This window comes from Frankiales bacterium (assembly GCA_016125335.1).
GTDB lineage: Bacteria > Actinomycetota > Actinomycetes > S36-B12 > CAIYMF01 > Longivirga.
The window spans coordinates 114315-170485 of the sequence record WGLY01000003.1; the positions used below are offsets into that span (position 1 = coordinate 114315).

The following is a 56171-nucleotide window of genomic DNA, read 5'->3' on the forward strand; positions in this document are numbered from 1 at the left end:
CGAGCCGGTGGACGTTCCCCAGCACGAGGCCCGACATCCCGCACTGGTACGTGGTGCGGCAGCCAGCCCGCGCGGCCGGGCTAGGCGACGGCCACGAGGCGCTGTACGTGCTGATCGTGGACCACGGGTTCGATCGGTAGTGGCGGTTCCGCTACTGGCGCTCGATCGACACTCGACGGGGTCCTCTACTGGTGGCACACGAACGGCATGGTCATCAACCGCCGTCGAAGGACTGGGACGTTTGGGGTCGGACGCGCAAACCCGGCGCTGGGCTTCCCTCACGCACGCGGGGCTGCCTCTCAGTCGGACGGCATCGGAGCTGTGTGTTCAGTCCAGCCGGAGCCGTCCCAGTAACGCTGCACCTCGGCGGCAGAGTCGAGGTACCAGCCAGCGGGAACACCGGGGGGCGGAGGTGGTGATGCCGATGCAGCCGACTGCGGAGGTGTTGCAGGGCCGGCCGGTGCGGAGCCAGCTGCCATCTGTCGGCGGATGGCCGTGACGATCCGCTCCCCCTCCTTACCGAAGATGCCCTCTGCGTTCAATGCACCGCCTGCAGTGCCGATCAGGAGAGCCCCGCTTCGCGTAGCCCCCCACTTGCTCTCGAAGTTGACGGCGGTGATCTGGGAAAGTTGCACCTCGGTCTGAGACTTGTTCCCGACGTGATGCCAGGACAGCAGGACTCGCCGGTCGGTGACGACCAGAATCGCCGGGCCGCCACGATTGGCCACCGTCATTGCCGTGACGGTTTCCCCCGGGGCGAGCAGAGACTCCAGGTTGTCGACGGCCTTGCTGATTCCGACGGTTCCCTTGTTAGTGATCGCAGCGCGGGCCGCTGCAATGTCTGGACGCAGGCCACCGCTGTCGCCCTTGCTTCCGAAAAGCGGCATCACGTCTCCGGGTGTGCGTCGTCGACGACTGTCGATCGAAAAGGTACTGCTATCGCCGAAAGTGGGACCGGTCGAGGATCAGAGCGGGCCGCGGAGAGGCGAACGCCCGAAGTCGACCATCTCCTGCGCCTCGTCCTCTTCCAGCCGCACGACACCCGACCCGTCGCAGTCCTCGCAGTCCTCGGGAAGAACCCGACCGTCAACCTGGATGACGTCCACGATCCCCTTCCCATCGCAGTCCATGCAGGTGAACTCATACTCACCGGGGGCCAGCGCCATGCTGAGCTCTCCTCGTGCTTCGGTCTGGGCGTGGCGCATCTCGGACATGCCGCGTCGAGGTGCCCGGCGAGAACGCGACGCGATTACATCAGTCGTCGTCGCCGTCCCACATCGTGTTCTCCGTGCCGCAGTGAGGGCACCGAACGTAGGCGTGAGGGTTGTTGCCGTCTGCCCATGCCTCAGTTCTGTCGCCGCCCCGGAGCGGTAGTTGGCAGTTGATGCAGTCCATCGTTCTCCATCTCGCGCACGTCGCGGGTATTCACTCAACCACACGACGAGCCGGGATGGGCACCGACACCACCACGCCGGACGAGTGATGGGTTCGCGCCCTCTCCTTACCCCGCACCGTGACCAACTGGCACGGAGCGGGCTTCGTCACCGCGTACCGACCTGCTCGACTCGGAGTCCCTCGACCTCGGCACCGGCGCGTGACGACCGGCCGGCGCCGGATGAGGCCGGGCCCCCGGCACCGGGGGGTCGTGTGCCGGGGACCCGACGTCGCGGGTGCCGCGTCAGCAGAGCCGGCGCAGCAGCGGGGCGGGGTCCACGGCGGCGGACTCGCCGCCGCTGGCCCAGTACTCGAAGTGCAGGTGCACGGCACCGGGGCTGCCGGTGTCGCCCATGAGCCCGATGACCTGGCCGCGGCGCACGTGGGCGCCGGCGTGCACGAGGTCGGTGTCCATGTGGCCGTAGTAGAACTTCGACCCGCTCACGCCCTGGAGCACGATGCGCAGCGCGCCGTTGGACTAGCGGCCCTCACGGATGACGACGGCGTCCTCGATGGCCAGGATCGGCGAGCCGCGGCGGCCCATGAGGTCCTGGCCCTGGTGGCTGTGGCCGGCACGCGGTGCCCCCCAGCCCTGGCCGAACGCGGCACCAGGGGCGGGGCAGATGCGGCCCGCGACGACCGGCGAGGCGGGTGCCGCGGGGCGCGGTGCGGTCGTCCGGGTCGCCGGCGCGCGCCTCGCGCTCGGGGCCCGGGTGGCCAGCAGCGCCTTCCAGGTGAGCGGGCCCACCTGGCCGACCCGCGGCAGGCCGTGCGCCGCCTGGAAGCGGCTGACCGCCGCCCTCGTGAGCGGCCCGAAGTAGCCGGTGCGCGACACCCCGAGCTTGCGCTGCACCGCGGTGACCCAGGTGCCGGTGGAGCCCACGCGCAGCACCGGCAGGCGGGCGTAGAACGGCCGCGGACCGGACCTGCTGCGCGTGGCGCCGGCTGCCTGCGCGCTGCGGGCCGTGGCAGGTGCGGCGGCGGGCCGGGCCGCCGGCGTCGCACCGGGTCGCGACCGTGCGGACGAGACGAGGCGCGCCGCGGTCACGCTGGTGAGCACGGGGCGGAACGTCGCGGCGAGCACGAGGTCGTCGCCGACGCGCAACGGGTCGGGCTGGGCGGCGTCCGACTCCTCGAGCATGCCGCTCGCGGGCAGGGCGCTCGCGCCGTCGGTGGGCGCGGCCACGAGGTGGCCGGCGAGCAGCACGGCGCCGAGGGCGCCGAGCGCCACCGCGCTGCGCCCCGGCAGGCGTGACGGGAGCCGGCGCATCAGGCGCACAGGCCGAGCACGCATGACAGAACCTCCGGCGACGTCTGCGGGGTCAGCTGTCGGGTTCGGCCCGGAGTCGGCCGGCCGAGACGTGCTCGGCTTCACCCCGAGGACGCAGTGGCTCTGCGCCCAGAATGGGTCCCCCGCTGCTGCCCGGAGCGGATGCTCGGGGGTGCGCCGGCCGGGGCAGCACTCGACGTCGGCCGGTGCGGGCGCCCGGGACCCCGGACGACCGGGCCCGACGCTACCAGGGCAGGATCGGGCCCGTGCCCGCCTCCGCCTCCTCCCCCGTCCCACCTGCGCCCGGCGGCCCGGGGCACGGCAGCGGCCTCGAGATCCGCCCGGCGCGCCCGGAGGAGTACGCCGAGGCCGGCGCCCTCGTGGAGACGGCGTACGCCACCGGCGGCCTGCTCGACAACGACCGCGGCTACGGCGAGCACCTGCGCGACGTCGCCGGGCGCGCGGACGACCACGAGGTGCTCGTCGCCGTGCGCGACGGCCGGATCGTGGGCTCCGTGACGGTGACGCCCTACGGCACGCCGCAGTCGGAGATGGCCCGCGAGGGCGAGTCGGAGTTCCGCTACCTCGGCGTCGCGCCCGACGCCCGGGGCACGGGGGTGGGCGAGGCGCTCGTGGCCGCGTGCGAGGAGCGGGCCGCAGCCGATGGGGCGACCCGCATCGTCATCTGCGTGATCTCGGACAACACCCGGGCGCACCGGTTCTACGACCGGCTGGGGTTCGCCCGCGCCCCCGAGCGCGACTGGGTCCCCGTCCCGGAGGTCACCCTGTGGGCCTTCACGCGCGAGGTGGGGTCGGCTCCGGCGGGCTGAGCCGGGCCAGGAAGCGCGCGCGGTCCACGACCACCCGCGTCACCGTCCCGGCGGCGACGACCGCGCCGTCTCCGTGGGTGGCCGCCACCTCGAGGCGCACCAGCCGCCCGTCCACGTGGGACACCGACGCCGCCAGCCGCACCCGCGCGCCCACCGGCGACGCCGTGCGGTGCTCGACGTCGACCCGCGTGCCCACGCTGGTCGACCCCTCCGGCAGGGCGCCGGCCAGCGCCGCCACCGTCGCCGCCTCGAGCCAGGCGACCAGCCGTGGCGTCGCCAGCACGGGCACGTCACCGCTGCCGAGCGACGTCGCGGTGTCGGCGTCGCCGACGGTGCGCTCGAGCTCTGCCGACAGCCCGGGGACGAGGGAGGAGTCGCTCACCCGGCGGAGCCTAGGCGAGCGTCGGGCCCGCGGTCAGGCGACGAGACCGAGCCGCTGGAGCTCGACCATGAGGTCGTGCGGGCTGGTCGAGGCGTCCATCGCCGCCTCGAGGGTGATGACTCCGTCACGGAACAGCGCGACCAGGTGCTGGTCGAACGTCTGCATGCCGTAGAAGCCGCCCTCGGTGATGAGCTGGTGGATCGTGGCGGTCTTGTCCGGGTCGACGATCGCGTCCGCGACGCGGCCGGTGTTGACGCAGACCTCCATGGCGACGCAGCGTCCGAGCCCGTCGGCCCGGGGCACCAGGCGCTGGCAGATCACGCCACGCAGCGCACCGGCGAGCGCGATGCGGATCTGCATCTGCTCGTGCGGGGCGAAGAAGTCGATGATCCGGCTCACGGTCTCCTGCGCGTCGGTGGTGTGCAGGGTCGACATGACGAAGTGGCCGGTCTCCGCGGCGCTGAGCGCGGCCTTGACGGTCTCCTGGTCGCGCATCTCGCCGACGAGGATGACGTCGGGGTCCTGCCGCATCGCGGCGCGCAGCGCGGTGGAGAAGTCCTTGGTGTCGACGCGGACCTCACGCTGGTTGATCATCGCGCGCTTGTCGTGGTGGAGGATCTCGATCGGGTCCTCGATCGTCACGACGTGGACGTCGCGGTGCTGGTTGATGTTGTCCACCATGCCCGCGAGGGTCGTGGTCTTGCCCGACCCGGTCGGGCCGGTCACCAGCACCAGGCCGCGCGGCTCGAGCGAGAGCGGCCCGATGACGGCGGGAAGCCCGAGGTCGCTGAGCGGGATGGCGCCGACGGCGACCCGGCGGAACACCAGGCCCGCGCTGCCGCGCTGGCGGAAGACGTTGACGCGGAAGCGGCCGACGCCGTCGATCCCGTAGGCGAAGTCGGCCTCGTTGGTGCGCGCGAACTCCTCGATGAGGTCGCCGCGCAGCACCTCGCGGACGAAGTGCTCGGTGTCGTCGGGGCGCAGGTCGGGCACCTGGAGCCGGCGCAGCTGGCCGTCCACCCGCACGCGCGGGGCCGACCCGACCTTGCAGTGCAGGTCCGAGCCGCCGCTCTCGACGAGCGCGCGCAGCAGCGGGATGACGGAGACGGGCGGCGGCGCGGCGGCGGGCGCCGGGGCGGCGACGGGGTCGCTGTCCGGCGGCGGCGCGAGGACGGGTTCGAAGGTCTGCGTCACCCCCATGGCATCGGCCGTACGGGGGCCCCTCTTGAGCCCGAGGAGGGCCGGTGCGTCAGTCGACGACGACGAGGACGTCGCCCTCCTGGACGACGTCACCCTCCGTGACCCGCACCTCCCGGACCCGGCCGCCGACCTCGGCCACGACGGGGATCTCCATCTTCATGGACTCGAGCACGAGCAGGGTGTCGCCCGACGCGATCTCGCCGCCGGCGGCCACCACCACCTGCACGACGTTCGCCACCATCTCGGCGCAGACCTCGGTGGCCATCGATGCTCCTGACGTGCGGTTCCACGGGACGGCCCATCCTGGCACGGCGCCGCCGCCCCGGGACCGGTGCCCGCGCAACCCGCGCGTCGCGCCGTCGCCGCGACGGTACGGTCGCCGCCGTGGGTGCCGCGGTGGTCCGGCGCGCCGACGCCTCCGACGCCGAGGCGGTGGCGCTGGTCTCGGCCCGCTCCCGCGCCGCCGCGATGCCGTGGCTGCCGGTGCTGCACACGCCCGAGGAGGACGTCGCGTTCTTCCGGCGCGAGCTGGCCGCAGGCACCGGGTGGGTCGTCGTCGACGGCGACCGGGTGCTCGGGTTCGCAGTGGTCGACGACGCCGCCGGCGAGCTCGGCCACCTCTACCTCGAGCCGGACGCGCGCCGACGGGGACTGGGCACCGCGCTGGTGGCGGTGGCTCGCGCGCACCACCCCGGTCCGTTGCGGCTGTGGTGCTTCCGCGACAACACCGGTGCCCGGGCGTTCTACGCCGCGCTCGGCGCGGTGCAGGTGGGGCAGACCGACGGCAGCGGCAACGAGGAGGGTCTGCCGGACGTGCTGCTCGAGCTGCCCGCGACCACTACGGCCTGAGGGTCAGTAGGCGTACTCGGTCTGGCGCTCGATGATGCGCGAGAGCGTGTCGACGACGGCGGGGTCGTACTCGCGGTCGATGCCCAGCTGGAGGCGCTCGATGGCGCGCAGCTTGCGGTCGCTCTCGAGCGAGGCGCCCACGAGGTCGTCGTAGGCGTTGACAGCCTTGATGATCCGGCTCTCCAGCGGCAGCGTGGTGTCGAGGTGGCCGCGGTGCGGGCGGTACGGATCGGCCTGCCGCTCGACGATGAGCGCGGCGCGGTCGAGCACGCCGGCCTGCCGGATGACCTCGGCGCCGAGCTCGGCGATGCGCCGCTGGTCGACCGGGGCGACCATCGTGGTGGCGCCGCCGGGGATCGGCTCGGGCAGCGAGAGCTGGCCGATGTCGTGCATGAGCGCGGCGTACTCGAGGTCGGTGAGGTCGCGCTCGCTCACGCCCATCTCGCGGCCGATCGTCACCGCGAGGCGCGAGACGCGGCGCGAGTGGCCCGTCTCGGTGTAGCCGCCCACCTCGGTGACCTTCGACAGCGAGCGGATCGTCTGGAGGTAGGTCGCGTCGATGGTCGCGTAGCGACGGAACGAGAACTGCGTGAGCAGCAGCGGGACGGCGAACACGGGCAGCGCCCACAGGTCCATGCGCGGCGTGGCGAGGGCGATCAGGACGCCGGTGGCCGCGATCGCGGAGGCGATCCCGAGCAGGGCTCGGAACTCGTCGACGACGGCCGTGCCGAACGGGGCGTGCGACTGCGCGGCGCGGGTGCCGGCGGCGAGGATCGCGTCGGCAGCCCCGCCGATGGCCGCGGTGACGGTCATCGCGAGCGCGAGCTTCCAGGCGGTCTCGTCCGGCGCCGGCTGCACGTGCGGGTAGACCAGGCCGAACAGCGTCGCCGCGAGCAGGGTGGTGAGCACGCGCCGGGCCAGCTCGTCGATGTGGATGCCGCGGCCCACGAGCGCGCTGGGGAACGCCCCCACGATCGAGCCGATGGTGACGACGGTGACCGCGAGCGCCACGCTGTACGCGACGTCGTCGACGCGGTGCAGGCTGGGCAGCAGGGCGAACGCGAGCGCACCCGCCGCGGCCAGGGGCGCCGCCTGGCGGCCGCCGGGCAGGGTGATGCGCAGCACCTCGCCGATGGCGATGAAGGCCGTGAACGCCAGCGCGATCGCGAGGTTCGCGATGCCGGCCTGCGCCGTCTTGGCGATCGAGGCGACGACGACGAGCCCCGCCGCCACGAGAAGGGGCCCGCTGGAGCGCAGCTCGCGGTCGCCGGTCACGACGCGTCCTCGCCGGGGCCGCCGACCGAGGCGTCGTCGACCAGCTCGGAGGCGTCGTCGGGGGCCGCGGAGGGCAGCCCGAGCTGGCCGGCCGCGGTCGGGTCGTCGTCGTCGCTGGCGAAGGAGGGCAGGGCGTCGATGGGCACCGGCGGCACCGCGGGCAGCGTGTCGGCGACGTCCCAGCCCTCGGCGTCGACGGCCTCGACGAGCGCCTCGACCATCACCGGGTCGAACTGCGAGCCCTTGCAGTTCCGAAGCTCGACGACGGCGTCCTCGATGCTGCGCGCGCCGCGGTAGGAGCGCGTGGTGGTCATCGAGTCGAAGGCGTCGGCCACCGCGATGATCCGGGCGAACTCGGGGATCTCGGCGCCCTTGAGGCCCAGCGGGTAGCCGCGGCCGTCGATGCGCTCGTGGTGCAGGTGGATGCCCTCGATGGCCTCGCCGAGGAACTCGAGGTCCTTGGTGATCTCGCGGCCGCGCACGGTGTGCTGCTGGATCGCCTCGTACTCCTCCTCGGTGAGGCGCCCGGCCTTCTGCAGCACGGTGGTGGGCACGCCGAGCTTGCCGACGTCGTGCAGCATCCCGGCGTAGCGCAGGCTCGCCACCCGGTCCTCGCGCATCCCGGCGCGGCGGCCGATGAGCACCGACGCGCGCGACACCCGCTCGGAGTGGCCGCGGGTGTACAGGTCCTTGGTCTCGACGGACTTGATGAGCGAGCGCATCGTGGCCTCGTAGGCCTCCTGGCGCGCGGCGAACTCCGCGAACACCCAGCGCGCCACCATGAGGGGCGCGAGCACCAGCAGCGCCGAGATGGGGCCGGCGTAGCTCCACACCACGGCGAGCATGAGGCCGAAGATCGAGTAGATGAACATCGGCAGGGCCGACTCGGCCAACGTGCCGTACCAGACCCGCAGCGGCGAGACGTGCTCGGAGAGGGCGATCATCGCGACCAGCAGCAGGCCGTTGGTCACCTCGAGGACGGCGGCGGCCACCAGGCTGGGGACGACCACCTGCCACACGGTGAGGCTCGCGGGCGGTCCGAGCAGCGTCGTGCCCAGGTGCTCGTAGACGAGGCCGGACACCGTGGCGGTGATGGCGAACATGGCGGCGTTGAACAGCCGGGTGGAGAAGCGCGCGGCCGCCGGCGCGAACACCACGGCGGCCATGACGAGGGTGGCGCCCTCGGCGCCGAGGAGGATCACCGACGCGATGGCGATCGGCATGCCCACGCTGATGTTGACGTGGGCCCTCAGGTCGCTGGCGAACCACTTGGCCAGGATCACCAGTGCGGCCAGCGGCAGCACGGCCAGCCACTCCTCGCGCGAGAGCCGCAGCGAGCTGAAGACGACGAGGCCGGCGCCGACGGCGACCACCAGGATCAGGTAGAGCCGTGCGGGCACGGGAAGATCACGCACGATCGTCCCCTCCCCACTCACGCGCCTGGTGCGCCGATAGATGTCGGCAGGATCGGGATCGGCAGCAGAGGCCCAAACTTGAACTCCCAGGGGCCTGTCAACCACCGGCTAGCGGCGGTTCCAGTCCCACATGGGCTCGGTCGAGAGCAGACGCTCCACGACCTTGACGATCTTGCTCATTGTTGGGATCAACTCCTCGCGATGCATGTCACAGGCACCGCTGGTCGCCTGCGCGCTCTCCGCTCCGCTCGCGAAGGACACCGCAGGCCGGATCTCGCCGGACCTGCGGGGTGGGAAGATCGAGTTTCACCGCGTCACCGAGCACGCCGAGGTGCACCCGGAGGCCGCGGCAGTCCCTCTCCTCGGCTGCCGATCCCGTTCCTGCCGCTGTTGAGTTGTGCCGCCGGCTCGCGCCGACCGTGCCGCGGGCCCGCCCCCGGGCCCGACCGGGACGTGCGCCCACGCCCAGTGTGGACCCTCCCGACGGGTCGGTGACGCACCGTCACCCGAACGTCACCGTCAGGACCAGCCCGTGCGGACTCACTGTGGCAGGCGTGAACGGTGTTCCGTCAAGTCCCTCGTGTCCGTTTCCTCCCCCGGCTGCCCGCCGGTCACCGGTGCGTCGAGCGCCGGTCACCGCGGGCGGCGTCCGTGGACCGGACGAGTGATCACCTGTCGTCACCGTGTCCCCCGTTCGGAGCAGCGCCGGGTGCCGCTGCTGACGCCGTGTGACCTCTTCCCTAGTCTTCACCCACACCGGGCCGCCACGCCCGGCCGGCATCGGCGCGCCGCGAGGGGGTGCGGGACAGTGGACGGCTCTGCGCGGGCGTCGGCGTACGCCGACCTGCTCTCTGCGCTGCTCGCGCTGCGCACCGACCCCGCCACGGCCCGGTTCGACGCCGAGCTGGCGGCGGCCGAGGCCGCCGGCCTGGTCGACGGGCAGGTGGCCCGCACGCTGCGCTGGTGGCAGCGCGAGTCGATGCGCGGGCTGGCCGACCACCTCGCGGCCGTGCTCCCCGACCTGCTCACCGAGCTGCGCGACGCCGACCGCGCCGCCGTCGACACCGTCGAGGCCGCGCGGGCCTCCTGGGCGGAGGCGACCGCCCCCGTCACCGGGCACCTGCCGCCGTCCCCCGGCACGGAGCCCGGCCCGGGGCCGACGACGCCGCCCTCGGCACCGGCTCCCGGCGGCTCGCCGTTCACGCCCGGTCCGCACCTGCGCCCGGTCGACGACCTCGGCACCGCCCGCCCCGCCGACGACCCCCGCGACACCCGGCCCTCCCTGCGCAAGGCAGGGCCGGACCTCGGGCCGCCCCCGGTCGACCGCCCGATCGTGCCCGGACCCGGCACCGGGAGCGCCGGCGACGACCGCCCCGGCCCGGCCGCACCGGTCCTGCGCGCCGGCTTCGCCCCCGGCCCGGACTCCCCCGGCCCGGAATCCCCCGCCGGGGGGACGCCGGTCGTGCCCGTGCGTCCCGGGCAGCCGGGCAGCTGGGCGCCCCCGCCCCGCCCGCGCACCGGGATGTACGGCCCCGACCCCGTACCGGCCGGTGGGGACGACGCCCCGGCCGACCCGGCCGCGAGCGAGCCCTCCCGGTCCGGCGCGCCCCGGCGCCGATTGCTCGTCGCGGGGCTTACCGTCCTGACCGGAGGCGTCGAGGACCCTCCGCCGCCGGCCGGCCCGGGCGCCACCGGGGCCGACGGCGGCGAGCACGACGCCCGCCCGGGCGATCCCGACCCGGACGAGCACGACCGATGACCCGAGCAGCGACGACTCGCAGCGAGCGGCGGGGGGACGGCGTCCGCCCCGCCCTGGACCCGGAGGACACATGACCGCCCTGCGCCTGCTCCCCGAGTTCGAGGCCGCGCTGCGCGCGGTGCCGGGGATCCGCGAGGCGAGCGTGCGCACCAGCCCGGACGCCCTGCCGATCGAGGTGCACGTCGTCTCGCGCGGCACCAAGCCGGCCAAGCAGGTGGTGCGCGACGTCCAGTCGGTCGCGATGGCTCAGTTCGACCTCGACATCGACCACCGCATCGTCAGCGTCGTCCAGATCCCCGACGAGCCCGCCGCCGCGGGGTCCGCGGAGGGCGAGGAGCAGGCGCAGCAGGAGGCCGCGGCCGAGGCCGACGACCAGCAGCCCCGCCCTGCGCTCACCAGCATCACCGTGCGCAACTCCGACGGCGAGAGCCAGGTCGACGTCACGCTCGCCATCGCCGGCTCGGTGTTCTCCGGCCAGGCCGGCGGCCCGGCGTCGCCGCTGCACCGTCCGCGCATCGTCGCCACCGCCACCCTCGCCGCGCTGGGCGAGCTGCTCGGGATCCAGGCCCAGGTGGAGAGCTCGCAGGTGCTCGAGGTGGGCAACCGCGAGGTCGCGCTCACCACGCTCAGCCTGGTCATCCCGCGCCTCGGCGAGCAGACCCTGTGCGGGAGCGCCCTCGTGCGCGGCGACGAGGAGGACGCGGTCGCGCGCTCCGTGCTCGCCGCGGTGAACCGCCGCCTCGCAGGCTGACCCCGGCGAGGGGCCGGCGGCGATTCGGCCCGCCCGGCCGCGTGTGGGAGACTGCTCGGCGGACGCGACCGTGCCGGCGGCCCGGTCCGCAGCACCCGTCAGCACCCGAGGAGTCCCCATGAGCAAGCGCGCCCGCAAGCGCCGCAGCCGCAAGAAGAGCAACGCGAACGGCGGCAACCGTCCGAACGCCTGAGACGCAGCACGCACGAAGGCCCGCCCCCTCGGGGGCGGGCCTTCGGTGTGTCCGGGGGGCGGCGCGTCAGGCGTCCGGGGTCTCCGCCCGCAGCGACACGGTGACCGACCGGATCCGTGTCACCACACGCTCGCGCACGGCGTCGGGCATCCGCTCGTCGCCGCAGCAGCGGTGCACCAGGAGCTTGACCTCCTGGTAGATGCCGAACTCCTGGAGGCACGGAGCGCACTCGTCGAAGTGCTGGGCGATGTGCAGCGCGTCGTCGGCCGGGACCTCGCCGTCGAGGTAGGCCGACACCGCGTCGAGGACCTCGCTGCACGGCGTGTCGTGGTGGTTGCCGCAGCTCATGACCCCTCCGCCTCCTCGGACGGCGCGGCGGGCAGCAGCCCGCGCTCGCGAGCGTAGTCCTCGAGCAGCTCGCGCAGCTGCCGCCGCCCGCGGTGCAGCCGCGACATCACCGTACCGATCGGAGTGCCCATGATCTCGGCGATCTCCTTGTACGCGAAGCCCTCGACGTCGGCGAGGTAGACCGCGATGCGGAAGTCCTCGGGGATGGCCTGCAGGGCCTCCTTGACGTCGGAGTCGGGCAGGTGGTCGAGCGCCTCGGCCTCCGCCGAGCGCAGTCCCGAGGAGGTGTGCGCCTCCGCGCGCGCCATCTGCCAGTCCTCGACGTCGTCGGTGTTGGACTGCAGGGGCTCCCGCTGCTTCTTGCGGTAGCCGTTGATGAACGTGTTGGTCAGGATCCGGTACAGCCAGGCCTTGAGGTTGGTGCCGTCCTGGTACTGGTGGAACGCGGCGAACGCCCGCACGAAGGTCTCCTGGAGGAGGTCCTCCGCGTCGGCCGGGTTGCGCGTCATGCGCAGGGCGCCGGCGTAGAGCTGGTCGAGGAAGGGCAGCGCGTCGCGCTCGAAGCGCGCAGCCCGCTGCTCCTCGGTCTCGACGGGGGTGTCCCCCGTGGGCTCGAGGTCGTCGGCGGTGGTGTCGGGGCTCATCACGACGGAGCGTAGTGGGGCCCTCGACGCCCCCACGTGCTCGGGCAGGTCGACGCCCGGCTCAGCGGTCACCAGGACGAGCACCGAGGGGCTCCTTCCGAGGGGCGGACGGGACGACGTGAGCATGAACACGGCCCCGCGCCGGGTTCATTCCCCGGCGTCGCCGGTGTCCGGTGCCGGCTCCCCGCGCGCCGCGGCCACCGCGCGCAGACCGGCCGAGACGACCACGGGCAGCGGGTCCGGCCCGCCGCGCGCGACGCCCATCCCGTGGTCGGCCCCGGGGACAGGGACGACGTCGAGGCCGGCCGGGTCCACCAGCGCGGCGAGGTCGGCCGGGGTCCCGAAGGTGTCGCGCTCCCCCTGGGCCACCACGACCGGGATCCCCGCGCCGACCGGGAGCGCGAGCTCGTCCCGGCGCGTGGCCAGGGCCGCGGTCCGGGCCTCGTCGCTGCGGCGGGCACCCGGGGGCAGCAGCGGGAACGCGAGCAGCAGCACGGCGGCGGCACCCGTCTCGGCGGCCGTGCGCGCCGCGACCCGTGCCCCGGCGCTGCGCCCGCCCACCACCACCGGGGTGCGTCGCGTGGCCCGCGTGATGGCGCGCAGCGGCGGCTCGGCCAGTGCGGCCAGCACGGCGCGCCACGCGGTGTCGAGCGTGGGCGGCGGCGACGCCACCCGGCGCCCGGCGAGCACCCAGGGCTGGTCCACGAGCACCACGCCGGCGCCGGCGCGGGGCAGGGCCTCGGCGAGCGCCAGCAGGTCGGCCGTGTCGCTGCCCCGGCCGGCCCCGTGGCCGAGCACCACGAGGGCCCGCGGCGAGGCCACCGCGCTCACGTGCAGCCGGGCCGGCCCGACAGGGGTCTCGACCGTGACCACGTCGTGGTGCACCGCCCGCCGGGCGGCCATCAGAACAGCGCCTCGTCGGCGCCCTCGGCGGGCAGCGGCTCGAGCAGGCCCGGCCCGTTGTTGCGCACGTTGTTGACGTCGGTGGACACCGGGTAGGCGTCGAGCCGGCCGGGCGCCGCCGGCACGAGCAGCGCGGTGAGGTCGGTCGTGGACCCGTCCAGCGCCGGGTCGAGCCACTCGGCCCACCGCTCGCGCTCCACGGTGAGCGGCATCCGGTCGTGGATCATGCCGACGGCGTCCTCGGCCGTGGTGGTGAGCACCGTGGTGGTCATGAGCCAGGCCAGCGGGTCGCCGTCCTCGCGCGAGGGGTCGCGCCACAGCTCGTAGAGCCCGGCCATCGCGAGCACGCCGCCGTCGGCGGGGTGGATGAAGAACGGCTGCTTGAGCGGCTTGCCGCCGCGCCCCCGGGGGCCGTCCTGCGGGGTGTACCACTCGTAGTAGCCGTCCGCCGGCAGCAGGCACCGGCGGCGGGCGAAGGCCTTGCGGAAGGCCGGCTTCTCGGCCACGGTCTCCATCCGCGCGTTGATCAGCCGGCTGCCGATGGAGCGGTCCTTGGCCCACGAGGGCACCAGGCCCCAAGTGACCACGGCCAGCTCGCGGCGCACCGCGCCCTCCGGCTCGCCGCGGGGCCGCCGGTCGAGCACGGCGTAGACCTTCTTGGTGGGCGCCACGTTGTAGTCCGGCTCGAGGACCTCCTCGGGCCGGGCGACCACCTCGAACTCCTCGACGAGGTCGTCAGGGTCGCGGCTCGCGGCGTACCTCCCGCACATGGCCACGATCCTGCCGCACCGGGCCGACGCCGTCCCGCGCGCCGCCGGTGGCGGCAAGCCGCGGGACCCGGCGGCCGCGCTCCACTAGGCTGCGCCCGTGCCGCCGGACCACCATCCCTGGCCGGCACCTGTCGCGACCCGGCCCGTCGAGGCCGTCGTGACGGTGCCGGGCTCCAAGTCGCTGACCAACCGCGCGCTGCTCCTCGCGGCGCTCGCCGACGGCCCGTCGACCGTCCGCGGCGCCCTGCGCGCGCGCGACACCCGCCTCATGGCCGGCGCGGTCGCCGCGCTCGGCGCGGAGGTGACGGGCATGGACCCGGGGTCCGACGGCGACGTCACGGTGGTCCCCGGCCCCGTCGCGGGCGGCGTCCACGTCGACTGCGGCCTCGCCGGCACCGTGATGCGGTTCGTGCCGCCCATGGCCGCGCTCGCGGACGGCGACGTGCGCTTCGACGGCGACCCGCGCGCCCGCGTGCGGCCCATGGGCGCGGTGGTCGAGGCGCTCGCCGCCCTCGGCGTCGAGGTCGACGACGACGGCCGGCGCACGCTGCCGTTCACGGTCAAGGGCACCGGCGCGGTGCGCGGCGGCGAGGTGGTGCTCGACGCCTCGGCCAGCAGCCAGTTCGTCAGCGGGCTCCTGCTGTCCGGCGCCCGCTACGACGAGGGCGTGGCGGTGCGCCACCGCGGGGGCGCGCTGCCCTCGATGCCGCACGTCGACATGAGCGTCGCGCTGCTGCGCGAGCACGGCGTCGTCGTCGACGTCGAGGCCCACGACCCCACCGACGCCGCCTGGCGCGTGCACCCGGGCCCGCTGCGCGCGGTCGACCGCGTGGTGGAGCCTGACCTGTCCAACGCTGCGCCGTTCCTCGCGGCCGCGGTCGTCACCGGCGGTTGCGTCACGGTCCCGGGCTGGCCCACCCGCACCACGCAGGCCGGCGACGCGCTGCGCTCGCTGCTCGTGCAGATGGGCGCCGACGTCGTGCTCGACGAGTCGGGTCTCACCGTGCGCGGCGGCCCGGAGGTGCTCGGCCTCGACGCGGACCTGCGCGACGTCGGCGAGCTCACCCCGGTGCTCGCGGCGGTGTGCGCGCTGGCCTCGACCCCGTCGCACCTGCGCGGCATCGGGCACCTGCGCGGCCACGAGACCGACCGCCTCGCGGCGCTCGCGGCCGAGATCACCCGGCTCGGCGGCTCGGTCGAGGAGCTGCCCGACGGCCTGGAGATCCGGCCGCGCGCGTTGCACGGCGGCGTGGTCGAGACCTACGACGACCACCGCATGGCCACGGCGGCCGCGGTGCTCGGGCTCGTCGTCCCCGGCGTCGAGGTGCTCGACGTCGCCACGACGAGCAAGACCCTGCCCCGCTTCGTGGACATGTGGGCGGACATGGTGCAGGGCAGCCGCGCCGCGTGAGCAGGCGCCGCGACCTCGACGAGGACGACGTCCGGGTGCGTCCCGGTCGCGGCAAGTCGCGACCGCGCAGCAAGGAGCGGCCCAGCCACGACGACGCCGGCGCCGGGTTCGTGGTCGCGGTCGACCGCGGCCGGTTCACGGTGGTGCTCGGCTCGCCGGACGACCCCGGCACGGAGGTGTTCGCCGTCAAGGCGCGCGAGCTCGGCCGCAAGGGCGTCGTCGTGGGCGACCGCGTCGCGCTCGTCGGCGACCTCACCGGGACGCCGGACACCCTCGCCCGGGTCGTGCGCGTGGAGCCGCGCGCCACGTCGCTGCGGCGCAGCGCGGACGACGACGACCCGGTCGAGCGGGTGGTGGTCGCCAACGCCGACCAGCTCGTGCTCGTGACGGCGCTCGCGGACCCCGAGCCGCGCCCCCGCATGATCGACCGCGTGCTCGTCGCCGCCTACGACGCCGGGCTCGAGCCGCTGCTCGTGCTCACCAAGAGCGACCTGCGCCCGCCGGACGACCTGCTGGCCTCCTACTCCGCCCTCGACGTGCCGTTCGTGGTGACCGGGCGGGAGGAGCACGGCCCGCTCGCCCTCGCCGGCCTCGCCGGCCGGCTGCGCGGGCACGTCTCCGTGCTCGTCGGGCACTCCGGCGTCGGCAAGTCCACCCTCGTCAACGCCCTCGTCCCGGACGCCGACCGCAGCGTGGGGCACGTCAACGACGTCACCGGCCGCGGCCGGCACACGTCCACCTCCGCGGTCGCGCTCGCCCTCCCCGGCGGCGGCTGGGTGGTGGACACCCCCGGCGTGCGCTCGTTCGGGCTCGCGCACGTGGACCCGGAGCGCGTCATCCACGCCTTCCCCGACCTCGAGGCGGGCACCGCCGAGTGCCCGCGCGGCTGCACGCACGACGAGCCCGAGTGCGCGCTCGACGCCTGGGTCGCCGAGGGCCACGCCGGCCCGGGCGGCGCCGACCGGCTGGAGTCCCTGCGCCGGCTGCTGCGCAGCCGCGCAGGGGCGGACGATCCCGTGCCGCCCGACGACGACGGGGCCTGAGCCGCACCGGCTCCGGGGTGCGGCAGGATCGGCCCGTGCCCGACACCGTCTCGCTGCTCGCCGACCCCGGTGAGGAGGACGTCGCCGCGCTCGCGGCCCTGCTCGTCGACGTCGTCGAGGGCGGGGCCAGCGTCGGCTTCCTCCTGCCGCTCCCGCACGCGGAGGCCGCGGCCTGGTGGCGCGAGACCCTGGCCGACCCGCTCACCCGCACCTGGGTGGCGCGCGACGACGACGGCGCGCTGGTGGGCACGGTGCGGCTCACGCTGGCGTGGAAGCCCAACTCGCGCCACCGCGGCGAGGTCTCCAAGCTCATGGTGGCCCGGCACGCGCGCCGGCGCGGTCTCGCCGGCCGCCTCATGGACGTCGCCGAGCGCACCGCCTGGGACGAGGGGCTGCGCCTGCTGCTGCTGGACACCGAGACCGACAGCCCGGCGCAGCCGTTCTACGCGGCCCGCGGGTGGCGCGTGGTCGGCGTCATCGAGGACTACGCCGCCACGCCGTACGGCGACCCGGCGGCCACCACCGTCATGGAGCTGCGCCGCCCCTCGTGAGAGCGCGCCGCCGGCTCAGCGCCCGAGCGTGTAGCGGGAGCGGACGACGCCGCCGGCGAACCGGTGCACGTCGACGAGCACGAGGGACGTCGCGAGGCCGGAAGGCAGCCACGACGTGCCGCCGCCCACTACATGCGGCACGGCGTACAGGCACAGGTCGTCGACGATGCCGGCGCGCAGCGCTGCGCCCGCCAGCCCGGGCCCGCCGACGCTCACGTCGCGCTCGCTGCGGTCCACCATGGCGCGCACCGCGGCGGCGTCGAACGACCGGGCCAGCGAGGTGCGCGGCCCGTCGACGGCGTCGAGCGTCGTCGAGTGCACCACCTTGTCCGCGTCACGCCAGACGTTCGCGTAGTCGTGCATCACCGCGGGCGCGTCGGGCGGCAGCGGATCGTCCCAGAACCGGAGCACCTCGTACATGCGGCGACCCAGCAGCAGCGTGCCGATCCCGCGCTGCTCGTCGTTGACCGCCGCGTGCACCTCCTCGTCCGGGGCGGCCCAGGCGAAGGAGCCCTCGGCGTCGACGACGTAGCCGTCGAGCGAGGCGATGACGCTGTAGCGCAGGCGGGCCACGTCAGGGCACCGGGAAGGTGCCGGGCTGCGTGTGCTGCACGATCGGGCCCCACACCGCCGTCGCGCCCGTGTGCCCGGCCGCCACGACCCAGCCGAACGCCACGACCGCCAGCACCACGGTCGCGACCGCGACGAGCTTCGTGCGGGTGCTCCTCGGCTCCCCCTCGCTGCGGTCCCACCACCAGAGCAGGGCCGCGGCGAGGAACAGCAGGCCGGCGAAGACCGGGGTCCAGCGCGCGATCATCGCGTGGGTCTGCGGGTAGCCCACCCGCGAGGCGAGCCGCTCGCCGCTCTCCTTCGCCACGAACGCGGCACCGGTGGAGACGAGCGCGCACAGCACCACGAGCCAGCCGTAGCGGCGGTCCCACGCGGCGCGGTAGGCCACCAGGACCGCGCCGAGGCACGCCAGCGGGAGCAGCACGATGACCGCGTGCACCACCAGCGCGTGCAGCGGGAGCCCGGCGATCGTGTCGAACATCGGCGTCCTCTCGGATCGGGGTGTCCTGGGGCGACCGTACGTGGTGGCGGCCCCTCACCGGCAGATCCCGGGCCGGTAGGTTCGCGCGCGTGACCGCGACGCCGTACGCCGACGAGCTCGCCCTGGCCCACGAGCTGGCCGACCGGGCCGACGCCATCACCATGGCCCGGTTCAACGCCCGCGACCTCGTGGTGGAGACCAAGCCCGACCTCACGCCGGTCAGCGACGCCGACCGCGCCGTGGAGCTGATGGTGCGCGAGGTCGTGGCGGCCACGGGGTCCGGCGACGGCGTGCTGGGCGAGGAGTACCCGGAGCAGGTGGGGACGTCCGGGCGGCGCTGGGTGGTGGACCCGGTCGACGGCACCAAGAACTTCGTGCGCGGCGTGCCGGTGTGGGCCACCGTGCTCGCCCTCCAGGACGCCGACTCCTCGCTGCTCGCCGCCGCGGTGTCCGCCCCGGCCCTCGGCCGGCGCTGGTGGGCCACGTCCGGCGGCGGCGCCTGGGTGCGCGAGCCCGGCTCGCCGCAGCCGCGGCGGCTCGCCGTGTCGCAGGTGTCGCGGCTGGAGGACGCGTCGCTGTCGTACTCCGACCACTTCTCGTGGGGCGCGCGCCAGCCCGGCTGGGACGAGCTCATGCGGCGCGTGTGGCGCACCCGGGCCTACGGCGACTTCTGGAGCCACCTGCTCGTCGCGGAGGGGGCCGTCGACGTCGCCGCCGAGCCGGAGCTCAACCTCTACGACGTGGCCGGGGTGGCGCTGGTGGTCACCGAGGCCGGCGGCCGGTTCACCGGCACCGACGGCGTCGACGGGCCGGCCCGGGGCAGCGGCGTGTCGACGAACGGCATGCTCCACCGGGCCGTGCTGGACCTGCTGGGCTGAGGGCCGCGGGTGGGCGCGGCGCCGGCTCAGGCCGCGCCGCGGACGGCGTCGGCCTCCGGCTCGGGCAGCCGGCCGCCCGCAGCGACGGCGCGGCGTCGGCGCCACGCGGCCAGCAGCACCGGAGCGAGCAGCACGGCGTAGAGGTCGAACCAGCCGTACCCCCCGGCGGCGACGCTCGGCGGGTTCCCCATGGGCACCCAGCCCAGGATGGTGTCGCGCGGCATCCACTCCCACACCCCCCACGAGGTGCCGAGCACCTCGAGGTAGCTGACGACGGCGAAGGCGCCGACGTACAGCAGGGTGGAGCGGCCCCAGCGCAGGAAACCCAGCAGGCAGAGGTACCACGCGAAGCCGAGCACGTCGTGGCGCGGCGAGAGCACGAGCCCCCACAGGGCCCACGCACCGGCCAGCACGACGGTGAGCCGCACGGCGGCGCGCGCGTTCTCGCGCACGAGCGGCTGGCGGCCGAGGGTGAGCGCGGCCAGGTAGACCAGGCCGTGGCCCGGGAAGACGTACGCCGGCACGTGCTCGAGCCGGTAGACGTACACGCCCAGCCAGCCGGAGAACACCAGCTCGACCACGGCAGCGACGGCGACCACCACGAGGGTCTGCACGCGCACCAGCGGCGTCTCGTGCACGAGCCACACGGCGAGCAGCGCCACGGTGACCGCGCCCAGGGCGAGCTGGCCGGCCAGCGAGGCGGTGCGGTCGAGCCAGAGGGTGGAGGGGATCCACGCCAGCGCGAGCAGCAGCGCGCGTCGGTCCGTCCAGCGCCAGCTCACCGGACCAGTGTCCCCGACGCCGTCCGCGGGCGCCCGGCGCGGCCCCGGCGGACGGAATCTTCTCGGTTGTGCACTTGTGATTGACCTCGGCGCGACACGCTGCCAGGGTCTCCCCCACGATCAGGCCTCGCGAGGCCACGGACGGGAGGAGCCGCCATGCACGACGACACCACCCTCGTCGACGTCGCGATGATCCGCGACGTGCTCACGGTCGGCCCGGCGCACACGCTGCGCCAGGTGGCCTCGGCGATGGCCGCGCGCAACGTGGGCGCCGCCGTGGTGAGCGACAGCGACGGCGCCGGCATCGGCATCATCACCGAGCGGGACATCCTCGTGTCGGTCGGCAAGGGCGAGGACCCGGACGCCGAGCTCACGGCGGACCACCGCACCACGTCCGTGGTCTTCGCGACGCCTCAGTGGACCATCGAGCAGGCCGCGCAGGCCATGCTGCGCGGCGGGTTCCGCCACCTCATCGTCATCAGCGACAACGACGTGGCCGGCATGCTCTCCGTGCGCGACGTCGTCCGCGTCTGGGCGCACAGCGACTGACGGGCGCTCAGCGCCGGCGCACGCGCATGGGCAGGCCGGACTCCGGCCGCAGCGTCACCTGGGCGATCGCCCGCGGTGGCGGCCCGACGGGCTCGAGCTCCACCTCGGCGGCGACCGAGGCCAGCACCAGCACCCCCTCGAGCAGGGCGAGGTCGCGCCCCACGCACAGGCGCGGGCCGGCGCCGAACGGCAGGTACGCCGGCATCGCGGCCACGTCGCGGCGCCGGGCACCCGCGGGGTCGAGGAACCGCGACGGGTCGAAGCGCTCCGGGTCCGGCCAGTGCGCCGGGTCGCGGTGCACGAGCCACGGGCTGACCACCACCAGCGCGCCGGCCGGCACCTCGACGCCGCCGAGCACGTCGGGCGCGGTCGAGCGCCGCGTCACCAGCCAGGCGGGCGGATAGAGGCGCAGCGCCTCGTCGAGCACTGCCGCCGTCCACGGCAGACGGGCGAGGTCGGCGTACGCCGGTCCGCCCGCCGCGCGCACCGCGACGGCCTCCTCGCGCAGCCGGTCCCGGGCGGCCGGGTCGGCGCCCAGGAGTTGCCAGGCCCAGGTGAGGGCGCTGGCCACGGTCTCGTGCCCGGCGACGATGAACGTCACCACCTGGTCGCGCACCTCCGTGCGCGACAGGCGCGAGCCGTCCGGGCGAGTGGCGGACAGCAGCAGGTCGAGCAGGTCGTGCGGCCCCGCACCGTCCGCGGGTCCGCGCCGGGCGCGCTCGGCGAGGATCGCGTCCACCGCGGCGTCGAGGCGGCCCACGGCGCGGCGCAGCACCACGTTCGACGGTGTCGGCACGCCCAGCGGCACCGGCAGCGGCATCCGCGCCTTGCGCACCACGACGTCCAGGGCCTCGAGCGTGGCCGTCGCGAGCCGGTCGGCGTCGGCGGACAGGTCCGAGCCGAACAGGGCCGCGCCGACGACCTCGAGCGCGACGCGCATCATGGCGGCGTCGACGTCGACGACCTCGCCGTCCTTCTGCGCCCACTCCGCCAGCAGGCGGCGGGTGGCGGTGCGCACGTGCCCGGCCACGAGCTCGAGCGACCCGTGGTGGAAGGCCGGCTGCACCACGGGGCGCTGGCCGCGCCACACGTCGGTGTCGGCGGTGAGCAGACCCTCGCCGGTGACCAGCGAGAGCGTCGTGTACTGCAGGGTGCGCTTGCCGTAGGCCCGCGAGTTGGTCACGAGCACGCGGCGCACGGCGTCGGGATCGGACACCAGGTACGTCGCCGGGCGCGGGACGGGGAACTGGAGCACGTCGCCGTGCTCCTGCCGCATCCGCGCCAGGAAGGTCAGCGGGTCGCGCCGGATCGCCCCGATCGACCGGAGCATCTCGCCGCCCTCGGGTCCCGGCGCCGTCAAGGGCACGGGCCGGGGGATGCGCACCGGCCGATCATCCCAGGGCGCGGTGCGGCCCTCAGAGCCGGGCGAGCTCCTCGACGTCGCGGTCGAAGCCCGCGCGCACGGCGTCGGTGACCGACGGCTTGGCGTCCGCGATCGCGTCGAGGTAGTCGGCGGTGGTCGGGCCCTCGCCCGGCTCGCCGGCGAACACGCACCGCTCGAACGAGCGCTGCGAGGCCACCCGGGCGGCGTGCTCGATCTCGGCCGGGGTGAACGACTCGCTGCGCTCCACGAGGGCGCCGATGTCCACCGTGGCGGGATCGGCGTAGCGCGACCAGATCGCCGCGCGGGCGGCGTCGTCCGGCGTGCCGATCGGGATCACGTAGTCGAACCGGCCGGGACGGGTGAACGCGGTGTCGAGGGCCCGGAGGTCGTTGGTGGCGCACACCAGCAGCCGCTCGTCGTGCTGGCGGAACGCCGGCACCACCTTGAGCAGCTCGTTGGTGAGGGCGTGCGCGGGGCTCGTCGGCCGGTCGCCGCGCGCCGAGGCGATCTCCTCCACCTCGTCGATGAACACCAGCACCCGCTCGAGCCGGCGGATGCGCTCGAACGTGGCCCGCAGCGCCGCGGCCGGGCCGGCCGGGTCGGCCAGCAGGGCGCTGGGCAGCACCTCGACGAACGGCCACGACAGGCGGCTCGCGATCGCCCGGGCGAACGAGGTCTTGCCGGTGCCGGGCGGCCCGAACAACACGACGGCGCGCGGCGGCATCACGCCGTGCCGCGCCGCCACCTCGGGCCGGTCCAGCGGCGCGACGATGCGCCGCTCGATGAGGTCCTTCTCCCGGTGCATGCCGGCGAGCTCGTCCCACAGCCGGGCCGGCAGCACCTGCCCCCCGAGCTCGACGAGCACGTCCACCTGGGTGGGGTCGACCGAGACGACCTTCTCGAAGAACGCCACCGCGGGACGGCGGGCGAACCCCGCGTTGGACAGCCCCTCGGCCAGCTGCTCCTCCTCGGGCAGCACGTACGACAGCACCCGCACGCGCTGGTCGACCAGGGCGCGCTCGAGGCCGAGCAGGAGCGAGGAGGCCATGCCCTGGCCGCGCCACTCCTCCGCGATGGCCAGGCGGACCACCCAGGCCCGGTCCCCCGAGACGGCCGACACCACGGCCCCCACGATCTCGTCGTGCAGGACGGCGACGGCCGCGGGCTGGTCGTCGCGCAGCGCGGCGATCACCTCGGCGAGGCCGAACACGCTGCGCTGCGCGGCCGCCGTGACGTCGAGCAGCCGCACCACGGCCTCGAGGTCGTGGTCCTGGTAGTCCCGCACGAACCAGCGCACGGGCCGAGCATGACCGATCGCCCGCGCGCGTCGCTCCCCGAGCCGGACGGTCCCGCGCGCGCGGCTGTCCGTCCCGGCCCTGGCGCACGACCCGCCGTCACCGCCCGACGGCGCGGAGCCCGGCCGGCGCTGCGGTCATCCGGGCAGCGACGCCGCGGGGGTCGTGACGCGGTCGGGCGCGGAGTAGAGGTTGAAGCGGCCGTCGCGCACGAAGGCGGCCAGGGTGAGGCCGCACGCGCGGGCGACGTCCACGGACAGCGAGGTGGGCGCGGACACCGCCGCCACCACCGGGATCCCGGCCATCGCCGCCTTCTGCACGATCTCGAAGCCCGCCCGGCCGCTCACCACGAGCACGTCGGCCTCGAGGCCGGCCATGAGGGCGTGCCCCACCACCTTGTCGACGGCGTTGTGCCGCCCGACGTCCTCACGCACGGCGAGCAGCTCGCCGTCGGCCGTCGCGAGTGCGGCGGCGTGCAGTCCGCCCGTGCGGTCGAAGGCCCCCTGGCGCGAGCGCATGGCCTCGGGCAGCCCGGCCAGCACCTCCGCCGCGACCGACACCCGGCGGTCGACCCGCGGCGCCGAGGCGACCACGGCGTCGATCTCGTCGCGCCCGCACAGCCCGCACGCGCTCGACGGCGTGGAGACCCGGCCGAAGCGCGTCGCGTCGAGCTCGACGTGGTCGCGCAGCACGACCGCGACGTCGCCGGCCTGCGGGCCGCCCTCGCCGTCGCGGCAGGGCCGGACGCCGGCCAGGTCGTCGCGCCCGCGCACGACGCCCTCGCCCACGGCGAGACCGGCCGCGAGCTCGAGGTCGTGCCCCGGGGTGCGCATCGTGGAGCCGAGCAGGTGCAGCAGCCCCCGGTGCTCGACGTGGACGTGCAGCGGCTCCTCCACCACGAGCAGGTCGCCGCGCTCGTCGGTGCCCCCGGGCCCCACCCGCTCGACGTGCACACGGGCGACCGTCGTCGTCGGAGCCGTCCGCGGGCCGTCCACAGGGCGACGCTACCTCCGCAGCGCCGCGCCGGCGGCGTCCGCGACCGCGATCTGGTCGGATGTGCGCATGACACGCGTGGCGGTGGTGGGGGCCGGGTTCGCCGGACTGGCGGCGGCGGTGACCCTGGCCGACGCCGGCGTCGAGGTGACCGTGCTCGAGGCCCGCGACCGGGTCGGCGGGCGCGTGTGGTCCGAGAGGCTGGGGGGCGCCGAGGGCCCCGTCGTCGAGCGCGGGGCCGAGTTCGTGCTCGCCGGCTACGACGAGATGCGCCGGTGGCTCGACCGCGTGGGGCTGCCCCTCGTCGACACCGGCATGAGCTACTACGTCCGCGAGCCGCGCTGGCCGGGCCGCGAGGACGACCCGCGGGTCACCGTGGCCGAGATGGCCGACGCCGGCGCCGCGCTGGCCGCCCTCGCCGCCACCGCGGCGGACTCGGCCAGTGCCGGCGACCTGCTGCGGGCGCTGGACCTCCCGCCCCACCTCGCCGACGCCGTGCGGTCGCGGATCGAGGTCTCGTGCGCGTGGCCGGCCGACGACCTCGCCGCCCGCGTCGTCGAGCACGTGGCGTCGTTCTCCGCGGCGCCCAGCCACCGGGTGCAGGGCGGCAACCAGGGCCTGGCCCTGCGGATGGCGGACCGGCTCGGCGACCGGGTGCGCACCGGCGTCGCCGTCCGCCGGGTCGAGCACTCCCCGCGCGGCGTGCTGGTCACGTCGACGTCGGGCCTCGAGGCGGCCGACGCGTGCGTGCTCACGGTGCCGCTGCCCGCGCTGCGGGAGCTCGACGTCGTGCCCCCGCTGCCGTTCGACCTCCGCGAGGCCCTGGTGCGGATGCCCATGGGGGTCGCGGCCAAGGCGCACGTCGCGCTGGCCGACTCCCCGGCCACCAGCGCCGTCCTCGGCGTTCCGGGCCGGTTCTGGTGCTGGACGGCGCTCGACGGCGGGCCGGCGGCTCCCGCCGTGCTCAACTCCTTCGCCGGCTCGCCGCAGGCCGTGCAGTCGCTGCTCGACCTCGACGGGGACGCACCGCGCGGCTCCGGCTGGCGCGACGCGCTGGCGCGCCTGCGCCCGGACCTCGAGCTCGTGGGCCCGGCCCTCGTCACGACGTGGCACGACGACGCGTGGGCCGGCGGCGCCTACTCCGCCGACGGACGCGCCCGGCTGCCCGCCGACGACGCGAGCCTCACCGAGCCGGTCGGGCGCCTCGTGCTGGCCGGCGAGCACACCGCGGGCGAGTGGGGCGGCCTCATGGAGGGCGCGCTGCGCAGCGGGGTCCGAGCGGCGGAGCAGGTGCTCTCGCTGGTGGGGCGCCGCTGAGCGCCGGACGTCCGCGGCGTCAGCAGTAGGGCAGGTCCTGGTGAGCCATGCCGCCGTCGAAGGTCAAGTTCCAGCGCTCCCCCGTCGCCGAGAGGGCGGCCGTGGCCACGGTGGGGTCGGCCCAGAGGATGACGTTGCCGGAGAACGGCTTGCCGTTCGTCTCGGGCTTCACCCAGCCCGTGACGCGGATGGTGGCCGTCCGGCTGGTGGCGCCGGCCCAGCAGTAGGACGCGTAGTTGTCGGTGGGGTGGCCGCCGCGGGTCGCGGCCGAGCCGCCGGGGGCGTCGCCCTTGTACTGCAGCACCACGACGGGCACGGCGTCGATGAAGGGCCAGGTCTTGCAGGTGACGTCGATCGCCAGGCCGCGGGTCTTGCGCCCGGGCACCGTGAACGTCGCGCTGCCCGTGGAGTCGGCGACGGCGTACCGCCCGAAGATGGGGGTGACGGTCGTGTTGTGGACGCCGATGCGCGCCCCTGCGCAGCGGGCGTCGTCCTCCAGCCGCACGGTCAGCCGCACGGTGCCGGTCGTCACCTTCACGGGCGGGCTGCTCGTGGGTCCGCCCGGCGACGCGCTGCCCGACGCCGTCCCGGAGCCGCTCGGGCCGGACGACGACGACCCCGAGGTGGGTCCGCCCGCGCTCGTGGAGCCGCCGGACGAGCTCGGCGAGGCTCCCGACGACGACTCCGAGGGCGGGCCGGACGACGTCGCCCCCGCCGAGCCGCTGGGACCGGCCTCTCCCGGCCCCGCGGCGTCCTGGCCGCCCGAGCAGGCCGCGAGGCCCCCTGCCAGCAGCAGCAGCGCAGCGGCGCGCACCGTCCCCCCGTGGGCCATGTCTCCCCTTCCCGAGCCTGTCCGTCGCGTCCGTCCAGGGTAGGTGCCGCTGACGCCACCACCGCGGCGCCGGCGCTCATGGAGACGAAAACAGGACGGACCCCGAAGGGTCCGTCCTGTTTGTGCGGAGCGTCTCAGCCCTGGGGCGTCGTCGGCGCCTCGCCGCGCTTGGCCTTGCCGCGCCGGAACAGCGACGCGACCGAGAACAGCGGGTCGTACTTCTTGTCCGCGATCCGCTCCTTGAGCGGGATCAGGGCGTTGTCGGTGATGTGGATGTGCTCGGGGCACACCTCGGTGCAGCACTTCGTGATGTTGCAGTAGCCGATGCCGTGGTCCTCGACGGCGACGTCACGCCGGTCGACGGTGTCGAGCGGGTGCATGTCCAGCTCGGCGATGCGCATGAGGAAGCGCGGGCCGGAGAAGGTGGACTTGTTGTCCTCGTGGTCGCGCACCGCGTGGCAGGTGTTGTTGCACAGGAAGCACTCGATGCACTTGCGGAACTCCTGCGAGCGCTCGACGTCCACCTGGGCCATGCGGTAGTCGCCGGGCTCGAGGTCCGCCGGAGGCGCGAACGAGGGCACCATGCGGGCCTTCGCGTAGTTGTACGAGACGTCGGTCACGAGGTCGCGGATCACCGGGAAGGTCCGCATCGGCGTGATGGTGATGGTCTCGTCCTCGGCGAACGTGTTCATGCGCGTCATGCACATGAGCCGCGGCCGGCCGTTGACCTCGGCGCTGCACGAGCCGCACTTGCCGGCCTTGCAGTTCCACCGCACGGCGAGGTCGGGCGCCTGCGTCGCCTGGAGCCGGTGGACGATGTCGAGCACGACCTCGCCCTCGTTGACCTCCACGCTGAAGTCGTGCAGCGCGCCGCCCTCGTCGTCGCCGCGCCAGACCCGGAGCTTGGCCGTGTAACCCATCAGTGCGCCACCTTCGGGAGCTCGTCCTCGGTCATGTACTTCTTCAGCTCGTCGACGTCGAACAGCGCGAGCAGGTCCTCGCGCATCGGCGGGATCGGCTGGCGCCGGATGGCGACGCCGTCGTCCGTGGCCTCGCAGACGATGTTGATCTGGCGCCACTCGGCGCTCATCGCCGGGTAGTCGTCGCGGGTGTGCCCGCCCCTGCTCTCGGTGCGCTCGATCGCCGACCGCGCCACCGCCTCGGCCACCAGCAGCATGTTGCGCAGGTCGAGGCACAGGTGCCAGCCGGGGTTGTAGGCCCGGCCGCCGGTGACCCCGGCCCGCGCCACGCGGGTCTTGAACTCCTGGAGCCGCTCGAGCGCCTGGGTCATCTCCGCCTCGGTGCGGATGATGCCGACCAGGTCGTTCATGGTCTGCTGGAGCTCGGCGTGGATCGTGTAGGGGTTCTCCCCGCCCTCGACCGCGAAGGGCGCGAGCGCCTCGGCCTCGGCGTCGGCCAGCATCTCGTCGGTGACCGCCGGCGCGCCGCCGGTGAGGGCGTCGACGTACATCGCGGCGCCGAGCCCGGCACGGCGGCCGAACACCAGCAGGTCGGACAGCGAGTTGCCGCCGAGGCGGTTCGACCCGTGCATGCCGCCGGACACCTCGCCGGCCGCGAACAGGCCGGGCAGCCGGGTCTCCTCGGTGTCCGGGTCGACCTCGACGCCGCCCATCACGTAGTGGCAGGTGGGGCCGACCTCCATCGGCTCCTTGGTGATGTCGACGTCGGCCAGCTCCTTGAACTGGTGCCACATCGACGGGAGCTTCTTGCGGATCGTTTCGGCCGGCAGGCGGGTGGAGACGTCGAGGTAGACGCCGCCGTGCGGCGTGCCGCGCCCGGCCTTGACCTCCGCGTTGATCGCGCGGGCGACCTCGTCGCGGGGCAGCAGCTCCGGCGGGCGCTTGTTGTTGTCCGGGTCGGTGTACCAGCGGTCGCCCTCCTCGGGCGTGGTGGCGTACTGCGCCTTGAACACGTCCGGGATGTAGTCGAACATGAACCGCTTGCCCTCGGAGTTGGTGAGGATGCCGCCGTCGCCGCGGACCGACTCCGTCACCAGGATCCCCTTGACCGACGGCGGCCAGACCATGCCGGTGGGGTGGAACTGGATGAACTCCATGTTGAGGGCGGTCGCGCCGGCGCGCATCGCCAGCGCGTGGCCGTCGCCGGTGTACTCCCACGAGCCGCTGGTGACCTTGAAGGTCTTGCCGATGCCGCCGGTGGCGAGGACGACGGCGGGCGCCTCGAAGGCCACCAGGTCGCCGGTCTCGCGGTAGTAGCCGAACGCGCCGGCCATGCGGCCGTCGTTGACGAGCAGGCGGGTGATCGTGACCTCGGCGAAGACCTTGATCATCGACTCGTAGTCGCCGGTCTCGCGGAAGTCCTCCTGCTGGAGCGACACGATCTTCTGCTGCAGGGTGCGGATGAGCTCGAGGCCGGACCGGTCGCCCACGTGGGCGAGGCGCGGGTACTCGTGACCGCCGAAGTTGCGCTGGCTGATCTTGCCCTCGGGCGTGCGGTCGAACAGCGCGCCGTAGGTCTCGAGCTCCCACACCCGCGAGGGCGCCTCCTTGGCGTGCAGCTCGGCCATCCGCCAGGAGTTGAGGAACTTGCCGCCGCGCATGGTGTCGCGGAAGTGGACCATCCAGTTGTCGTGGTCGTTGACGTTGCCCATCGCCGCGGCGATGCCGCCCTCGGCCATGACCGTGTGCGCCTTGCCGAACAGCGACTTGCAGATGATCGCCGTCTTCTTGCCCTGGCTGCGCGCCTCGATCGCGGCGCGGAGGCCGGCGCCGCCGGCGCCGATCACCACGACGTCGTAGGAGTGCCGCTCGAGGTCGGTCATGGGTGCCCTTTCGGCGAGACGAGCGGGTCGGTCAGACCCAGGAACCGGTGATGGTGCCGGAGGCCAGCAGGTAGACCCAGAAGTCGGCCAGCACGACCGTGCAGAGCGACACCCAGGCCCACAGCATGTGCCGCGAGTTCAGCTTCGAGATCAGGGTCCACATCTGGTAGCGCACCGGGTGGCGGGAGAAGTGGGTGATCCGGCCGCCCACCGCGTTGCGGCAGGAGTGGCACGACAGGCTGTAGAGCCACAGGCAGGCGGCGTTCACGGTGAGGATCAGCGTGCCGACGCCGACGTGGCCCCAGTTCCCCTCGTGGTCGCGGAAGGCGAGGATCGCGTCCCACGTGAGGATGACGTTGAGCACCAGGCCGAGGTAGAAGGCGTACCGGTGCACGTTGTTGAGGATCAGCGGCAGCCGGCGCTCGCCCGAGTACCCGCCGTGCGGCTCGGCCACGGCGCAGGCCGGCGGCGAGAGCCAGAACGAGCGGTAGTAGGCCTTGCGGTAGTAGTAGCAGGTGAAGCGGAAGGCCAGCGGGATCCACGCGGTGAGCAGCGCGGGCGACATCTTCCAGAAGGAGATGGGCGTGTTGGCGAAGCCGGCGTCGGGCACGCAGTTGGTCGACAGGCAGGGCGAGTAGTACACGGAGATGTACGGCTCGTAGAAGTAGTACTTGTTGCTGAAGACGCGCCAGGCGGAGTAGACGACGAACGCCGTGAGCGCGAGGAAGGTGACCAGCGGCTGGACCCACCAGCGGTCCGTGCGCAGGGTCTTGGCGCTGATCTGCGCGCGGCCTGGTGCCTCGATGCCGGTGGTGGCCATACAGCGCCCGCCCGTCCTGTGTCGGTCCCGTTGACGATTGCTGAGTGTGCCACTGCACCCTCCCGGCCGCTCCCCCCGGTCCGCGGGGTTCCGGGTGACATGGGCCACAGGCCCCGGCAGGCTCCGGGGAGCCTCCCCGGGGCGCCGCGGCCCGCGTGCGGCGGCCCGTCGCTACGGTGCTCCGGTGACCGCAGGCACGCACGCCGGGCAGCCGGCCTCCCCCGATCCGGCCCCCGAGACCGACCCCGACGCCGGGCGGCGGGGCGAGGAGGCGGTCGCCCTGGCCGTCGACCTCATCCGGGTCGACTCCACGAACGGGAACGAGACCGCGGTGGCCGAGGTGCTCGCCGCCTACCTCGAGGGCGACGGCGTCGAGGTGGAGCTGGTGGCCCGCGACCCGCGCCGGGCCAACCTCGTGGCGCGCCTGCGCGGCACCGGCGGGGGCCCGTCCCTGGCGTTCGTGGGGCACAGCGACGTCGTGCCGGCCGACCCGCGCGACTGGACCCACCCGCCGTTCGCCGCCGTGGTCGACGACGCCGGCTACCTCTGGGGGCGCGGCGCGGTCGACATGAAGGGCGAGGTGACGGCCCGGGCCGCCGCCCTGCGCTCGCTGGCCCGCTCGGGGTGGCGCGGCCGAGGCGACCTGCTGCTCGTGGTGGTGGCCGACGAGGAGGACGGCGCAGCCGCCGTCGGCATGAACTGGCTCGTGGACGAGCGCCCCGACATCGCCGCCGACTACGCGCTCAACGAGGGCGGGGGCATGCGCTTCTCGCTGGCCGACGGCCGCCACCTCGTCGAGGTGTCCGTGGGCGAGAAGGGCACCTGCCCGGTGCGGGTCGAGGCGCTGGGCGAGGCCGGCCACGCCTCCACCCCCACCCTCGGCGACAACGCCGTCCCCCTCCTCGCGCAGCTGCTCGTGCGGATCGGGCGGGGCGAGGCGCAGCCGGCCGACCACCCCGCCGTCCGGGCGATGCTCGACGCCCTGCTCGGCCCCGGTGCCGTGGACCGGCTCGGCCTGGCCGAGGCGCTCCGCCGGGCCGGCGCGCTGCACCCCACGCTCGCCGACAGCCTCCCGGCGGTCGCCGGCACGACGATGGCGCCGACCGTGCTGCACGGGTCGGCGGCGCGCAACGTGATGCCGGCCCGCGCCGCGGTGGAGCTCGACTGCCGGATCCTGCCGGGCACCACCGAGGACGAGGTGCTCGCCGCCGTGCGCGCCCGGCTCGGCGACGACCTCGCCTACGAGCTCTCGCTGGCGGAGCCCGCGGTGCACGGCAACGCGTCCGCGCCCGAGGGGCCGCTGTGGGACGTCGTGCGCCGCTGGAGCGCCGAGCACGTGGGGGCCGAGCCGTTCCCCACCCTGTGCTCGGGCTTCACCGACTCCGTCTACCTGCGCCGGGCGTTCGGGACTGTCGCCTACGGGTTCAGCCCCTTCCGGACGACGCCCACCGAGGTGCTCGAGGCCGGCTACCACAACGCCGACGAGCGCGTGCACGTCGACGACGTCGCGCTCTCGGCGCACTTCCACGCCGACGCGGCCCGGTCGCTGCTGGGCTGACCGGCCCGCCGCGCGGTCAGTCCGCGCAGAGGTCGCCGATCCGGTCGAGGGCGGCGAGGGCCGCGCCGCGCTCGCGGCGGCCGAGGCCGCACGAGGTCGAGATGTCCACCCGCGACCCGACGGTGTCCTCCACCACCGTGCGCAGCCGCAGCTGCTCGGCCAGCGACTGCCCCTCGTGCGCGATCCCGGCGACGAACCGGGTCGAGGGCCCGAGCCGCAGCCCGGACAGCGGCGCGTAGAACGCGGGGTCGAGCGGCGGGGGGTCGTCCGCCGCGGCGAAGGGGGCGTGGACGAACTCCAGCGGCCGCCCGGCCGGCCACGCCCTCGCGACCGCGTTGGCCAGCTGCACGAGCGGTCCGGCGTCGCCCATCCGACCGAGCGCCTTGTGGTTCATGTCGCCCAGGCACAGGTGGACGCCGAACCTCGTGCCGGGGGCGGCGCCCCCGGCCAGCGCCGCGATGCGCCCGCCGAGCACCCGCGCGAGGGCCGCCTGCGCCGGGCCCGGAGCCTGGGCCACCAGCACCAGCTCGGCCGGCACCTCGATCTGGAACACCGCCTTGCCGCCGGTGATCCGCTGCACGGCGCGGACCTCGTGGAGCGTCGCCTCCGTGAACGCGCGCCGCTGGCGCAGCCCGGCGACCGGTCCGAGCGTGAACAGGGCCATGTCGGTGTCGCCCGGCGTGCCGACCTGGAACACGACGTCGTCGCGGCCGAGCTCGGCGGTCACCTCGTCGAAGACCGGGAGGCTGGCGGTGACGGCGGCGACGTGGCCGAAGTCGAGCGAGGCCCCGTAGAGCCGGTGGCCCTTGCGCACCTTGAACCGCGGGATGTCGTCGTAGTCCGACCACGTGCCGTTGCGCACCAGCTCGAGGTCCGGGTGCGCGCGCAGCGACCCGATGATGTGGATGATCCAGTTGCGCCGGGGCCCGGTCTCGCCGTCGGGGAGGCTCACGACGTGCGGCCCGAGCTTCTCCAGGGCCGTGGTCATCGCCTCGCGCGCCGAGTCCCCCGGCAGGCTCCCCACCAGGTGGGCCCGCCGTCCGCTCACGTCCGCCTCCTCGCCGTCGGGCCTCCATCCTGTCGAGCCGGGGCCCGTGGCGGAAGAAGCACGACGGCGCGGGCCGCGCGGCGGTCGGCCGCTCAGCCGTCGCCGTCGAGCGGGTGCACCACGAGCCCGCTGGCCAGCTTGGGCTCGAACCACGTGGACTTGGGCGGCATCACGTGCCCGGCGTCGGCCACCGCGACCAGCTCCTCGATCGACGTCGGGTGGAGCGTGAAGCCCACGGCCGCACCCTCGGCCACCAGCCGCTCGATCTCCGCGGAGCCCCGGATCCCGCCCACGAACGCGATGCGGGTGTCGGTGCGCGGGTCGGCGATGCCCAGCAGCGGGGCCAGCACGCGGTCCTGGAGCACCGAGACGTCGAGCCGGGCGAGGACGTCGTCCTCCGCGACGTCGCGCGCGCGTGCCAGGTACCAGCGGCCGTCGAGGTGCACGCCGAGCTCGTGCCGCGACGCCGGGGACACCGCGCCGGGGGCCGGCTCGACGTCGACCACCTCGGCCAGCGCGGCCAGGAACTGCTCCGGTGTGCGCCCGCCGAGGTCGCGCACGACGCGGTTGTAGGCCATCACGTGGACGTCGTCGAGCGGGAACACCACCGCGAGGAACGCGTCGTGCTCCCCCGGCCGGCCCGCGCGCAGGGCGTGCACCCGCGACGCCGCGGCGCTGCGGTGGTGGCCGTCGGCCACGTAGAGGTCGCCTACTCCGCCGAGCGCCCGGTGCAGGGCCGCCACCTCGGCGGGGTCGTCGACCACCCACAGCGTGTGCCGGACGCCGTCGCGGGTCTCGACGTCGGTGCGCGGCTCGCGCCCGGTCACCCGCGCGACGATCTCCGCGACGTCGGAGGACCGCCGGCCCACCAGGAACACCGGCTCGTCCTGCGCGTCGAGCGCGTCGACGTGGCGGACCCGGTCGAGCTCCTTGTCCGGGCGGGTGTGCTCGTGGATCCGCACGCGGCCCGCGTCGTAGTCCTCCACCGAGACCGCCGCGACGACCCCGGTCTGGACGACCTCGCCCATGCGCAGGCGGTAGACCGAGTAGGTCGGGCCGGTGTCGCGCTCCAGGACGCCGCGAGCCACCAGCTCGTCGAGGTGGCGCCGCCCCAGCGCGTAGACGTCGTCGGCATGCGGGTCGGCGTCGTCGGGCAGCTCGATCTCGGGACGGGTGACGCGGAAGAACGAGTCCGGGTCGCCGTCGGCCCAGGCACGGGCCTCGGCCGTGTCGACCACGTCGTACGGGGGGCACAGCACGCGGGCCTCGAGCCCCGGCGCCGGGCGCAGCGCGCGGAACGGGCGTACGTCGACCACGCCGGCCTCCTCCGTGTCCTGGCCCCTGCGGCACGGGAGAACCTAGCCGGTCGCGCGGCAGGGGCTCAGTCGCGGCCCGGACCGTGCCCGAGCTCCCAGGCCCGCACGCCGCCGACGATCCCCGCGGTGTTGGGCACGATGACGACGTCGTCGCCCAGCTCGGCCACCACCTCGGGCCGGATCACGCGCGCGTTGCCGCCGCCGATGTAGAGCCGGTCCCACACGAAGACCGGGCGCAGCGCGTCCACCACGCGACGGACCCGGCGCGACCAGAACGCCGGCCCGAGGCGGCGGCGCTCCTTGTCGCCGATGTAGGTGTCGTAGGACAGCCCCCAGCGCACCGGCGCCTGGGAGAGCTCGAGGTGGGGCGCCAGGCGCCCGCCGTCGAAGAGGGCGCAGCCCAGGCCGGTGCCGAGCGTGAGCACGAGCTCGAGCCCGGCCCCGGTGACCACCCCGGCGCCGTGCACCTCCGCGTCGTTGAGCACGAGCGTGGGGACGGCGAGCCGCTGCTCGAGCGCGGCCCGCACGTCGAACCCGGACCACTCCTCCACCAGGCGCGCCACGGGCCGCGAGCGCGGTCCGCTCTCGGTCACGTAGTGCGGCGTGGTGATCACGACGCCGTGGCGGATCATCCCCGGCACCCCCACGGTGGCGCGGTCCGCCCGCGGCAGGCGCTCGGCCAGCTCGGCCAGGGTGTCGAGGAAGCGGGCGACCGGCAGCGGGTACGGCGTGGGCACGCGCACCGGCCGGGCGTGCAGCGTGCCGGCGGGGTCGAGCACCGAGGCCTTGATCCCGGTGCCGCCGCAGTCGACCGCGAGCGTCATGGTCACGCCGGCCAGTCTGGCCCGCGCGACCGGCCGGGGGCCGGGGACACGCGCGGACGGTCAGACGAACACGTGTACGACTCCGTGCTAGCGTCGCCCCATGGCGCTCGCGGTCCAGGCCTCGCTGCTCGACCAGCAGGACGCGCCGCTCCTGGGCCCGCTCGCCGGCCGGGTGCGGCGCACCCCGCTCGCCCATGGCGCCTGGGTCGACCACCTGCCGGGCTGGGTCGCCGGGTCCGACGCCGTCCTCGAGACGCTCCTGCACACCGTGCCGTGGCGCCACGAGCGCCGCCGGATGTACGAGCGCGTGGTCGACGTCCCGCGGCTCGTCGCCTGGTACGACGAGGGCGTCGCGCTGCCCCACCCGCTGCTCGAGGAGGCGCGGGAGGCGCTCTCGCGCCACTACCGCCCCGAGCTCGGCGAGCCCTTCGTCACGGCCGGCTGCTGCCTCTACCGCGACGGGCGCGACTCCGTGGCCTGGCACGGCGACACGATCGGGCGGTCCGCCCACGAGGACACGCTGGTGGCCATCGTGTCGTTCGGCTCGCCGCGCTCGCTGCTGCTGCGCCCGCGCGCCGGAGGTGCGAGCACGGCCTTCCGCCTCGGCCACGGCGACCTGGTGGTCATGGGCGGCTCGTGCCAGCGCACCTGGGAGCACGCGGTGCCCAAGACCGCCCGGGCCGTGGGTCCGCGGGTGAGCGTGCAGCTGCGGCCCCGCGGCGTCGCCTGAGCAGGGCCACGCAGGGGCCGGTCCCGGCCGGCGTCAGCCGACCGGGACGGAGGCCACCTCGTCGTCCTCGTTCACCGCGTCGCGCCCGACGGTGAACATCACGAAGGCCACGATCGCGGCGGTGACGAGGAAGCCCGAGCCCACGAGGAAGGCCCGCGAGTAGCCCGCCGTGAGCGCGGGGTTGATGCCGGCGGCACCGATCCCGTTGGCTGCGATGTAGGCCGTCGTGGCCGCGACCGCCACGGTGTTGAGCAGGCCGGTGCCGACCGCGCCGCCGATCTGCTGGCTCGTGTTGAGCATGGCCGACCCGATACCGGCGTCGGCGCGGTCGATGCCGTGCAGCGCCGCGGTGGAGACCGGGATGAAGATGAAGGCCATCCCGAGGCTCATCACCAGCATGGGCGGCAGCACGTGGGCGAAGTACGACGAGTCGTACTCCAGGCGCGAGAGCCAGAACAGGCCGGCCGCGGCGGCGAGCAGCCCGGGGACGATGAGCGGCTTGGGCCCCACCCGCGGCAGCAGCTGCGAGGCGATCCCGGCGCCGATGATGATGCCGACGCTGAAGGGCAGGAACGCGAAGCCCGCCGTCACCGGCGAGTAGCCGAGCACCACCTGGAGGTAGAGCCCGAGGAAGAGGAACATCGCGAACATCCCGATGCCGACGATGAGCGACACGAGGTAGGCCGCCCCGCGGTTGCGGTCGAGCAGCACGCGCATGGGGAGCAGCGGGTTGGCCACCCGGTTCTCGATCACGAAGAAGGCGACGAGGAGCACGGCCGCGAGGCCGAACCAGACCAGCGTGGCCGGCTCGGTCCAGTGCGAGGACTCCTGGAACGAGTGCGGTGCGGCCTTGGTGAACCCGTAGACCAGCGAGACGAGGCCCACCGAGACGGTGATGGCGCCCAGCACGTCGTAGGAGCCGCTGCCGCCGGCCCGGCTCTCGCGCACGAACGGGACGGCCAGGGCGACGGCGAGGATCGCGATCGGCACGTTGACCAGCAGGCACCAGCGCCACGAGAGGTACTCGGTGAGGACGCCGCCGAGCAGCAGGCCGATGGCGGCGCCGCCGCCGGAGATCGCGCCGTAGACGCCGAAGGCCCGGGCGCGCTCCTTGGGCACGTGGAAGGTGACGGTGATCAGCGAGAGCGCCGCGGGCGCGAGGAGCGCCGCGAACGCGCCCTGCAGGCCGCGGGCCGCGAACAGCGCCACGGCCGTCGGGGCGGCGCCGCCGATCGCCGAGGCGGTCGCGAAGCCGATCAGCCCGATGATGAACGCGCGCTTGCGGCCGATGAAGTCGGCGATGCGCCCGCCGAGCAGCAGGAGGCCGCCGAAGGCCAGGGCGTAGCCGGTGACCACCCACTGCTGGTCGGCGTCGGCGATGCCGAGGTCGGCCTTGGCGCGGGGCAGGGCCAGGTTCACGATCGAGGCGTCCAGGATGATCATCAGCTGGGCCATGGCGATCACGAACAGCGCGCGCCAGCGCTGCGGGTCGAGCGGCACTCCGGCCTCGGACAGCTCCCAGCCGGCGTGGTCGTCCACGACCTCGGGTGCGTCGGTGCGGGTGTCGGGGGTCTCGGGCGTGGGGGGCATGCGTGTCTCCATCGCGTCGGCGTCGGACGGGGGGCGCGGGGGTCTGCGCCGGGGGGTCGGCCCACGACCGTGCGAGGACGCTCGTGCGGGGGCTGGGCTGATGTGGTGCCGGGCTGCTGTCGTGCGGGGCTGCTGTGGTGCGGGACTGCTGCGGTGCGGGCGCGGCCGGGGCAGGTGCCCGCGACCGGCGTCCGCCAGTGTGCCGGGGACAACCGACAGTGCTCGACCGCGTATTCCGCGGCCCGGCGCCCGGGTCTCGCCCGGGTGAACGAGCGGTGAACGGCCGGGGCCTGCACGGAGGGGCGCCGCCGGCGCGGCTGCCCGACGGGCCGGCGGCGCCCCGCCGGGAGCGCGGGCGTGGCCGGTCGCCGGGCCGCTACGGTTCGGCGCATGGCGAGCGGGCTGCGGGAGGTGCGCGCGACGCGCTACGTCCTGCCGCTGCGCGAGGGCGGGTCGCTGCCGGGCATCGTCGAGGCCGACGACCTCGGCACCTACGTGCTCAAGTTCCGCGGCGCGGGCCAGGGCCGCAAGGCCCTCGTGGCCGAGGTGGTGGTGGGGGAGCTCGGCCGCCGGCTGGGCCTGCCGGTGCCCGAGCTGGTGCTGGTCGACCTCGACCCGGCGCTCGCGAGCGCCGAGCCCGACGAGGAGGTTCAGGACCTCCTCCGTGCGAGCCCCGGGCTCAACCTCGGGATGGACTTCCTGCCCGGCTCCGTGGGCATCGAGCGGCCCGAGGGCGTCGACCCGGAGCTGGCCGCGCAGGTCGTGTGGTTCGACGCGCTGGTGCTCAACGTCGACCGGTCGTGGCGCAACCCGAACCTGCTGCGCTGGCACGGCCGTCCCTGGCTCATCGACCACGGCGCCGCACTGTACTTCCACCACGACTGGGCGCACCGGGCCACCGCGGCGGCCAAGGCCTACCCCCACCCGGGCGACCACGTGCTGCTGCCCGTCGCGTCGTCGCTCCCCGAGGCGGCCGAGCGGCTCGGGCCGCGCGTGGCGCCCGAGCTCGACGAGGTGCTCGCCCTCGTGCCGGACCTCTGGCTCGAGGACGAGCCCGGGTTCGGCTCGGCCGACGACGTGCGCGCGGCCTACGCCGAGGTGCTCGCGGCCCGGGCGGCGGCGCCCGAGGCCTGGCTCGACGCCGTGGAGGTGGCCCGTGCCGCACGCGTATGAGTGGGCCGTGCTGCGCCTCGTACCGCGGGTGGAGCGCTGCGAGTCGGTGAACGTCGGCGTCGTCGTCTACTGCCGGGCGCTGGACTTCCTCGCCGCCTCGGTCTCCGACGACCTCTCCCGGGCCCTGGCGCTCGACCCCGACCTCGACGTGGCCGCCGTGCGCATGGGCCTCGAGAGCGTGCTCGCGGTGTGCGCCGGGTCGCCCGAGGCCGGCGAGAACGGGCGGCGCTCGCCCGGGGAGCGGTTCCGCTGGCTCGTCGCGCCGCGCAGCACCGTCGTGCAGCCCTCCCCGGTGCACACCGGCCTCACGGACGACCCCGCGGCCGAGCTCGCCGACCTCGCCGCGCGCATGGTGGCCTGGCCGCCGGCCCGCTCCGGCCGACCCGTGCCCGAGGAGCGTGAGTCATGACCCAGACCCCGGCCGAGGCCGCGGCGCCCTCCCTGGGTGGTCCGGCGTTCCTGCGCCTGGTGATGATCGGTGCCGTCGTCGGCGTCCCCGCGGCCCTCGTCGCGGTCGGGTTCCTGGCCGTGGTGCACGTGCTCGAGCACCTGCTCTGGACGTCGTGGCCGCAGGCCCTGGGTCTCAGCGCGCCCCCGGCGTGGATGGTGGTCGGCCTCCCGGTGGCCGGGGCGCTGATGGTGTGGGCGGCTCGGACGCTGCTGCCCGGCGACGGCGGCCACGAGCCGCTCGACGGCATCAGCGTGAAGCCGACCCCGGTCTCCTACGCCCCCAGCGTGATCCTCGCCGCCGTCGCATCCCTGGCCTTCGGCGCCGTCCTCGGCCCGGAGGCCCCGCTCATCGCGCTGGGCTCCGTCGTCGGCATGCTCGCCGTGCGCTGGTGGAAGGTCTCCGCCCCGGGCGACCAGGTGATCTCGACCGCGGGGGTCTTCTCGGCCGTGTCCGCCCTGTTCGGCGGACCCGTGGTGGCCGGTGTGCTCCTGCTCGAGGCGGGCGTGGCGCTCGGCGCGTCGGTGATCCCCGTGATGCTCCCCGGACTGGTGTCGGCGGCCGTGGGCTACGTGCTCATCACCGGCATCGGCGACTGGGGCGGCGTGCCCACCGGCAGCCTCACGGTGCCCGACCTCGCGCCCTACCCGACCACCCGCATCGCCGACCTGTTCCTCGCCGTCGTGATCGGCCTCGTGGTGTCGATCCTGGTGCAGGTGGTGCGCCGGCTCGGGCACGTCGTGCGGTCCTCGCGCGGGCGCTTCGGCGCCGGCCCGGTGCTGCTGGCCGGCGGGCTGGCCGTGGGGCTGCTCGCCCTCGCGACGCAGGGGCTCGGGGGCGACAGCCAGAACGTGCTGTTCAGCGGCCAGTTCTCGCTACCGGCCCTGGTCGACGGGTCCTCCAGCCAGTGGGTGCTGCTGGTCACCGTCCTGGCCAAGCTGCTCGGCTACGCGATCTGCCTCGGCGCCGGGTTCCGCGGCGGCCCGGTGTTCCCCGCGATCTTCATCGGGGTGGGCACCGCCGTGCTCATCGGCACCCCGTTCGGCATGTCCACCACTGCGGCGCTGGCGATCGGCACCGCCTGCGGCATGGCCGCGTTCACGCGGCTGATCTTCGCCTCGCTCGTGTTCGCGATCCTCATCTCGGGAGCCGCGGCTCTCGCGGCGCAGCCGGCCGCGGTCCTCGCGGCCGCCACCGCCTGGGTGGTGGGCAAGGTGATCGACCAGCGCGGCGCCACGGCCCCGACGGCGCCCCCGCCCCGGGCCGCCACCTGACTCCCTGCGCAGCCTGCGGCCCGGGCCGGCGCTAGCCTTCTCGCCATGACCGGACCCCACGCCGACCACGACGCCCACACCTCGCACTCGGTGACGGCCACGGTCGTCGCGCTGCTGATCGTGGCCCTCTTCTCGGCGGTCTTCGCCGCGATGGCCCAGGTGTCCTTCGGCGTCCACATCGCGGCGATCTTCGTGATCCTGGCGTTCTTCTCGCTGATGTGGATCTGGGTGCTCGACTCCGACTGACCGGGCCGGGCCGCTCGCCGGCTCAGGGCTGCGGACCGCGGCGGTCGAGCGAGGCGAGGTAGGCGTTGTAGTCGGCGAGCTCGTCCGTGCCCTTGCCGGTCGACGCCGCGCGCTCCTGGGCGCGGTCGGTACGGCGCGCCTCCCGCTCGTCGGCGCGCATCCACTGAAGGAACAGCGCGATGAGCACGATGACCATGGGCACCTCGCCGGTGGCCCAGCCGATGGCCGCCCCGAGGTGCTGGTCGGCGAGCAGGTCGGTCGCGTACGGGCGCTGGAGCGATGCGTAGTAGTCCGGCGCGATCACCGTCGAGGACATCATGAGCGCGACCTCGAAGAACGAGTGCAGCGGCATGACGACGAGCAGGATCCCCAGCCGCACCAGGTAGGGCGGACGCCGCGGCCCCGGGTCGATGCCCACGAGCACCCAGAAGAACAGCGAGCCGGACAGCAGGAAGTGCACGTTCATCGCCGTGTGGCCCCAGTGGCTGCTCATCAGCAGCGGGAACAGCGCGGTGAAGTACAGGACGTAGAACCCGCCCACGAACAGCGCGGAGGCGACGAGCGGGCGGGAGAGGAATCCGACCACGCGTGAGTGCACGGCCGCGTTGAGCCACTCGCGCGGGCCCACCTCGTCGGGCCGACGGGGCAGCGTCCGCAGGGCCAGCGTGATGGGGGCGCCCATGACGAAGAAGATCGGCACCACCATGCTCAGGAGCATGTGCTGCACCATGTGCGCGCTGAACATGCTCTCGCTGTAGGTCGCCAGGCCGGTGCAGGTGGAGAGCACCAGCAGGACGACGCCGACGTACCACGCCGCCGTGCGACCCCACGGCCAGCGGTCGCCCGAGCGGTGCATCGTGCGCAGACCCGCGGCGTAGAGCGCGGCGAGCAGCAGGGCCATCGCCACCCACAGGCCGTCGAAGCGCGCCGACCCCCACAGCATCCCGGAGACGTCCGGCGCGGGTGGGAGGTCGTAGCCGAGCACCAGCCGTGCCCCGGTGATCTGGTCGAGCGGCAGCGAGTCGTCGTAGGGCGGCGGCGTCCGGGACAGGGCCACGGCCACGCCGACCGTCGCGGCCATCACGAGCACCTCGACCGCGGCCACCCGGGCGAACAGCACGCGGCCACCGTCGTCCCCGAGGCGGGGGATCGTCCGCCGGCGGTGCCAGAGCCCGAAGCCCGAGATGACGCCGAGCAGCGCCACCTTGAGCAGCACGATCCGCCCGTAGGACGTCGCCAGCAGGTCGCCGGGGCCGGAGAGCCGGATCCACGCGCTGGCCACGCCGCTGGCGCCGACCGCCACCGCGCACCAGAGCGCGAGGACGCTGAAGCGCGGGACGGCGGCCGGCAGTGGGCGCCGGTCGCGGGTCGCGAGCAGCACCAGGGCGGCGATGCCGCCGCACCAGACGCTCAGCGACACCACGTGCACGATGAGGCTGGAGACCGCGATGGTGTGGTCGGACGAGGCCCCCGAGTGGCTGGTGAGGGCCGGCGGCACGACGCCGAGCAGGGCCAGCAGCGTCGCGACGAGGGCACCCGTGGTGGTGCGGACCGCGGAGGCGGCCACGGCGACGACGAGGGCGAGCAGCACCTGCGCGAGCAGGGACCTGCCGACGTCGATGTCGGTCGCGAAGCTCCACAGCTGGGCGGGGTCGAGCACCTGCGAGAGCGGCGCCGCGACGATGTCGGACAGCGAGAGCACGATCTCGACCGCCGCCAGCACCGCCCACGCCAGCGCCGTCCAGCGCGCGGCGCGGGTCCAGCGCAGGCGCTCGCCGCGCAGCTCCCCGGCGCGGGCGGGCACGAGCACCGCTCCGGCCAGGAGCAGGCCCACGGTGAGGATGCCGGCGAGGTCCACCAGGGTGCGCACGGGCGGCAGGGCCCACAGGGTGAGCAGCCCCGGGTCCGGCAGGCCGGCCGGTGCGGGCGCGGGCCGGCCGTCGCCCGACCACAGCACGACGGCGGTGGCCAGCACGCCGACGACGGCCCAGCCGGCCAGCAGGCGCGAGGCGCGCGGCACCCGCGCGGGCGCGGGCCGGTCCGGCGAGGAGGGGCGCGCGGTGGTGGGGGCCGTCATCGCGCGGCCAGGGCCCGACGCGGGCGTCCGTCCGACCCCGCCCCGGTCCGGGGCCGGGGCAGCGCTCGGGCGTCCAGGGGCACCCGCTCATGGTAGGTGGCGGTGCCGCGCGGGCCGACCGGGAGCGCGACGGCCTTGACGCGAGACACTCTGTCAGTTGGAGTAGGACGGCCGCTCGCACCGCCGTCCCCCACCCCTCGGGAGCGCCCACGATGACCTCGACCACGCTCCCGGGGCGGGCCCTCGACCTGCGCGCCCTCAACGCCCACCTCGCCGAGTCGGCCCCGGAGCACCCTCCCGTGCACGCCGCGGTCCAGCTCAAGGGCGGCCAGTCGAACCCGACGTACCGCATCGAGACCGAGGCGGGGCCCCGCGTGCTGCGGATGCGGCCGGTCGGGATCGGGCCGTGGGCGCACGCGGTCGACCGCGAGTTCCGGGTGATGGGAGCCCTCGCCGGCACTCCCGTCCCGGTGCCGCAGGTCTTCCACTACTGCGCCGACGAGTCCGTGATCGGCGGGTCGTTCTACACGATGGAGTTCGTCGAGGGCCGCATCATCGACAGCGGCCGGCTCCCGGGGCTGACGCCCGAGGAGCGCCGGGCGGTCTACCTGGACTTCGTCGACGTCGCGGCGGCGCTGCACAACGTCGACTGGGAGCCGCTCGGGCTGGAGGGCTTCGGCAAGCCGCACACCTACGTGCAACGGCAGATCGCGCTCCAGGCGCGGATGTACGACGCCGTCTCCGACGGTTCCTTCCCGGACATGGGCTGGCTCGTGGAGCACCTCCCGGCGCTGGCGCCCGAGCAGGACTCCACCCGGGTGGTGCACGGCGACCTGCGGATCGGCAACCTCGTGCTGCATCCCACGGAGCCGCGCGTGGTCGCGCTGCTCGACTGGGAGATGTCCACCCTGGGCGACCCGCTGGCGGACGCGGCGCTGCTGACCATCAGCTACCACCTCACCGAGAACCCGCAGGGGTGCTTCGACGCCGCCGAGGGCGCCCGGCTGGGCATCCCGTCCGAGGAGGAGCTCGTCGCCCGCTACCTCGAGGCGACGGGGCGCACCGAGTTCCCCGACTACACGTTCATGATGGCGTTCAACCTGTTCCGCTACGCCTCGGCGCAGTACGGCATCTACCACCGCGGCACCCGCGGCCTCGCCGTCTCCGACGAGCACGCCGACTACCTGCAGACGCCCGGCCCGCTCTCCCGGCGCGCCCGCGAGATGGCCGAGTCCCTCGGGAGCGGCCGGGCCTGACGGCTCCGGTCGCGCGATCCCGCCCGCGCCGGTGCCTCTGGCAGGGTGGGCCCGGGAGGCGATGGGGATGTCCGACGGCACGGGCGACGACCGGTCCGGCCCCGGTCCGCGGGGCGCGGAGCCCGGCAGCCTCGACCTCGACCGGCTCGCCGCGCTCGAGGAGGAGACCGGCGACCGGGACCTGGTGGCCGACGTCGTGCGCACGTTCGTCGACGAGGCCCCGGCGCGACTGGACCTCATCGCCTCGGCGGTCCGGTCCGGCGACGCCGAGGCCGTGGCGTCGACGGCGCACGCGCTCGGCTCGCCCGCCGCGATGCTCGGGGCCGTCGAGGTCCGCGCGCTCACCCGCGCGCTCCAGCAGGCCGCGGCGGAGGGCCGCGCCCAGGACTACGCGCGTCTGCAGGGGGAGATCGAGCGGGCCACCGCGACCGTGGTCGCGCTCATGCGCCGCTACGTCGACGCCGCGACCGGCGGCTGATCCCCCGCGGGGGGCAGGTCCGCACCGGGGTGGCGGTCGAGCCAGCGCCGCGCCACGTCCGCGAGGGCGTCGATGCCGTACGGCTTGCTCAGGTAGTCGACCATGCCGGCGTCCCGGCACAGGTCGCGCTCGGCCTGCCCCACGTGCGCGGTGACGGCCACGATCGGCACGTCCGCGGCGGTCGCGCCGTCGGTGGTGAGACGCCACGCGCGCGTGGCCTCGCGACCGTCCATGTCGGGCATCTGGACGTCCATGAGCACCAGGCCGTACGCCGTGCCCCGCATCGCCTCGAGCGCCGAGGCACCGCCGTCCACGACGTCGGCGGACAGACCGATGCGGCCCAGCATGGCCGCCGCGAGCCTTCGGTTGATCTCGTTGTCGTCCACCAGCAGCACCCGCTGGCTCCGGACGGTCCAGGCGGCCGGGCCGCCGGCCCTGGCCGCGACGCGCACCGTCGCCCGGGTGCCGCCGTCGTCGGCCGCTGCCACCGTCAGCTCCCCGCCGAGGGCGCTGGCGAGCCGCGCCGCCTGGGCCAGCCCGCTCCCGCCGGACGGCCGGGTCACGTTGCCTGGCCAGGTGTAGCCGCGCCCGCGGTCGCGCACCTCGATGGTCAGCTCGGCCGGCCCGGTCGCCGCGCGCAGCTCGACCTCGGCGCTGCCCGAGTGGCGGACGGCGTTGCCGACCAGCTCGTCGAGGATCCGCTCGAGGCTCGGCCGGTGCAGGGAGACGGCCGCCGCGGGGGGAGCCTCCGGCACCGCGACGACATGCGCGCCCTCCCCGGCCCACCGTCGGGCGACGTCCCGCACGAGCTCGTCGGGCGCGCACCGGGTCCGCTCCCCCAGCAGCCGGCGCTCCGTCCCGTCGGTGACCGACACGAGGGTCTCCAGGACGCCGGCCAGCAGCCCGTCGTCCTGCCCCGGTCCCCGGGCCGAGCCCAGCGCGGACCTCGCCTCGTGGGCCAGGAACGCGGCGTAGACGGCGCGCACGTCCTCCGCCTCGCGCACACCTCGCCGCAGCGCCGCGATCTCGTCGTCGCGCTGGGCCAGCACGTCCTCGAGCCGGCGTCGGTCGGCGTCCTGCCTCTCCCGGAGCCGCTGCCACTCGAACGCGCGGCCGAGCTGGGTGCCGATCGACGGGGCGAGCTGGAGCATCCGCTCGTCGGCGGCTCGGGGCACGGGATGCACGAACTCCATCACCGCGACGACCTCGATCCCGGTGACCACCGGGAACGCCCAGGAGGAACCACCGTCGATCACGGTGTTGCGCGGGTAGTTCGCCGCCAGCGCGAGGTTCGGCAGCCACAGCGCGAGGTGCGAACCCGCCACCTCGCCCGGCAGGCCGCGCGGGGGGACGAAGCGCTCGTCCAGCGTCGCGGTGACGACCCGGTCGAGGAAGTCGAGCTGGGCGGGGTCGGCGTCCCAGATGTCGGAGGTGACGAAGGCGCCGTCCTCGTCCGGCACGAGGACGTGGGCGACGGCGAAGTCGCAGTGGCGCCGCAGCACGCGCGACGCCGACCCGAGCGCCGTGAGCGCGTCGCCGCTCTCGTTCACGATGACGGCGATGGCGGCGAGCAGCTCCACCTCGCGCGATCGCTCGAACGCCCGCCGCAGCTGGTTCTCCGCGATCTGCTCCGCCTCGAGGCGGGCCGTACGCTCGCGCGCCGCCTGCCGCTCGAGCCGCGCGACGTGGTCGCCCGGCGGGGCCGGCACGCTCATGTCGGCACCTGGAGCATCGCCTCGACGACGCGGCGCAGCTCGCCGAGGTCCACCGGCTTGCCGACGTGCCCGTCCATGCCGCTGTCGCGGCAGCGGGCCAGCACGGCCGGGTCGTCCCCGGCCACGACGGCGATCACCGGCACCGTCGCCACGCGCCGGTCGTCGTGCGCGCGGATCCGGGTCGCGGTGCCGGGCCCGTCCAGCCCGGGCATGTCGGCGTCGAGCAGGACCAGCCCGATCGACCGTCGCCGCTCCAGCAGGTCGAGGGCCTCCTCGCCGCCCTCCACCGCCGTCGCCGGGACCCCGATGCGCGAGAGCTGGCGGACCAGCAGGTTGCGGCTGGCCTCGCTGTCGTCGGCGACGAGCACCCTCGGCGCCACGGCGTCGTCGTCGACCGGCTCGGCCGGAAGCGGGCGTGCGTCCGAGGTCTCGGGCAGGCGCAGCGTGAAGCGGAACGACGAGCCCTCGCCCACGGCGCTGGAGACGTGGATGTGGCCGCCCATCAGGGCGACGAGCCGCTCGGAGATCGCGAGACCGAGCCCGGTCCCCTCGTTGCGGCTGCGCGCCTGCACGAAGGGGTCGAAGATCGCGGCGAGCCGGTCCTGAGGGATGCCGACGCCGGTGTCGCGCACCTCGAACTCGAGCTTGACGTCGCCGGACCTGCGCTCGACCAGCGAGAGGCTCACCGTGACCGAGCCCGTCGTCGTGAACTTCACGGCGTTGCCCGCGAGGTTCACCAGCACCTGACGCAGCCGGAGCGGGTCGCCGACGACGGTCGCCGGAGCGGCGGGGTCGACCACCAGGCGCGTCTCGATCCCCTTGGACCTCGCCTGGGGCGCCACCACGTCGACGACGGCGGCGGCCAGCTCCGCCGGCGAGAACGCCTCCTCGACGAGGTCGATCCGGCCGGCCTCCACGCGCTGGAGGTCGAGGATGTCGTTGATGATCGCCACGAGCGTGGTGGCCGACGAGCTGACGACGTCGAGCAGCTCGCGCTGGTCGGCGTCCAGCGACGTCGTGCGCAGCAGCTCCAGGGTGGCGAGCACCCCGTGCATCGGCGTGCGGATCTCGTGGCTCATCGAGGCGAGGAACTGGGTCTTGGCGTCGGAGGCGGCGATGGCCTCGTCGCGGGCCCGCGCCAGCGCCTCCTGGTACTGCACCCGGTCGGTCGCGTCGCGGAAGATCCACAGCGCGCCGAGGTCGCTCCCGCCCGCGTCGAGGGGCTGGAAGTCGAACTCCAGGACGCGGCCGTCCCCCAGGGGGAGCGACTGGTCCGACGCCGGCCACCGCCGGTGGACGAGGTCCGCCTTGCGGCGCAGGAAGGGCGCGGGATCGGTCGTGGCCGAGAGCACCTGCCCCACCGCCGCCGCGGCCGGCATCCCCATGAGGTCGGCCGGGGACGCGTCGGCGGCGAGGACGTCGAGCAGCGTCTGGTTCACCAGCACCACGCGCCGGGCCGCGTCCTCCACCAGGACGCCGGACTGCATGTGGTCGAGGAGTGCCGTGAGCCGCGACGTGGTCTCGCGCAGCTCGAGCTCCGCGGTCTTCTCGGCGGTGACGTCGAGCATGAAGCCGACGCGCCGGGCGATCCCGTCGTCCTCGCGCACGACGGAGTCGACGGCGCGCACCCACACCTGGCCACCGTCGGCGCGCCGCACCCGCATCTGCTCGTCGAAGGGGGACCCGTGCCGCTCCGCGTGCAGGTGCGCCTGCCACACGCGGTCGCGGTCGTCGGGGTGCACCACGGTGTCGAAGAAGAACCCGGGCTCGTCGCGCCAGCGCGCCGCCGGGTGGCCGAGCCACCCCTCCACGCCGGGCGAGATGAACTCGGCGACCGGCAGGGGGCCGAGGGTGTCGACGTACATCACGAGCGGCTGGAGCTCGACCAGCCGGCGGTACTGGGTCTCGGCCCCGGTCGGCACGGCGGGACGCCCCGGCCTCAGGCGGGCTCGAAGCGATAGCCGACACCGCGCAGCGTGCGGATGTGGCGCGGCTGCGAGGCGGACTCGCCGAGCTTCTTGCGCAGCTTGCCCATGTGCACCTCGATCACGTGGTCGTCGCCGAACCACTCGCCCCATACCTGCACCAGCAGCTGCTCGCGGGTGAAGGTCCGGCGCGGGCTGCCGGAGAGCAGGTCGAGGATGTCGAACTCGATCTTGGTCAGCTCCACCTGGTCGCCGTCGACGACGACCTCGCGCGCGACCGGGTCGACCACCAGGTGACCGAAGTCGCGCAGCTCCTGCTGCGGCGCGATGCGGGGCCGGCGGCGCATGGCGCGGACCCGGGCAGCCAGCTCGCGCGGCGAGAAGGGTTTGGTGACGTAGTCGTCGGCGCCCACGGTGAGGCCCACGATCTTGTCGACCTCGTCGTCGCGGGCGGTCACCATCACGACGTACGCGTCGCTGAAGCCGCGCAGCTCGCGGCAGACGTCCACGCCGTCGCGGTCCGGCAGGGAGAGGTCGAGGATGACGAGCTCGGGGCGCTTCGCGCGGGCCCAGTCGAGCCCCTGGTCGCCGCGCGGGGTGGCGACGACGGCGTAGCCCTCGCGCTCGAGCAGCCCGCGCACGAGCATCGTGATCTCCGGGGAGTCCTCGATGACGAGGGCCTCGGGTCGATCGAGTGCCATCTCGTGCCCCTTCCGCGCCGCTCGGGTCGCGGCCTCACTCACTGTGACAGTCCGGTCACTCGGAGGCGCGGGCGGGCGCACCCGTTCGGAGCAGCGCTGCCTCACGCGGGTGACCGGCCCGGGCGCCCCGGCCCGGCCCGTCACGCCGTGGCAGTCCGCAAGATCACAGCGGTGTCCGGGCGCTGGTGCCGCGACGGCACTCCCCGGCTGGATAGCGTCGAGCGTGCCGGCGGGCCGGCCGGCGGACCGCCGGCCGAGGCGCCCTCGGGCCGGCAGGGACAGGAACGGACCATGCGCACACTGACGCTCGACGAGCTCCCCTCCGTGCTCGGCGCGCTCCCGGGCAACCCCCGGGTCGTGGCCAGCGGCAACTTCGCGACCCCGGCTGCGGTGCTCGCGGCGCTCGACACCGCCGTGCCGGAGTACCGGCTGCACCTGCTCAACGCCCAGGGCGGCCTGCCCGACCGCGACGGCGTCACCTACGAGACGGCGTTCGTCGGCCCGGGCATGCGGCGCAGCCCTCGCCTCGTCTACGTGCCGTGCCGGCTCTCGCTCGTGCCGCGCCTGTTCGCCACCACCTGCCCGCCGGACGTCGTGGTGCTCCACACGTCGGCCCCCTCGCAGGGGCGGGTGTCGCTCGGCATCGAGGTCAACATCCTGCCCGCGGCGGTCGAGGCCGTGCGCGAGCGCGGCGGGATCGTCATCGCCCAGGTGAACCCGCGCATGCCGTACACCTTCGGCGACGCGGAGGTCGACGTCGACGCCATCGACTACGCGGTCGAGGTCGAGTCCGAGCTCCCCTCACCGCCGGCCACCGCGATCGACGACGTGTCAGCCGCCATCGGCGACCGCGTCGCGACCCGCGTGGGCGACGGCGCCACGCTCCAGCTGGGCATCGGCGCCGTGCCCGACGCCGTGCTCTCCGGGCTGACGCACCGGCGCGACCTGCGGGTGTGGAGCGAGATGTTCAGCGACGGCGTGCTCGACCTCGACCGCGCCGGCGCGCTGGACCCCGACGCGCAGCTCACGTCGTCGTTCCTGTTCGGCTCGCCCGAGCTCTACTCGTGGGTCGACCGCAACCCGCGCGTGGCGATGCTGCGCACCGAGACCACGAACGAGCCGTCGCTGATCCGCCGCAACCCGATGATGACCTCGGTCAACACCGCGCTCCAGGTGGACCTCTACGCGCAGGCCAACGCGTCGCGCGTCAACGGCCGCATCTACTCCGGCTTCGGCGGCCAGACCGACTTCATCGTCGGTGCGCTGCACTCCCCCGGCGGCCAGGCGATCATCGCGCTGCGCTCGTGGCACCCGCGCGCCGACGTCTCCACCATCGTGCCGATGATCGACGAGCCGCTCACCTCGTTCCAGGCCACCGCGATCGTCACCGAGCAGGGCACGGCCGTGGTCTTCGGCTACGACGAGCGGTCCCAGGCCCGGCACCTGATCCGCGACGCCGCCCACCCCGACGCGCGCGACGAGCTGTGGGAGGAGGCGCGCGCCCTGCACCTGGCCTGACCGGGCCGGTTGCGGCGCGGCGCGGCAGGATCGGGGCATGACCGACGTCGCCCTCGCCATGACCGTGGAGTTCACCCCCGCGCCCGGACGGGCGGCCGAGCTGCGCGCCGCGCTGCTCGACGTCGTCGCCCCCACGCGCGCGGAAGACGGCTGCCTGCTCTACCAGCTGCACGAGGACGTCGCCGACCCCGATCTGCTGGCGTTCTACGAGATCTGGGCGAGCCCGGCCCACCACGCGGCGCACGGCGCGACCCCGCACATCACGGCGCTGCAGGCTCGGCTGCCCGAGCTGCTCGCGACGCCGCCGCGGGTGCGGCGGCTGCACGCGATCGACCCGGAGCCCTCGTGACGCCAGGATGACGGGCGCTGCACCACCGACACCGGGTCAGAGGCCCCAGAAGCTGCCGGAGAGGCCGACACCGCGCAGGTAGTCGGCGGCCTCGGACGGCTCGCGCCTGACGTAGCCGCGCTCCAGCCGCCCGGTGTACCAGTCGGCGGCGAGCCGCCAGAGCGTCGGCAGGTCCATCACGTATCCGCGCTCGCGCCGCTCGCGCGTCAGCCAGTCCTGCACGCACGCCTCGTCGCAGAAGATCCGCTGGTTGCCGCAGGTGGTGACGACGTCGTCCCACATGCGCGCGGCGGGGACGAGGAAGTGCGCCACCTGGCCGCCCGCCGGGGGTGCTTCGCGCGTGACGGTCCACGCGTGGGCGGCCGAGCACGCCGGGCAGGTGGTGGCGACCAGCACCGACGGCTCCCAGGGCAGCAGGTGCGCGAGGGCGAACGAGTCCCACGCGCAGCCGCCCCACCACAGCGTGGCGGCACCCATCACGGAGAACCCGAGCGGCACCGACGAGAACGGGTGCGCCATCGCGATGGTGCCGTCCGCGGCCAGAGCCAGGTGGCGCGCGGCGGCCAGCGCCGCCAGGCCGGACCGGACGTCCGCTGCCGGGACGCCGAACCGCTCCGCGAGGTCGTCGACGCCCGGGGCGCGCCCCTCGTGCGCGAACGCGCGGTAGACCGCCAGCCGCAGGTCCTCGAGGTCCATGGCGGCACGGTAGACCGAGGGTCAGCCCGTCGCGGTGGCCCAGTGCGTGGGCGGGGTGAACGGCGGGGCGAGCACGGTGCCGGCGTCCCCGGTCGCGGCCTCGAGCTGGGCGGGGACGAGGAACAGGGCGCCCCGCAGGTCCGCCCCCCGCAAGTCCGCGCCGCGCAGGTCGGCCCCGATCACGTCGGCTCCGCGCAGGTCGGCGCCGCGCAGGTCGGCTCCCACGAGCACCGCGCCCCGCAGGGACGCACCGCGCAGGTCGCGTCCGCTCAGGTCGCGGCCGACGAGGTCCGCGCCGCGCAGGTCGACGTCGCGAGCCGGGGCGTCAGCTCGCCGCCGCTCGCTGCACGCCAGCAGCAGCCGGTTGACGTCGGCGCGCACGGCGTCGACATCGAGGGCCGCGAGACTCGCGGCCGACGACGCGACCAGCGCCTCGAGCTCGTCGACGGTCGCGGCGAGTGCCGGGCGCAACGGGTCGCTCGACGCCCACGCGAGCGCCTCCGCGGCGTAGCGCAGCAGCTCGTGCAGGAAGCGGACGACGGGGAACACGGCGGCGGCCACGGCCGCCGTGGCGTCGTCGTGCGACCACGACCGGCCACCGAGCACGACCTGCGTCACGTGCTGGCCCGCGCCGAAGCAGTCGTACACCACGCACCCGGCGAACCCGCTCGCGCGCAGGCGGTCGTGGATCGAGCACCGGTGCTCACCGGTGAGGTTCGGGCAGGCGACGCCGGCGGGCTTGTCGATCGCGAAGTCCGCCGAGCGGCCGAACGCCGGGATCACGCAGCACAGCCCGGAGCAGCGCGAGCAGTCGGCGCGCCACCGCGGCGACCACGGGTCCGGGAGGTCCACCGGCGGCACGGCACCCCCTCCACGTCCGGGACCGCACCCGGCGGTCCGGGCGCGCCGCCCTATCCTCTCCCCCATCCGCCGCGCGACGAGGCACGGCGGACCGGCAGCAGGGAACCCGCACCATGCCAGTCGACGGCAGCCCGCTCGAGGTCGCCCCCCGTCCCCCCGTCGACGCCGGGCGCGCGGCCGGGATCGCGCGTGACCTCTACGGCGTCGAGGGCCCCGTCCGCGAGCTGGGCAGCCAGCAGGACCGCAACTTCCTCGTCGAGACCCCGCTCGGCGGCCGCGTGGTGCTCAAGGTCGCCAACCGCGGCTGGGGGCGCGAGACGCTCGAGGCGCAGAACGCCGCCCTGCGCCACCTCGCCTCGCACGACCTGGGCTTCGCGGCGCCGGTGCCGCTGCCCGGGCTCGACGGCGCCCTGCTGCACGAGGTGGACGACGAGGGCGGCCCGCTGCCCGTCCGGCTGCTCAAGTACGTGGAGGGCGTCCCGCTGAGCTCGGCCCGGCACCTCGCGCCGCAGGTGGTCGCGGGCCTCGGCCGCCTGGCCGGGCTGGCCAGCGCGGCGCTGGCCGGGTTCGAGCACCCCGGCCTCGACCGTGCCGTGCAGTGGGACCTGCGCCGCGCCGACGAGGTCGTCGGTCTGCTGCTCCCCTCCATCGGCGACCCGGACCGGCGCGCGCTGGTCGCCGACGTCGCGGCGGGCGCCTGGCAGCGGCTCGCCGACATCGCACCGCGCCTGCGGGTGCAGGCCATCCACGGCGACGTCACCGACGACAACGTCGTGGGCGAGCCCGACGACGCCGGGCGCCTGCGACCCGCGGGCGTCATCGACTTCGGCGACCTGTGCCGCAGCTGGCTGGTGGCCGACCTCGCGGTGGCCGTCACCGGCGTGCTGCGGCACGCCCCGGACGACCCGTTCGCCGTGCTCCCTGCAGTGCGGGCCTTCCACGACGTCGTGCCGCTGACCGAGGACGACGTCGAGGCGCTGTGGCCGCTCGTGCTGATGCGCGGCGCCGTGCTGGTGGCCAGCAGCGAGCACCAGGTGGTGCTCGACCCGGACAACCCCGGGCTCGTGGGGCCGCTCGAGGACGAGTGGCGCATCCTGCACGCCGCGCGCTCGGTGCACCCCCACCACGTCGAGTCCGTCCTGCGTGCCGAGCTCGGGCTCGGCCCGGCGCCACGGCACGCGGCCGCGCTGCGCACCGTCCGGGACGCCGGCCGGCTGATCGACGTCGAGCCCTCTCCCGTGGACCTGTCGGTCGGTTCGGCCCACCTGCACTCCGGCCGTTTCCTCCAGCCGGGCGTCGAGGAGATCCTGCTCGCCGAGGAGGCCGGGCGCGCCCGGGCCTCGTGCACCCGCTGGGGCGAGGCGCGCGCGACCCGCACTCGACTGCACTCGGCGAGGCCGCCGGAGACCGTCGCCCTCGGCGTCGAGCTGCGCGTGCCGCCGCGCACGCCGCTGAGCGCCCCGTGGCCGGGCACGGTGTCCGCCCCCGAGGCGGGCCGCCTCGAGCTCGTGTCGTCCGACGGTGCTCGGCTGCTGCTGCGCGGGGTGCATGCCGGCGTCGCCCACGGGGAGCAGGTCGCCCGAGGGGCCGTGCTGGGTACGGCGCAGAACGGCCGGCTCGCGGTCCAGGTGTGCGTCGACCCGGAGGTCGACCCGCCCGCGCTGGCCGGCCCGGTCGAGGCTGCGGGCTGGCTGGCGCTGTGCCCGGACCCCTCACCGCTGCTCGGCACCGACGTCGCCGCTCCGGACGAGGACGCCGACGCGCTGCTGGCCCGGCGCCGCCACGCGCTGGCCGCCGTCCAGGAGAGCTACTACGACAGGCCGATGCGCATCGAGCGCGGCTGGCGCCACCACCTGCTCGACACCGACGCGCGCAGCTACGTCGACATGGTCAACAACGTCACGTCCGTGGGGCACGGCCACCCGCACGTCGCCGACGCCGTCGAGCGCCAGCTGCGCACGCTCAACACCAACTCGCGGTTCCACTACGCCGCGATCGCCGAGTTCTCCGAGCGGCTCGCGGCGCTGGCGCCCGACGGGCTCGACCAGGTGTTCCTGGTGAACAGCGGGTCCGAGGCGGTCGACCTCGCGCTGCGCATGGCCCAGACCGTCACCGGCCGGCAGGACGTCCTGGCCGTGCGCGAGGCCTACCACGGCTGGACGTACCTGTCCGACGCGGTCACCACCTCGCTCTACGACAACCCCGCCGCGCTGGACAGCCGGCCCGACTGGGTGCACCTCGCCTCGGCGCCCAACCCCTACCGCGGGCGCTTCCGCGGGCCGGGCTCGGGCGCGGAGTACGCCGCGGAGCTGCGCGCCCTGGTCGACGACCTCGTCGCGGCGGGGCGGCCGCCGGCGGCGTTCGTGTGCGAGCCGCTGTTCGGCAACGCCGGTGGCGTGCTGCTGCCGGAGGGCTACCTGCCCGCGGCCTACGACGCGGTGCGCGCGGCCGGCGGCCTCGTGGTGGCCGACGAGGTGCAGGTGGGCTACGGGCGCACCGGGCACCACTGGTGGGCGTTCGAGATGCACGGCGTCACCCCGGACTTCATCACCATCGCCAAGGCCATGGGCAACGGGCACCCGCTCGGCGCCGTGATCACCACCCGCGCGATCGCCGAGGCGTTCGGCGCGTCCGGCTCGTTCTTCTCCTCCGCGGGCGGCAGCCCCGTCTCCTGCGTCACCGGCATGACGGTGCTCGACGTCATCGAGGACGAGGGGCTCCAGGCCAACGCCGCGACGGTCGGCGACCACCTGCGCCGCCGGTGCGAGGAGCTCGCCGAGCGCCACCCCGTCATCGGCACGGTCCACGGGCTCGGGCTCTACCTCGGCGTCGAGCTGGTCCGCGACCGCGACACGCTCGAGCCGGCGACGGCGGAGTGCTACGCGATCTGCGAGCGGCTGCGCGAGCTCGGAGTGGTCATGCAGCCCACCGGCGAGCGGGCCAACGTGCTCAAGCTCAAGCCACCGATGTGCCTCGACGTCGCGAGCGCCGACTTCGTCGTCGAGATGCTGGAGGCGGTCCTGCGCGACGGGTGGTGACGGCGCCGGTCGCGGTCGACCCGCTCAGGCGAACAAGGTCTCGCCGACGTAGCCGCCGTCTGGCCCGACGCCGGGAGGCACGGCGAACGCCGCGCTGCTGAGGTAGCGCACGTACTCGTTGAGCCGGTCGGCGCGCGCGAGCCGACGCTGCATGGCGACGAACTGGCTGTCGAGGTCGCGGACGAACGCGACGAAGAACAGCCCGGCGTCGAGGCGGCCGAGGTCGTCGCTGCCGTCGGTGTAGTTGTACGAGCGGCGCAGGATCCGCAGCCCGTCGTTGACGGACGGGTGGGCCAGGGCGACGTGCGAGTCGGTGGGCACCAGCGGCTCGCCGTCGGCCCCCTCGAGCGTGAAGTCCAGCGGCGCGAACTCGTCGCCGCCGGACAGCGGCGCGCCGAGGCGCTTGGTGCGGCCGAACACGCCCTCCTGCTCCCGCAGCGAGGTGCGGTCCCAGTTCTCGATGGTCATCCGGATCTTGCGGGCCACGAGGTAGGTGCCGCCGTCCATCCAGGCGGGGCCGTCGCCGCTCTGCGCCCACACGAACCGGTCGAGCGCGGCGTGGTCGTCCACGGTGATGTTGGCCGTGCCGTCCTTGAACCCCATGAGGTTGCGGGGCGTCGGCCCGGTGTGGTCGGTCGCGGAGCTCTTCGCGTAGCCGAGCTGGGTCCACCGCACGCGGGCCACACCGGCGGAGAGCCGCACCAGGTTGCGCACCGCGTGCACGGCCACCTGCGCATCGTCGGCGCACACCTGGATGCACAGGTCGCCGCCGCAGATCGCCGGGTCGAGGTGGTCTCCGCGGAACACCGGCAGCTGTGCGAACCGGTCCGGCTGCCGCGCGGCGACGCCGAAGCGGTCCGTGCCGTCCGGGGCCCGGAAGAAGGTGGGGCCGATGCCGAAGGTCACGGTGAGCCCGCTCGGGGGCAGGTCGAGCGCGTCGCCCGAGTCGGGCGGCGGGGCGTCGTACGGCGCGGCGAGGTCGTCACCCACCGACCGGCCCGCGGTCAGCGCCGCGGCCGCCACCGTCCAGCGGCGGAGCATCGCGACGAGGTCCTCGCGCGAGCGGGTGACGAGGTCGAGCGAGACGAAGTGCAGGGAGTCCTGCATCGGCGTGGCGATGCCGTGCTGGTGGTCGCCGTAGAAGCGCTGCTGGTACCCCGCCGCCGAGGAGTCCGTCGTGCTCCTCGACACGGCCACGGCCGCCCCCGTGGTGGCGACGGCAGCTGCGGCGGCGCCCGCGCCGAAGGCGCCGAGCAGCGCCCGGCGCGAGAGCCGGGGTGGTGCGGTCTCGTCGCTCACGGGCCCACGTCCAGCACGGCGGCGGGCAGGTGCGAGAGCGGCTCGGCGAGCGAGTCGACCGCCGACCCGAGGTCGCGCACCTGCTCGTGCGTGAGCGTGTCGAACCCGACGAAGCCGTCGCCCCGCCGGTGCAGGTCCATCACCGCCAGCACCTGGGCGAAGCGCGCGGCGATCGTGGCGGCGAGCTGCGGGTCGTGCCGCTCCAGCACCGGCCGCAGGCCGGTGAACAGCACCCGCGCGCCCTCGAGGTTGCCCTGCACGTCGGCCAGGTCGGTGTGCGACCAGGGCTCCTCCTCGCCCCCGAGCTTGCCCGCCGCCA

56 protein-coding genes and 1 pseudogene (1 of these 57 only partly in view) are annotated in these 56171 nt (G+C 74.9%); 21 read left to right on the forward strand and 36 right to left on the reverse strand.

Annotation, left to right across the window (positions count from 1 at the left end; all coding sequences use genetic code 11):
* Positions 1-299: 299 nt before the first annotated feature.
* The 4 genes from GC157_02325 to GC157_02340 form a co-directional block, all read right to left on the reverse strand.
* Positions 300-890 carry a DUF2510 domain-containing protein gene (locus GC157_02325; GenBank protein ID MBI1376308.1) on the reverse strand — a complete coding sequence of 197 codons (591 nt, stop codon included), beginning with the start codon at positions 888-890 and terminating at the stop codon, positions 300-302.
* Positions 891-965: 75 nt separating this feature from the next.
* Complete coding sequence (locus GC157_02330; protein MBI1376309.1) at positions 966-1166, reverse strand: hypothetical protein; 201 nt, start codon at positions 1164-1166, stop codon at positions 966-968.
* Positions 1167-1678: 512 nt separating this feature from the next.
* On the reverse strand, positions 1679-1879 hold the full coding sequence (locus GC157_02335) for a peptidoglycan DD-metalloendopeptidase family protein (protein MBI1376310.1): 201 nt from the start codon (positions 1877-1879) through the stop codon (positions 1679-1681).
* Between the two features lie 33 nt (positions 1880-1912).
* Complete coding sequence (locus tag GC157_02340) at positions 1913-2728, reverse strand: hypothetical protein (protein ID MBI1376311.1); 816 nt, start codon at positions 2726-2728, stop codon at positions 1913-1915.
* Positions 2729-2838: 110 nt separating this feature from the next.
* Here GC157_02340 and GC157_02345 point away from each other — a divergent pair, with 110 nt between their 5' ends.
* The gene (locus tag GC157_02345) at positions 2839-3534 is read left to right on the forward strand and encodes a GNAT family N-acetyltransferase (GenBank protein MBI1376312.1); all 696 of its coding nucleotides are present in this window, start codon (positions 2839-2841) and stop codon (positions 3532-3534) included.
* On the opposite strand, the gene GC157_02350 is transcribed toward GC157_02345, so the two are convergent.
* The 3 genes from GC157_02350 to GC157_02360 are packed head-to-tail and all read right to left on the reverse strand — an operon-like array spanning position 3500 to position 5381.
* Entirely contained in the window at positions 3500-3916 is a 417-nt protein-coding gene (locus tag GC157_02350) for a thioesterase (protein MBI1376313.1), read from the reverse strand. The genes GC157_02345 and GC157_02350 overlap by 35 nt on opposite strands.
* A gap of 33 nt (positions 3917-3949) precedes the next feature.
* Positions 3950-5116 (reverse strand): PilT/PilU family type 4a pilus ATPase, encoded by a 1167-nt coding sequence (locus GC157_02355; GenBank protein ID MBI1376314.1) that lies wholly within the window; start codon positions 5114-5116, stop codon positions 3950-3952.
* 49 nt (positions 5117-5165) lie between these two features.
* The gene (locus GC157_02360) at positions 5166-5381 is read right to left on the reverse strand and encodes a biotin/lipoyl-binding carrier protein (protein ID MBI1376315.1); all 216 of its coding nucleotides are present in this window, start codon (positions 5379-5381) and stop codon (positions 5166-5168) included.
* A gap of 2 nt (positions 5382-5383) precedes the next feature.
* Here GC157_02360 and GC157_02365 point away from each other — a divergent pair, with 2 nt between their 5' ends.
* Complete coding sequence (locus GC157_02365) at positions 5384-5965, forward strand: GNAT family N-acetyltransferase (GenBank protein ID MBI1376316.1); 582 nt, start codon at positions 5384-5386, stop codon at positions 5963-5965.
* A 3-nt stretch (positions 5966-5968) separates the two neighbouring features.
* Here GC157_02365 and GC157_02370 read toward each other — a convergent pair whose 3' ends face one another.
* Together GC157_02370 and GC157_02375 are read right to left on the reverse strand one after the other, a co-directional pair.
* Positions 5969-7240 (reverse strand): HD domain-containing protein, encoded by a 1272-nt coding sequence (locus tag GC157_02370; protein ID MBI1376317.1) that lies wholly within the window; start codon positions 7238-7240, stop codon positions 5969-5971.
* Positions 7237-8655 (reverse strand): HD domain-containing protein, encoded by a 1419-nt coding sequence (locus GC157_02375; protein MBI1376318.1) that lies wholly within the window; start codon positions 8653-8655, stop codon positions 7237-7239. Before GC157_02375 ends, GC157_02370 begins: the two co-directional genes overlap by 4 nt.
* A gap of 808 nt (positions 8656-9463) precedes the next feature.
* Here GC157_02375 and GC157_02380 point away from each other — a divergent pair.
* Positions 9464-10414: a hypothetical protein gene (locus GC157_02380; protein ID MBI1376319.1), complete on the forward strand. Its 951-nt coding sequence runs from the start codon at positions 9464-9466 to the stop codon at positions 10412-10414.
* Positions 10415-10484: 70 nt separating this feature from the next.
* Positions 10485-11165, forward strand: a complete 681-nt coding sequence (locus GC157_02385; protein MBI1376320.1) for a hypothetical protein — start codon at positions 10485-10487, stop codon at positions 11163-11165.
* Positions 11166-11424: 259 nt separating this feature from the next.
* On the opposite strand, the gene rsrA is transcribed toward GC157_02385, so the two are convergent.
* The 4 genes from rsrA to GC157_02405 all read right to left on the reverse strand — a co-directional run bounded on the left by rsrA (position 11425) and on the right by GC157_02405 (position 14023).
* Complete coding sequence (gene rsrA / locus GC157_02390) at positions 11425-11706, reverse strand: mycothiol system anti-sigma-R factor (protein MBI1376321.1); 282 nt, start codon at positions 11704-11706, stop codon at positions 11425-11427.
* A complete protein-coding gene (locus GC157_02395) occupies positions 11703-12350 on the reverse strand; it encodes a sigma-70 family RNA polymerase sigma factor (GenBank protein ID MBI1376322.1) in 648 nt (215 codons plus the stop codon). Before GC157_02395 ends, rsrA begins: the two co-directional genes overlap by 4 nt.
* Positions 12351-12497: 147 nt before the next feature.
* Positions 12498-13253 carry a hydrolase gene (locus tag GC157_02400; protein MBI1376323.1) on the reverse strand — a complete coding sequence of 252 codons (756 nt, stop codon included), beginning with the start codon at positions 13251-13253 and terminating at the stop codon, positions 12498-12500.
* Positions 13253-14023 carry an SOS response-associated peptidase gene (locus GC157_02405; protein ID MBI1376324.1) on the reverse strand — a complete coding sequence of 257 codons (771 nt, stop codon included), beginning with the start codon at positions 14021-14023 and terminating at the stop codon, positions 13253-13255. The genes GC157_02400 and GC157_02405 overlap by 1 nt, the downstream gene beginning before the upstream one ends.
* 97 nt (positions 14024-14120) lie before the next feature.
* On the opposite strand from GC157_02405, the gene aroA reads away from it, so the two are divergent.
* Genes aroA through GC157_02420 form a run of 3 tightly spaced genes read left to right on the forward strand, consistent with a single transcriptional unit; the run spans position 14121 to position 17028 of the window.
* Complete coding sequence (gene aroA / locus GC157_02410; GenBank protein MBI1376325.1) at positions 14121-15434, forward strand: 3-phosphoshikimate 1-carboxyvinyltransferase; 1314 nt, start codon at positions 14121-14123, stop codon at positions 15432-15434.
* Positions 15431-16477 carry a ribosome small subunit-dependent GTPase A gene (gene rsgA, locus GC157_02415; protein MBI1376326.1) on the forward strand — a complete coding sequence of 349 codons (1047 nt, stop codon included), beginning with the start codon at positions 15431-15433 and terminating at the stop codon, positions 16475-16477. Before aroA ends, rsgA begins: the two co-directional genes overlap by 4 nt.
* A gap of 53 nt (positions 16478-16530) precedes the next feature.
* On the forward strand, positions 16531-17028 hold the full coding sequence (locus GC157_02420; protein MBI1376327.1) for a GNAT family N-acetyltransferase: 498 nt from the start codon (positions 16531-16533) through the stop codon (positions 17026-17028).
* A gap of 15 nt (positions 17029-17043) precedes the next feature.
* On the opposite strand, the gene GC157_02425 is transcribed toward GC157_02420, so the two are convergent.
* The gene (locus GC157_02425; protein MBI1376328.1) at positions 17044-17601 is read right to left on the reverse strand and encodes a deaminase; all 558 of its coding nucleotides are present in this window, start codon (positions 17599-17601) and stop codon (positions 17044-17046) included.
* A gap of 1 nt (position 17602) precedes the next feature.
* Positions 17603-18079 carry a hypothetical protein gene (locus GC157_02430; GenBank protein MBI1376329.1) on the reverse strand — a complete coding sequence of 159 codons (477 nt, stop codon included), beginning with the start codon at positions 18077-18079 and terminating at the stop codon, positions 17603-17605.
* Between the two features lie 89 nt (positions 18080-18168).
* Here GC157_02430 and GC157_02435 point away from each other — a divergent pair, with 89 nt between their 5' ends.
* On the forward strand, positions 18169-18957 hold the full coding sequence (locus tag GC157_02435) for a histidinol phosphatase (protein ID MBI1376330.1): 789 nt from the start codon (positions 18169-18171) through the stop codon (positions 18955-18957).
* 26 nt (positions 18958-18983) lie between these two features.
* On the opposite strand, the gene GC157_02440 is transcribed toward GC157_02435, so the two are convergent.
* Positions 18984-19739 (reverse strand): hypothetical protein, encoded by a 756-nt coding sequence (locus GC157_02440; GenBank protein MBI1376331.1) that lies wholly within the window; start codon positions 19737-19739, stop codon positions 18984-18986.
* Between the two features lie 189 nt (positions 19740-19928).
* Between GC157_02440 and GC157_02445 the strand changes: the two genes are divergently transcribed.
* Entirely contained in the window at positions 19929-20288 is a 360-nt protein-coding gene (locus tag GC157_02445) for a CBS domain-containing protein (GenBank protein ID MBI1376332.1), read from the forward strand.
* A gap of 7 nt (positions 20289-20295) precedes the next feature.
* On the opposite strand, the gene GC157_02450 is transcribed toward GC157_02445, so the two are convergent.
* The 3 genes from GC157_02450 to fdhD form a co-directional block, all read right to left on the reverse strand.
* Positions 20296-21618: a cytochrome P450 gene (locus GC157_02450; protein ID MBI1376333.1), complete on the reverse strand. Its 1323-nt coding sequence runs from the start codon at positions 21616-21618 to the stop codon at positions 20296-20298.
* An 85-nt stretch (positions 21619-21703) separates the two neighbouring features.
* The gene (locus GC157_02455; protein MBI1376334.1) at positions 21704-22969 is read right to left on the reverse strand and encodes an AAA family ATPase; all 1266 of its coding nucleotides are present in this window, start codon (positions 22967-22969) and stop codon (positions 21704-21706) included.
* 135 nt (positions 22970-23104) lie between these two features.
* Positions 23105-23920, reverse strand: coding sequence for a formate dehydrogenase accessory sulfurtransferase FdhD (gene fdhD, locus GC157_02460; protein ID MBI1376335.1), 816 nt, complete (start codon positions 23918-23920; stop codon positions 23105-23107).
* Positions 23921-24029: 109 nt separating this feature from the next.
* Here fdhD and GC157_02465 point away from each other — a divergent pair, with 109 nt between their 5' ends.
* The gene (locus GC157_02465; protein MBI1376336.1) at positions 24030-25277 is read left to right on the forward strand and encodes an FAD-dependent oxidoreductase; all 1248 of its coding nucleotides are present in this window, start codon (positions 24030-24032) and stop codon (positions 25275-25277) included.
* 19 nt (positions 25278-25296) lie between these two features.
* Here GC157_02465 and GC157_02470 read toward each other — a convergent pair whose 3' ends face one another.
* From GC157_02470 to GC157_02490, 5 genes and pseudogenes are all read right to left on the reverse strand, one after another.
* A complete protein-coding gene (locus tag GC157_02470) occupies positions 25297-25815 on the reverse strand; it encodes a hypothetical protein (protein ID MBI1376337.1) in 519 nt (172 codons plus the stop codon).
* Positions 25816-25880: 65 nt separating this feature from the next.
* Positions 25881-26024, reverse strand: a pseudogene (locus tag GC157_02475) (PIG-L family deacetylase).
* A 219-nt stretch (positions 26025-26243) separates the two neighbouring features.
* Entirely contained in the window at positions 26244-27029 is a 786-nt protein-coding gene (locus GC157_02480; GenBank protein ID MBI1376338.1) for a succinate dehydrogenase/fumarate reductase iron-sulfur subunit, read from the reverse strand.
* Entirely contained in the window at positions 27029-28912 is a 1884-nt protein-coding gene (locus GC157_02485) for a fumarate reductase/succinate dehydrogenase flavoprotein subunit (protein ID MBI1376339.1), read from the reverse strand. Before GC157_02485 ends, GC157_02480 begins: the two co-directional genes overlap by 1 nt.
* A 31-nt stretch (positions 28913-28943) precedes the next feature.
* On the reverse strand, positions 28944-29732 hold the full coding sequence (locus tag GC157_02490) for a hypothetical protein (protein MBI1376340.1): 789 nt from the start codon (positions 29730-29732) through the stop codon (positions 28944-28946).
* A 37-nt stretch (positions 29733-29769) separates the two neighbouring features.
* Here GC157_02490 and GC157_02495 point away from each other — a divergent pair, with 37 nt between their 5' ends.
* On the forward strand, positions 29770-31290 hold the full coding sequence (locus GC157_02495) for a M20/M25/M40 family metallo-hydrolase (protein MBI1376341.1): 1521 nt from the start codon (positions 29770-29772) through the stop codon (positions 31288-31290).
* 16 nt (positions 31291-31306) lie between these two features.
* Here GC157_02495 and GC157_02500 read toward each other — a convergent pair whose 3' ends face one another.
* The 3 genes from GC157_02500 to GC157_02510 form a co-directional block, all read right to left on the reverse strand.
* The gene (locus GC157_02500; GenBank protein ID MBI1376342.1) at positions 31307-32338 is read right to left on the reverse strand and encodes a hypothetical protein; all 1032 of its coding nucleotides are present in this window, start codon (positions 32336-32338) and stop codon (positions 31307-31309) included.
* A gap of 92 nt (positions 32339-32430) precedes the next feature.
* Positions 32431-33654: a DUF1015 family protein gene (locus tag GC157_02505; GenBank protein MBI1376343.1), complete on the reverse strand. Its 1224-nt coding sequence runs from the start codon at positions 33652-33654 to the stop codon at positions 32431-32433.
* A 65-nt stretch (positions 33655-33719) separates the two neighbouring features.
* Entirely contained in the window at positions 33720-34484 is a 765-nt protein-coding gene (locus GC157_02510) for an ROK family protein (protein ID MBI1376344.1), read from the reverse strand.
* Between the two features lie 94 nt (positions 34485-34578).
* On the opposite strand from GC157_02510, the gene GC157_02515 reads away from it, so the two are divergent.
* Positions 34579-35208: an alpha-ketoglutarate-dependent dioxygenase AlkB gene (locus tag GC157_02515; protein ID MBI1376345.1), complete on the forward strand. Its 630-nt coding sequence runs from the start codon at positions 34579-34581 to the stop codon at positions 35206-35208.
* Between the two features lie 33 nt (positions 35209-35241).
* Here GC157_02515 and GC157_02520 read toward each other — a convergent pair whose 3' ends face one another.
* A complete protein-coding gene (locus GC157_02520) occupies positions 35242-36798 on the reverse strand; it encodes a DHA2 family efflux MFS transporter permease subunit (GenBank protein ID MBI1376346.1) in 1557 nt (518 codons plus the stop codon).
* A gap of 411 nt (positions 36799-37209) precedes the next feature.
* On the opposite strand from GC157_02520, the gene GC157_02525 reads away from it, so the two are divergent.
* Genes GC157_02525 through GC157_02540 form a run of 4 tightly spaced genes read left to right on the forward strand, consistent with a single transcriptional unit; the run spans position 37210 to position 39939 of the window.
* Positions 37210-37971: an aminotransferase class I and II gene (locus GC157_02525; protein MBI1376347.1), complete on the forward strand. Its 762-nt coding sequence runs from the start codon at positions 37210-37212 to the stop codon at positions 37969-37971.
* The gene (locus tag GC157_02530; protein ID MBI1376348.1) at positions 37955-38380 is read left to right on the forward strand and encodes a DUF3037 domain-containing protein; all 426 of its coding nucleotides are present in this window, start codon (positions 37955-37957) and stop codon (positions 38378-38380) included. The genes GC157_02525 and GC157_02530 overlap by 17 nt, the downstream gene beginning before the upstream one ends.
* Positions 38377-39693 carry a chloride channel protein gene (locus GC157_02535; GenBank protein ID MBI1376349.1) on the forward strand — a complete coding sequence of 439 codons (1317 nt, stop codon included), beginning with the start codon at positions 38377-38379 and terminating at the stop codon, positions 39691-39693. Before GC157_02530 ends, GC157_02535 begins: the two co-directional genes overlap by 4 nt.
* A gap of 45 nt (positions 39694-39738) precedes the next feature.
* A complete protein-coding gene (locus tag GC157_02540) occupies positions 39739-39939 on the forward strand; it encodes a hypothetical protein (GenBank protein ID MBI1376350.1) in 201 nt (66 codons plus the stop codon).
* A 22-nt stretch (positions 39940-39961) separates the two neighbouring features.
* Here the strand turns inward: GC157_02540 and GC157_02545 are convergent, their stop codons facing one another.
* Entirely contained in the window at positions 39962-42016 is a 2055-nt protein-coding gene (locus tag GC157_02545) for a copper resistance protein CopD (protein ID MBI1376351.1), read from the reverse strand.
* An 89-nt stretch (positions 42017-42105) separates the two neighbouring features.
* On the opposite strand from GC157_02545, the gene GC157_02550 reads away from it, so the two are divergent.
* Together GC157_02550 and GC157_02555 are read left to right on the forward strand one after the other, a co-directional pair.
* The gene (locus GC157_02550; protein MBI1376352.1) at positions 42106-43272 is read left to right on the forward strand and encodes a phosphotransferase; all 1167 of its coding nucleotides are present in this window, start codon (positions 42106-42108) and stop codon (positions 43270-43272) included.
* Between the two features lie 61 nt (positions 43273-43333).
* Positions 43334-43750 (forward strand): hypothetical protein, encoded by a 417-nt coding sequence (locus GC157_02555; protein ID MBI1376353.1) that lies wholly within the window; start codon positions 43334-43336, stop codon positions 43748-43750.
* On the opposite strand, the gene GC157_02560 is transcribed toward GC157_02555, so the two are convergent.
* From GC157_02560 to GC157_02570, 3 genes are read right to left on the reverse strand one after another with little or no spacing between them, the layout of a single operon-like run.
* A complete protein-coding gene (locus tag GC157_02560; protein MBI1376354.1) occupies positions 43723-45465 on the reverse strand; it encodes a response regulator in 1743 nt (580 codons plus the stop codon). The genes GC157_02555 and GC157_02560 overlap by 28 nt on opposite strands.
* Positions 45462-47387, reverse strand: a complete 1926-nt coding sequence (locus tag GC157_02565) for a response regulator (GenBank protein ID MBI1376355.1) — start codon at positions 47385-47387, stop codon at positions 45462-45464. The genes GC157_02560 and GC157_02565 overlap by 4 nt, the downstream gene beginning before the upstream one ends.
* 17 nt (positions 47388-47404) lie before the next feature.
* A complete protein-coding gene (locus tag GC157_02570; protein MBI1376356.1) occupies positions 47405-48091 on the reverse strand; it encodes a response regulator in 687 nt (228 codons plus the stop codon).
* A gap of 291 nt (positions 48092-48382) precedes the next feature.
* On the opposite strand from GC157_02570, the gene GC157_02575 reads away from it, so the two are divergent.
* Both GC157_02575 and GC157_02580 read left to right on the forward strand, forming a co-directional pair.
* A complete protein-coding gene (locus GC157_02575; protein ID MBI1376357.1) occupies positions 48383-49609 on the forward strand; it encodes an acetyl-CoA hydrolase in 1227 nt (408 codons plus the stop codon).
* A gap of 37 nt (positions 49610-49646) precedes the next feature.
* Complete coding sequence (locus GC157_02580; protein ID MBI1376358.1) at positions 49647-49958, forward strand: antibiotic biosynthesis monooxygenase; 312 nt, start codon at positions 49647-49649, stop codon at positions 49956-49958.
* Between the two features lie 36 nt (positions 49959-49994).
* On the opposite strand, the gene GC157_02585 is transcribed toward GC157_02580, so the two are convergent.
* Both GC157_02585 and GC157_02590 read right to left on the reverse strand, forming a co-directional pair.
* Positions 49995-50654: a hypothetical protein gene (locus GC157_02585; GenBank protein ID MBI1376359.1), complete on the reverse strand. Its 660-nt coding sequence runs from the start codon at positions 50652-50654 to the stop codon at positions 49995-49997.
* A 21-nt stretch (positions 50655-50675) separates the two neighbouring features.
* Entirely contained in the window at positions 50676-51581 is a 906-nt protein-coding gene (locus GC157_02590; protein MBI1376360.1) for a pentapeptide repeat-containing protein, read from the reverse strand.
* 47 nt (positions 51582-51628) lie between these two features.
* Between GC157_02590 and GC157_02595 the strand changes: the two genes are divergently transcribed.
* Positions 51629-54553: an aminotransferase gene (locus GC157_02595; GenBank protein ID MBI1376361.1), complete on the forward strand. Its 2925-nt coding sequence runs from the start codon at positions 51629-51631 to the stop codon at positions 54551-54553.
* Positions 54554-54577: 24 nt separating this feature from the next.
* On the opposite strand, the gene efeB is transcribed toward GC157_02595, so the two are convergent.
* Complete coding sequence (gene efeB, locus GC157_02600; GenBank protein MBI1376362.1) at positions 54578-55852, reverse strand: deferrochelatase/peroxidase EfeB; 1275 nt, start codon at positions 55850-55852, stop codon at positions 54578-54580.
* Positions 55849-56171, reverse strand: the end of a protein-coding gene (locus GC157_02605) for a PbrT family lead (Pb2+) uptake porter (GenBank protein ID MBI1376363.1). The gene runs 844 nt beyond the window's last position; only the last 323 of its 1167 coding nucleotides appear in the window; its start codon lies off the right edge, out of view; the stop codon is at positions 55849-55851. Before GC157_02605 ends, efeB begins: the two co-directional genes overlap by 4 nt.

Coding starts and splice junctions, on each gene's coding strand:
- GC157_02330 (MBI1376309.1), bottom strand. CDS start 1,166: ATGGCGCTGGCCCCCGGTGAGTATGAGTTCACCTGCATGGACTGCGAT.
- GC157_02340 (MBI1376311.1), bottom strand. CDS start 2,728: ATGCGTGCTCGGCCTGTGCGCCTGATGCGCCGGCTCCCGTCACGCCTG.
- GC157_02345 (MBI1376312.1), top strand. CDS start 2,839: ATGGGTCCCCCGCTGCTGCCCGGAGCGGATGCTCGGGGGTGCGCCGGC.
- GC157_02355 (MBI1376314.1), bottom strand. CDS start 5,116: ATGGGGGTGACGCAGACCTTCGAACCCGTCCTCGCGCCGCCGCCGGAC.
- GC157_02360 (MBI1376315.1), bottom strand. CDS start 5,381: ATGGCCACCGAGGTCTGCGCCGAGATGGTGGCGAACGTCGTGCAGGTG.
- GC157_02365 (MBI1376316.1), top strand. CDS start 5,384: ATGCTCCTGACGTGCGGTTCCACGGGACGGCCCATCCTGGCACGGCGC.
- GC157_02385 (MBI1376320.1), top strand. CDS start 10,485: ATGACCGCCCTGCGCCTGCTCCCCGAGTTCGAGGCCGCGCTGCGCGCG.
- rsrA (MBI1376321.1), bottom strand. CDS start 11,706: ATGAGCTGCGGCAACCACCACGACACGCCGTGCAGCGAGGTCCTCGAC.
- GC157_02395 (MBI1376322.1), bottom strand. CDS start 12,350: ATGAGCCCCGACACCACCGCCGACGACCTCGAGCCCACGGGGGACACC.
- GC157_02400 (MBI1376323.1), bottom strand. CDS start 13,253: ATGGCCGCCCGGCGGGCGGTGCACCACGACGTGGTCACGGTCGAGACC.
- GC157_02405 (MBI1376324.1), bottom strand. CDS start 14,023: ATGTGCGGGAGGTACGCCGCGAGCCGCGACCCTGACGACCTCGTCGAG.
- GC157_02430 (MBI1376329.1), bottom strand. CDS start 18,079: ATGTTCGACACGATCGCCGGGCTCCCGCTGCACGCGCTGGTGGTGCAC.
- GC157_02445 (MBI1376332.1), top strand. CDS start 19,929: ATGATCCGCGACGTGCTCACGGTCGGCCCGGCGCACACGCTGCGCCAG.
- GC157_02450 (MBI1376333.1), bottom strand. CDS start 21,618: ATGCTCCGGTCGATCGGGGCGATCCGGCGCGACCCGCTGACCTTCCTG.
- GC157_02465 (MBI1376336.1), top strand. CDS start 24,030: ATGACACGCGTGGCGGTGGTGGGGGCCGGGTTCGCCGGACTGGCGGCG.
- GC157_02480 (MBI1376338.1), bottom strand. CDS start 27,029: ATGGGTTACACGGCCAAGCTCCGGGTCTGGCGCGGCGACGACGAGGGC.
- GC157_02485 (MBI1376339.1), bottom strand. CDS start 28,912: ATGACCGACCTCGAGCGGCACTCCTACGACGTCGTGGTGATCGGCGCC.
- GC157_02490 (MBI1376340.1), bottom strand. CDS start 29,732: ATGGCCACCACCGGCATCGAGGCACCAGGCCGCGCGCAGATCAGCGCC.
- GC157_02515 (MBI1376345.1), top strand. CDS start 34,579: ATGGCGCTCGCGGTCCAGGCCTCGCTGCTCGACCAGCAGGACGCGCCG.
- GC157_02520 (MBI1376346.1), bottom strand. CDS start 36,798: ATGCCCCCCACGCCCGAGACCCCCGACACCCGCACCGACGCACCCGAG.
- GC157_02535 (MBI1376349.1), top strand. CDS start 38,377: ATGACCCAGACCCCGGCCGAGGCCGCGGCGCCCTCCCTGGGTGGTCCG.
- GC157_02540 (MBI1376350.1), top strand. CDS start 39,739: ATGACCGGACCCCACGCCGACCACGACGCCCACACCTCGCACTCGGTG.
- GC157_02545 (MBI1376351.1), bottom strand. CDS start 42,016: ATGACGGCCCCCACCACCGCGCGCCCCTCCTCGCCGGACCGGCCCGCG.
- GC157_02550 (MBI1376352.1), top strand. CDS start 42,106: ATGGTAGGTGGCGGTGCCGCGCGGGCCGACCGGGAGCGCGACGGCCTT.
- GC157_02555 (MBI1376353.1), top strand. CDS start 43,334: ATGGGGATGTCCGACGGCACGGGCGACGACCGGTCCGGCCCCGGTCCG.
- GC157_02560 (MBI1376354.1), bottom strand. CDS start 45,465: ATGAGCGTGCCGGCCCCGCCGGGCGACCACGTCGCGCGGCTCGAGCGG.
- GC157_02570 (MBI1376356.1), bottom strand. CDS start 48,091: ATGGCACTCGATCGACCCGAGGCCCTCGTCATCGAGGACTCCCCGGAG.
- GC157_02575 (MBI1376357.1), top strand. CDS start 48,383: ATGCGCACACTGACGCTCGACGAGCTCCCCTCCGTGCTCGGCGCGCTC.
- GC157_02580 (MBI1376358.1), top strand. CDS start 49,647: ATGACCGACGTCGCCCTCGCCATGACCGTGGAGTTCACCCCCGCGCCC.
- GC157_02585 (MBI1376359.1), bottom strand. CDS start 50,654: ATGGACCTCGAGGACCTGCGGCTGGCGGTCTACCGCGCGTTCGCGCAC.
- GC157_02590 (MBI1376360.1), bottom strand. CDS start 51,581: ATGGGGGAGAGGATAGGGCGGCGCGCCCGGACCGCCGGGTGCGGTCCC.
- GC157_02595 (MBI1376361.1), top strand. CDS start 51,629: ATGCCAGTCGACGGCAGCCCGCTCGAGGTCGCCCCCCGTCCCCCCGTC.